Origin of the sequence: Modicisalibacter coralii (genome assembly GCF_004117855.1) — a bacterium.
Taxonomy (GTDB): Bacteria; Pseudomonadota; Gammaproteobacteria; order Pseudomonadales; family Halomonadaceae; genus Modicisalibacter; species Modicisalibacter coralii.
The window spans coordinates 1-56,373 of record NZ_QWBW01000015.1 but is presented as its reverse complement, the minus strand read 5'-3'; the positions used below and the strand labels follow the sequence as shown (position 1 = coordinate 56,373).

Here is a 56,373-nt window from a genome sequence, read left to right as displayed (position 1 = left end):
GAGAAGCGGGCCAGCCTGCTGCGTCGCGACTCGGTACACGGGCCCTTCGCCGGCTCGATCAGCGTCGACCACGACAACAGCGCGCTGATCGCCAACGGCCACTACATCAAGGTGATTCACGCCGACTCGCCCAGCGAGATCGATTACACCGCCTATGGCATCGACAATGCCATCGTCGTCGACAACACCGGCAAGTGGCGCGACGACGAAGGGCTGTCGCAGCACCTGTCGAGCAAGGGCGTGGCCAAGGTCCTGCTCACCGCGCCGGGCAAGGGCAGCGTCAAGAACATCGTCTACGGCATCAATCACGACGACATCGGCGACGCGGATCGCATCATCTCGGCGGCATCGTGCACCACCAACGCCATCGTGCCGGTGCTCAAGGCGGTCAACGACGAATTCGGCATCCGCCACGGCCACGTCGAGACGGTGCACTCCTACACCAACGACCAGAACCTGATCGACAACTACCACAAGGGCGATCGTCGCGGGCGCAGTGCGCCGCTGAACATGGTGCTCACCGAGACCGGGGCGGCCAAGGCCGTGGCCAAGGCGCTGCCGGAACTCTCGGGCAAGCTCACCGGCAACGCGATCCGCGTGCCCACGCCCAACGTCTCGATGGCGATCCTCAACCTGAACCTGGAGCGCGAGGCCGACGCCGGGCGTCTCAACGACTACCTGCGCGAGGTGTCGCTGGATTCGCCGCTGCAGAAGCAGATCGACTATGTCGACTCGCCCGAGGTGGTGTCGTCGGACTTCGTCGGCAACCGCCATGCCGGCATCGTCGACGCCAAGGCGACCATCGCCGACGACACCAACGCCGTGCTCTACGTCTGGTACGACAACGAATTCGGCTACAGCTGTCAGGTGGTGCGCATCCTGCAGTCGATGTCCAACGTGCGCTTCCGTTACCTGCCCCGCGCCCGCGACTGACGGGCCCTGCGCGGCCGGTCGCCCCGTCGGGCGGCCGGCCTCTCCGCGCCTCTCGTCCGGGAGGCGGCCGCCCGCGCCGGTGGCCTTTCGATCAGTGTCTCTTTATAATGGCTGCGATTTTTTGGCGCGGTCCGTATGGCCACGGGCTGTACAGTAAAACCTTCTGATAAGAAAAGCCTTCGAGCACCGTGACTGTTTACCGTTCGCGTCGCCAGCTCGCGTATCGGCGGCGTCACCATGCCGTGCCTCGAACCCCTTTCCTTGCTAATCAGATTCGATAACTGGGCGAGACTATGATCGAAGTCAAACGAGGCCTGGATCTCCCCATCGCGGGGGCGCCCGAGCAGCGTATCGAGGATGCGCGGCCGGTGCGTCACGTGGCCGTCCTGGGCACCGATTACGTCGGCATGAAGCCGACGATGGAGGTCCGGGAGGGGGACCGGGTGAAACTCGGCCAACTGCTGTTCACCGACAAGAAGATCCCGGGCGTGCGTTTCACGGCGCCGGCTGCCGGTGAAGTGGTCGAGATCAATCGTGGCGAGAAGCGGCGCCTGCTGTCGGTCGTGATCAAGGTCGACGACAGCGAGGAGTCGGCCGACTTCACCGCCCATGGCGCCGAGGCGCTGGAGCGTCTCGAGCGGCAGACCGTCGTCGATCAACTGGTCGAGTCGGGGCTGTGGACCGCCTTGCGCACGCGTCCCTTCTCGCGGACGCCGGCCCTCGACGCCGAGCCGGCGAGCATCTTCGTCACCGCGATCGATACCCATCCGCTCGCCGCCGACCCGGCGCCGATCGTCAATGAGCAACCCGAGGCGTTTAGCAACGGCCTTAAGGTACTCAAGCGACTGACCGAAGGGGCGGTGTTCCTCTGTCACGCCCCCGATGCCGAGCTCCCCGGCAGCGACGTGACCGGCGTACGTAGCGAGAGCTTCAAGGGGCCGCATCCGGCCGGTCTTCCCGGCACCCATATCCATCACCTGTCGCCGGTGAGCCTGACCCGTCAGGTCTGGCATCTGGGCTACCAGGACGTCATCGCCATCGGCAAGCTGTTCGCCGACGGCAAGCTCGACGTCAGCCGCGTGGTCGCCCTGGGCGGGCCGCTCGCCGCCAAGCCGCGTCTGGTACGCACCCGCCTGGGGGCCAGCCTGCGCGAACTGCTCGATGGCGAGATCGCCAAGGCCGACAACGATGTGCGGGTGATCTCGGGCTCGGTGTTCGGCGGCAAGGTCGCCGAGGGGGCGCTGAGCTACCTGGGGCGTTTCCACCGCCAGGTCACGCTGCTCGAGGAGGGCAACAAGCGCGCCTTCATGGGCTGGCTGTCGCCGGGACGCAACCGTCATTCGGTGCTGGGCATCTACCTGTCGCGGTTCACCGGGCTGCGCGACTATGCCCCGACCACCACCACCAACGGCTCGGAGCGCGCCATGGTGCCGGTGGGGGCCTACGAGACGGTGATGCCGCTGGACATCCTGCCGACCCAGTTGCTGCGCTCGTTGATCGTCGGCGACATCGAAATGGCGATGCAGCTCGGCTGTCTCGAACTGGATGAGGAAGACCTCGCGCTGTGCACCTACGTGTGCCCCGGCAAGTACGAGTATGGCCCCATCCTGCGCGACAATCTCACCACGATCGAGAAAGAGGCTTGAAGATGGGCATCCGACAGACACTCGACAATCTCGAGCCGCACTTTCACAAGGGGGGCAAGTACGAGAAGTTCTACGCGCTCTACGAGGCCGTGGACACCATCTTCTACTCGCCGCCCGACGTCACTCGCACCACCTCGCACATTCGCGACGGGATCGATCTCAAGCGGATCATGATCACCGTCTGGTTCTGCACCTTTCCGGCGATGTTCTTCGGCATGTACAACGTCGGCCTGCAGGCCAACCAGGCGATCGCCGACGGCTACGGCGTGCTGGGCGGCTGGCGCGAGGCGGCGACCATGCTGCTGGCCGGGGGCAATGATCCGGCCAACTGGTGGGACAACTTCGTGCTCGGCGCGACCTACTTCCTGCCCATCTATCTGGTGACCTTCGTGGTCGGCGGTTTCTGGGAAGTGCTGTTCGCCGTCAAGCGCGGTCACGAGGTCAACGAGGGCTTCTTCGTCACCTCGGTGCTCTTTGCCCTGATCCTGCCGGCGACCATCCCGCTGTGGCAGGTGGCGCTGGGCATCACCTTCGGCGTGGTGATCGGCAAGGAAGTCTTCGGCGGCACCGGCAAGAACTTCCTCAACCCGGCACTGACCGGGCGTGCCTTCCTTTACTTCGCCTATCCGGCGCAGATTTCCGGCGACTCGGTGTGGGTGCCGGCGGACGGCTATACCGGAGCCACGGCCCTGTCCACCACCTATGCCGACGGCATGAGCGCCCTGCATCAGCAGATGAGCTGGATGGACGCCTTCCTGGGCTTCATTCCCGGGTCGATCGGCGAGGTCTCGACGCTGGCGATCCTGATCGGCGCCCTGGTCCTGGTAGGGACCAAGATCGCCTCCTGGCGGATCATGCTCGGCGTCTTCCTGGGCATGGTGGCGACCAGCGCGCTGTTCAACGCCATCGGTTCCGATACCAACCAGATGTTCGCCATGCCCTGGTACTGGCACCTGGTGGTCGGCGGTTTCGCCTTCGGCATGGTGTTCATGGCCACCGATCCGGTGTCCGCCTCGATGACCGATACCGGCAAATGGGTGTTCGGCGCCCTGATCGGGGTGATGACGGTGCTGATCCGGGTGGTCAACCCCGCCTTCCCCGAAGGCATCATGCTGGCGATCCTGTTCGCCAACCTGTTCGCCCCGCTGATCGACCACTTCGTGGTGCAGGCCAATATCAAGCGTCGCCAGAAACGTGAAGCGGCCGCTGCGATGAGCAAGGAGACCGCCTGATGGCCAGCAACAACTCCGTCAAGAAGACTCTCACGGTCGCGTTCGCGCTGTGCATCGTCTGCTCCGTGGTGGTGGCATCGGCTGCGGTCGTGCTGCGTCCCACCCAGGCGAAGAACCAGGAACAGGACCGCATGCGCAACCTGCTCCAGGTCGCCGAGCTCTACAAGCCCGGCCAGGACATCCGTGACCAGTACGACGAGCTGATCACGCCGCGTGTCGTCGACCTCAAGACGGGCGAGTATGCCGAGGGCAAGAATCCCGAGACCTTCAACCAGTTCGAGGCCGCCAAGGATCCCGCGCAGTCGCGCACCCTGTCCGGCGCCGAGGATCTTGCGGGTATCGGACGTCGGGAAAATTACGCTACGGTATATCTGGTGGGTGACCCCGACAGCCCCGACGAGATCATCCTGCCGGTTCGCGGGCAGGGGCTCTGGTCGTTGATGTCCGGCTATCTGGCCCTCAAGGGTGACGGCAACACCGTCGTCGGCCTGTCCTTCTACGATCAGGGCGAGACGCCGGGGCTCGGCGGTGAGGTCGACAATCCCAAGTGGAAGGCGCTGTGGGATGGCAAGAAGATCTACCCGGAGGACAGCATGGATCCCGCCATCAAGCTGGTGAAGGGCGGGGTCGGCCCCCAGACGCCGGACGCCGTCCACAAGGTGGACGCGCTTTCCGGTGCCACGCTGACCAGCAAGGGGGTCACCAATCTGCTGCAATTCTGGCTGAGTGACGAAGGCTTCGCCGAGTACTTGGCCCGGTTCCGCGACACGACGCAAGGAGCGTAAGCCATGGCTGCCTATACGCCCAAAGGCGTGCTGACCACGCCTATCTTCAAGAACAACCCGATCGCCCTGCAGATCCTGGGTATCTGTTCCGCGCTGGCGGTCACCAACTCCATGAACACTTCGCTGGTCATGGGGCTGGCGGTCATCGCGGTTACCGCGTTCTCGAGCTTCTTCGTTTCCCTGATCCGTCACCAGATCCCGTCGTCGATTCGTATCATCGTGCAGATGACGATCATCGCCTCGCTGGTCATCGTGGTCGATCAGGTACTCAAGGCATACGCCTACGAGATCTCCAAGCAGCTCTCGGTGTTCGTCGGTCTGATCATCACCAACTGCATCGTGATGGGCCGTGCCGAGGCCTTCGCCATGCAGAACGGCCCGGTGATGAGCTTCCTCGACGGGGTGGGCAACGGTCTCGGCTATGCCGCGATGCTGCTGGCCGTGGGCTTCTTCCGCGAACTGTTCGGCTCCGGCTCGATCTTCGGTTTCACCGTGCTGCAGCCGGTCAACGACGGCGGCTGGTACGTCACCAACGGTCTGCTGCTGCTGCCGCCCTCGGCGTTCTTCGTGATCGGCCTGATCATCTGGGGGCTGCGCAGCCTCAACCCGGAACAGGTCGAGGAGAACGAGTTCAAGATCACGGCCAATACCCAGGCCAAGGAGGCCGTGTAAATGTTCGAACATTACCTGAGCCTGTTCGTGAAGGCCGTGTTCGTCGAGAACATGGCACTGGCCTTCTTTCTGGGCATGTGTACCTTCATGGCGGTGTCCAAGAAGGTGTCCTCGGCCATCGGCCTGGGCGTGGCGGTGATCGTGGTGCTGACCATCACCGTGCCGGTCAACAACCTGATCCTCCATTACCTGCTGGAGGAGGGGGCGCTGTCCTGGACCGGCATCGCGGGCGCCGAGAACATCGACCTGTCGTTCCTGGGCCTGCTCAGCTACATCGGCGTGATCGCGGCGATCGTGCAGATCCTGGAGATGTTCCTCGACAAGTTCGTGCCCGCGCTCTACAACGCCCTGGGCGTGTTCCTGCCGCTGATCACCGTCAACTGCGCGATCCTGGGTGCCTCGCTGTTCATGGTGCAGCGCGACTACAGCTTCGGCGAGTCGGTGATCTACGGCTTCGGCGCCGGCGCCGGCTGGGCGCTGGCGATTGCCGCGCTGGCGGGCATCCGCGAGAAGCTCAAGTACAGCGACGTGCCCGCCGGCCTGCGCGGCCTGGGCATCACCTTCCTGACCGTGGGGCTGATGTCGCTGGGCTTCATGTCTTTCTCCGGCATCCAGCTGTAAGCACAACGAGAACATAGGAATTCGACATGGTCGATACATCGATTATCGTGCTCGGCGTCGTCATGTTCACCGTGATCGTCATTGGCCTGGTGGCGATCATTCTGGCCGCGCGCAGCCGGCTGGTGAGCAGTGGGGACGTAACGATCCAGATCAACGAGGATCCCGAGAACACCCTGACCACCCAGGCGGGCGGCAAGCTGCTGCAGACCCTGGCCTCGAACGGCATCTTCCTGTCGTCCGCCTGTGGCGGCGGCGGTTCCTGTGCCCAGTGCAAGTGCCGGGTGCTGGACGGGGGCGGCTCGATCCTGCCCACCGAGGAGTCGCACTTCACCATGGGTGAAAAGAAGGAGGGCTGGCGGCTCTCCTGCCAGGTGCCGGTGAAGCAGGACATGAAGATCGAGGTCCCCGAGGAGGTCTTCGGCGTCAAGAAGTGGGAATGCGAGGTCATCGAGAACCCCAACGTCGCCACCTTCATCAAGGAACTCAACCTCAGGCTTCCCGAGGGCGAGGAAGTCGCCTTCCGCGCCGGCGGTTACGTGCAACTGGTGGCGCCACCCTACGACATCAAGTTCTCCGACTTCGACATCGAGGAGGAGTACCGGGGCGACTGGGAGAAGTTCGGGCTGTTCAACGTCTCCCACAAGAACGACGAGGAAGTGATCCGCGCCTATTCCATGGCCAACTATCCGGAAGAGAAGGGCATCCTCAAGTTCAACATCCGTATCGCCACGCCGCCGCCCAACACCAATCATCCGCCGGGGCTGATGTCGACCTACGTCTTCAACCTCAAGCCGGGCGACAAGGTGACGGTGATGGGTCCGTTCGGCGAGTTCTTCGCCAAGGATACCGACGCCGAGATGGTCTTCATCGGTGGCGGCGCCGGCATGGCGCCGATGCGCAGCCATATCTTCGACCAGCTCAAGCGTCTCGAGTCCAAGCGCAAGATGTCGTTCTGGTACGGGGCGCGCTCCTGGCGCGAGACCTTCTACAACGAGGAGTACGACCAGCTGGCCGAGGAGTTCGACAACTTCGAATGGCACCTGGCGCTCTCCGATCCGCAACCGGAAGACAACTGGGAGGGGCCGACCGGCTTCATCCACAACGTCCTCTACGAGATGTATCTCAAGGACCATCCGGCGCCCGAGGATTGCGAGTACTACATGTGCGGGCCGCCGATGATGAACGCCTCGGTCATCAAGATGCTCACCGACCTGGGGGTCGAGCCGGAAAACATCATGCTGGACGACTTCGGCGGATGATCCGAGACCACCGACCGACCGCGACAGGGCCCCTCCAGGCCCTGTTGTTGATAGTGACCCTGGCATTGGCGCTGGCCGGCTGCAATCCCCCGCCCGATGTCTCGGCGCACCGCTTCCAGGGGCCGATCTTCGGTACCGGCTACCACGTCACGGTCTATGCGGCGCTCGACGACGAGGCCCAGGAAACTCTCGACCAGGGCATCCACCGCGAGCTGGAGCACGTCGACCACCTGATGTCGACCTACAAGGACGACTCTGAACTGTCACGCTTCAACCGCTACCCTGTGGGGGTGCCGTTCTTCCTGTCGCCGGAGACCGCGGCGGTGATCCGCGAGTCGTTGCGTATCGCCCGACTATCCAACGATGCCTTCGACGTCACCGTGGGACCCGCCGTCAATCTGTGGGGCTTCGGGCCGCAGGGGCGCCCCGACCGTGCTCCCGAGGCCGACGCGCTGGCCGAGGCGCTCGCCCGCGTCGACATCCACGCCCTCGAACTCCACGGCGACACCCTGACCAAGACCAAGCCGGTCTACGTCGACCTGTCGGGGATCGCCAAGGGGTTCGGAACCGATCAGGTCGCCGATTACCTGGAGCGTCAGGGGATCGACAGCTACCTGGTGGAAGTGGGTGGCGAGATTCGCACCCGCGGCCACAAGCCGGATGGCAGCCCGTGGCGGGTCGCCGTCGAGAAGCCGGTGTCCAGCGAGCGCAGCGTGCAACGGGTCATCGATCTGGGCGACGCGGCGGTGGCGACCTCGGGTGACTACCGCAACTATTTCGAGGAAAACGGCGTACGCTACTCGCATACCATCGATCCGCGCACCGGCAGGCCGATCACCAACCGTGTCGCCTCGGTGACGGTGATCACCCAGCGTTGTGCCACGGCGGATGCGTTGGCCACCGCCTTCACGGTGATGGGCGAGAGTGCGGCGCTGAAACTGGCCGAACGGGAAAACCTGGCGGTCTATGTCATTGTCAGAACCGATGACGGTTTCGAAACACGCATGAGTCCGGCCTTCGAGCCCTACCTGGAAGGGGCCCGGACGACCGGCGAGGAGGAGTGACATGACGACCTGGCTACTGGTGTTCGGGGCGATGCTGCTGCTGGTCGCGGCGATGTCGATCGGCGTGCTGCTGGGGCGCAAGCCGATCAGCGGTTCCTGTGGCGGCCTCAACAATCTGGGCCTCAAGGACGGCTGCGAGATCTGCGGCGGCAAGGACGAGGTCTGCGAGGAAGAGAACCGCAAGCGCAGCGGCCGGGCGCGCCGGCGTGCCGACGAGAGCCGCGGTCTGGACCTGGGCTACGACGCCACGCGCCGCTAGGCGGCCCGACCAGGCGCCAGGGACGGCGTCGCGACGCCTCAGAGGATGTTTACAAATTACTGCGCTAGGCCATACGGCGTTGAAATCAGCCTCGAAATGCTCATTTACCCACTCGTAAACTGCGCTTTCTCGGCTGATTTCGCCTTGTCTGACCGTCGCTCGTGACTGTTGTAAACACCCTCTTAACTTCCATATCCGCGCGAGGAGACACGAGAACCGATGGCAGTCCATAACTACGACGTGGTGGTGATCGGCACCGGACCGGCAGGGGAGAGCGCGGCGATCAATGCCGCCAAGCACGGCAAGCGGGTCGCCGTGGTCGAGAAGCAGCCCGCCGTGGGCGGCAACTGCACCCACTGGGGGACGATCCCCTCCAAGGCGTTGCGCCATCAGGTCAAGCAGATCATGCAGTTCAACACCAACCGCATGTTCCGCGATATCGGCGAGCCGCGCTGGTTCTCGTTTCCCAAGGTCCTCGAGCGCTCCCGGGTGACCATCGATCAGCAGGTCGAGATGCGCACCAATTTCTACGCGCGCAATCGCATCGACCTGTTCTTCGGCGTGGCGCGCTTTCGCGACGAGCACACCGTGGTCATACGCGACAATCACGAAGGCGTCGAGGAGCTCTGCGCCCAGAAGATCGTCGTCGCCACCGGCTCGCGGCCCTACCGGCCGGGCGACGTCAACTTCCGTCATCCGCGGATCTACTGCTCCGACACCATCCTGGGCCTGTCGCACACGCCGCGCACGCTGATCATCTACGGCGCCGGGGTGATCGGCTCCGAATACGCCTCGATCTTCTCGGGGCTCGGGGTCAAGGTCGACCTGATCGATACCCGCAGTCGGCTACTGTCGTTCCTCGACGACGAGATCAGCGATGCGCTGTCCTACCACCTGCGTCAGCACGGAGTGCTGGTGCGTCACAACGAGGAGTACGAGCGGATCGAGGGCGATGAGTCCGGGGTCGTCGTGCACCTCAAGTCGGGCAAGAAGCTGCGTGCCGATGCCTTTCTGTGGGCCAACGGCCGGACCGGCAATACCGACGAGCTGGGTCTCGAGAACATCGGGCTCGAGGCCAACGGGCGCGGCCAGCTCACGGTCGATGATCACTATCGCACCGCCATCCCGCACGTCTATGCGGTGGGCGACGTGATCGGCTGGCCCAGCCTGGCGAGCGCCGCCTACGATCAGGGGCGCAGTGCCAGCGACGAGTTCCTCGACGAGCCGTTCCGCTTCGTCACCGAGATTCCCACCGGCATCTACACGATTCCCGAGATCAGCTCGGTGGGCCGTACCGAGAGCGAACTGACCGAGGCCAAGGTGCCCTACGAGGTGGCCCAGGCCTTCTTCAAGGATACCGCCCGGGCGCAGATCACCGGCGACACCGTGGGCATGCTCAAGATCCTCTTCCACCGCGACTCGCTGGAGATCCTGGGGATCCACTGTTTCGGCGACCAGGCCTCGGAGATCGTCCACATCGGCCAGGCGATCATGCAGCAGCCGGGGGAGGCCAACAGCCTCAAGTACTTCATCAACACCACCTTCAACTACCCGACCATGGCGGAGGCCTATCGGGTGGCGGCTCAGAACGGGCTCAACCGCCTGTTCTGAGCCCTAGGGCCCGCCATCGTGCGGGCCGTTTCCTTTCGTCTCATCGCGACAGGAGGTCAGCATGCGCAAGGAACGCAATTCGCAGAACAACGACTGGACCTTTACCTTCGGCCACGAGGAGCTGGTGATTCACCAGCGCTATGAAGTCCTGAGCATCGTCAACGACTTCATGCTGGGGGTCTGGTTCACCCTCGGCAGTGTCTGCTTCTTCTTCGAAGGCACGCTCAAGACGATCGGCGTCTGGCTGTTCGTCATCGGCAGCGTGCAGTTGCTGATTCGCCCGATGATTCGCCTGCACCGCTACATCCGTTTCAAGCGCCTGCCCGGCAGCGACCAGGACTACTGATGCGTCGTCAGGCGCTCCGGTAGCGGTAGACCCGCAGGCTCGGCAGGAAGACCTCGTCCTCCAGCCGCTCGTCGCTGCGCCTGGCGCGCGTGCGCCCTTCGGGCGGCCGGGGCAGCGGCTCGTTGTGGTGGGGCAGGCGGCCGTCCGGCGCGGGGATGAACAGCGGCAGCGGCAGGTTCAGGGCCCGTCGCTCGCGGCCGTCGGCGAGCGGCTCGGCGAAGAACAGGTTGCCACGCATCACCGGCGCCTGCTTCTGGACCTGGGCCAGGGGCTCGCGGTCGGGAATACCCGCCAGCCGTTCGAGCTGGATACGGATGTGGGGCGCCTCGCTGTCCAGCGCCAGCAGTTTCTGCTCGGCCTCGCGTACCGTGAGCCGCTTGATCGAACGGCCACTCGAGTACCAGGCCAGTCGGACCCGGGAGAGCGGGGCATCCGCCACCGGGATCTGGCGCCAGCACTGCTTGAGATGCAGCCGGGCCAGCCCCTGGCCGCGCAGGTGGTCGTGGAGGGCGGGATGGCGGAAGGGCAGCACCGCCTTGATCTCGGGAATCAGGCCGGCGGCCTGTTCGCGGATGTCGCCGAGCTTGGCGGCGAAGGCCTGCTTGGCCGCGTTGACGCTGGCGACCGCCTCGAGCAGTGCCTCGTCGGCGGCGACCAGCGCCACGTAGCTGTGCGTGGCGCGCCCGTCCTGGCCGTCGCGGTACCAGAAGTCGAGCAGGCTGCGCCGCAGCCACTCCCGGTCGGGGGTGGGCGTTGCCAGGGCCCAGGCGTCTCGCGGGCGGGCCGCATAGCGGTCGAGCAGCGCTTCGCTGGTCTCGACGAGCCGATCGAAGGCGACCTCGAGTTCGGCCATCAGACGGTACTGGATCTCCATGGCGTGCGCCCCTTATACCGTTAGCTCAAAGAGAGACTGTAATCCCGTGACACGCTGCTGTCATCCCGGGAAACGGGCCCGGCCAGCGGGCCCTGGTGCCGTCAGTTGCCGTTGGCGGCGCGGGGATCGCGGCCGATGGGGTGCGGCTGCCGGCGGGCCCTGGCCAGCTCGATCTGGCGCTGACGCTCGGCGGCGCGGGCGCGGGTCTTCTCGGCGAGGGCGTCCCAGCAGTGGGGACAGCTGACGCCGGGGCGGTAATGGGGCGACTGGCGGTCGGCATCGGAAATCGGCCTCCGGCAGGCGTGGCACTGGTCGTACTCGCCTTCGCTCAGGTCGTGACGCACGGTGACCCGGTTGTCGAAGACGAAACACTCGCCGCGCCACAGCGACTGTTCCTCGGGCACCTTCTCCAGATAGTTGAGAATGCCGCCCTTGAGGTGATAGACGGTCTCGAAGCCCTCGTTGAGCATGTAGCTCGAGGCCTTCTCGCAACGGATCCCGCCGGTGCAGAACATCGCCACCTTCTTGTGGCGGGCGGGGTCGTAGTGAGCCTTCACGTACTCGGGAAACTCACGGAACGACGTCGTCCGCGGGTCGATCGCCCCCTCGAAGCTGCCGATCTCCACTTCGTAGTCGTTGCGCGTATCGATCACCAGGACTTCCGGGTCGCTGATCACGTCGTTCCACGCTTCGGGCTCGACGTAGGTCCCGACCCGCTGGTTGGGATCGACATCGGGAACGCCGAGGGTGACGATCTCGCGCTTCAGCTTGACCTTGGTGCGATAGAAGGGATGGGCGTCGCAGTAGGATTCCTTGTGGTCGACGTCGTGCAGGCGCGAATCCGCCTTCAACCAGGCGAGCAGGGCGTCGATCGCTTCGCGGGTACCGGATACGGTGCCGTTGATGCCTTCTTCGGCAAGCAGCAGGGTGCCCTTGACGTCGTTGCGCCGCATGACGTCGAGCAGCGGCTCGCGCAGGGCTTCGAAATCCTCGAGGGTGACGAACTTGTACAGTGCCGCCACGACGATGGTCTGGCTCATGTCGTTCTCCAGTGAGTCGTCCGCGTAAAGGACGGTCCGGATGGTGGATACGGCGGGGTCGCCGCGGGGCGGCATTTTACGGCAAATCGGCGCGCCGTGCAGCGGGTCGTCGCTGCGGCGCCGACGCCATGGCGGGCGTCGGCGCGGAGAGTGGGGTGGTGGGCGGGCAGGCGCGTCTCAGCGGTCGCGATAGCGCCGGGTCAGATCGCCGTAGGCGTCGATGCGCCGGTCGCGCAGGTAGGGCCACATGCGGCGGACGTTCTCGCTGCGGGCCATGTCGAGTTCGACCAGCAGGTTCTCGGGTTCGTCGCCGGCATGGGCCAGCAATTCCCCCTGCGGGCCGCAGATGAAACTGCCCCCCCAGAAATGGATGCCCGGCGTGACACCGCTGAGGTCCGGCTCGTGCCCGACCCGGTTGGCGACCAGCACGGGCAGGCCGTTGGCCACCCCGTGAGCGCGCTGGATCAGCGTCCAGGCCTCCTTCTGACGGCCCTTCTCCGGCAGGTCGTCGGGCGGGTGCCAGCCGATCGCCGTGGGGTAGAGCAGCAGATCCGCGCCGGCCAGGGCCATCAGGCGCGCCGCTTCCGGGTACCACTGGTCCCAGCACACCAGCACGCCGAGCCGGCCCAGCGAGGTGTCGATGGGCTCGAAACCCTGCTCGGCGTCGGCGTCGCCCGGCGTGAAGTAGAACTTCTCGTAGAAGCCGGGATCGTCGGGGATGTGCATCTTGCGGTAGTGGCCGACACGCCCGCGCTGGCGGTCGAAGACCAGCGCCGTGTTGTGATAGACCCCGGCGGCGCGGCGCTCGAAGATCGAGCCGACCAGCACGATGTCCAGCTCGCGGGCGAGTTCCGCCAGGCGCGTGGCGGTGGGACCGTCGAGCGGTTCGGCGAGGTCGAACAGTTCCGGGTCCTCGCACTGGCAGAAGTAGTGGGTGGCGTGCAGTTCCTGCAGCAGCACCAGCTGGGCGCCGCGTTCGGCCAGTTCGCGAACGCCGGCTTCGCTGGCGTCCAGGCTGCGGGCCTTGTCGGGCCAGGCCGGCTGCTGGACCAGGCCCACCTTGAGGGTCTTGTGCATCTCAACGCTCCTCGTCGTCTTGCGGGTCGCCGGTCTCGGCCAGGCTGCCTCGCGGTAACTGCATGGTCAGGCAGTGTAGACTGCCGTGCTGGCGGATCACACTGCGGCAATCGATGGGCACGATCTCGCGGTCGGGAAACGCCTCGGCCAGGGCCGCGAGTGCCCGGGCGTCGGCCGGATCGGCATAGGTCGGCACCAGCACCGCCCCGTCGATGATCAGGAAGTTGGCATAGGTGGCGGGGAGCCGGTGGCCGTCGTCCGGATCGAAGCAGGGCCGTGGCCAGGGCAACGGTACCAGCCGATAGGGCGTGCCGTCGGGCTGGCGCAGGGCCTGGATCTCGCGCTCCATGGCGGTCAGCGCCGGGTAGTGCGGGTCCGCGGGATCGTCGCAGCGCACGTAGGCGATGGTCTGCGGGTCGCAGAAACGCGCCAGGGTGTCGATATGGCTGTCGGTGTCGTCGCCCTCGAGATGCCCGTGGGTGAGCCAGAGTACCCGGTCGACCCCGAAGTCCGCCGCGAGCCGGCTTTCGATCGCGGCGCGATCGAAGCTCGGGTTGCGGTTGGGGTTGAGCAGGCAGGCCTCGGTGGTGAGCAGTGTTCCCTGGCCGTCGGTCTCGATGGCACCGCCCTCGAGCACCAGCTCGCGGGCTTCCACCGGCGCGGCGAAGGCGCCGGCCTCGGCGAGTCGCCGGGTCAGGGCATCGTCGTGCTCGGCGGGAAACTTGCCGCCCCAGCCGGTGAAACGGTAGTCGAGCAGCACCACCGTGCCGTCGCGCTCGACGCCGATCGGACCGTGATCGCGGGCCCAGGTATCGTCGGCGGGGGCCTCGACGAAACGCAGGCGCCCGGCCGGCACCCCGAGATGGCCGAAGGTCGTGGTCAGCCGCGCCCGGGTGGCGGCGTCGGGCACGCTGATCAGCACGTGCTGGTGGCGGGCGATGGCCACCACCATGGCTTCCAGCGTCGCCTCGATGCACGGCAGGGTCGGCGCCCAGTCGCTGTCGCGGGTGGGCCAGGTGAGCTGAATGGCGTCCTGGGGATGCCATTCGGGGAACAGACGCTGCGTCATGGTGTCTCCTGAAGCCGAGAACGTGCCCGGGAACCAGGCGGCGGCATTGTAGACCGCGCCCTGCGCGTTGCAAGCGTTTGGTGGTGCCGTGCCGCCGCCGTGGCGGATGCCGACACCTCGGGCCGTCGATGCGTCGGGCGCCGAAGCGTCGGACCGTCGATGCGTCGGGCGCCGAAGCGTCGGACCGTCGATGCGTCGGGCGCCGAAGCGTCGGACCGTCGATGCGTCGGGCGCCGATGCGTCGACACGTAAAAAACCGTACCATGGGTCGCCTGCCGACAAGGAACCGAGTTGATGCTGGATCGCCTACCTTTTCTGATCGGGCTGCGCTACGTGCGGGCCAAACGACGCAACCATTTCATTTCGTTCATCTCGTTGACCTCGATGCTGGGGCTGACGCTGGGCGTGGCGGTACTCATCCTGGTGCTGTCGGTGATGAACGGCTTCGATCACGAGCTGCGCACCCGGGTGCTGGGCATGGTTCCGCATACGCGAATCGAGAAGCCCGCCGGGATGACCGACTGGAAGCCGCTCGCCGAGCGGCTGACCCAGCGCAAGCACGTCGTCGCCGCGGCGCCCTACGTCGAGCAGCAGGGCATGCTGGCGGCCGGCGGCAATACCCAGGGCGCGCTGGTGTGGGGCATCCAGCCGGACTACGAGAAGCGCGTGTCGATCATCGACCAGCACATGCAGCAGGGCAGCCTCGACGATCTTGCCCCGGGGGAGTGGCACATCGTGCTCGGCGACCTGCTGGCACGCAACCTGGGCGTCGGGGTCGGCGACCGGGTGACGCTGCTGGTGCCCGAGGCCTCGATCACCCCGGGCGGGGTCTTCCCGCGCATGAAGCGTTTCACGGTGAGCGGGATCTTCAAGGTCGGGGCCGACCTCGACGCGCGGCTGGCCTATACCAACATCCAGGACATGCAGAAACTGGCGCGCATGGGCGATGCCGTCGGCGGGCTGCGGCTCGAACTCGACGACCTCTTCCTCGCCGGCTCGGTGACCCAGTCGATCCTCAATCAGCTGGGTTACGGTTACCGCGGCATGGACTGGACCTACACCCATGGCAACCTGTTTCAGGCGATCCAGATGGAGAAGCGCATGATCGGGCTGCTGCTGATGGTGATCGTCGCGGTCGCCGCCTTCAACATCGTCTCGACGCTGGTGATGGTGGTCACCGACAAGCACGCCGACATCGCCATCCTGCGCACCATCGGGGCCACGCCGCGAACCATCATGGGCATCTTCATCGTCCAGGGGCTGGCGATCGGCCTGATCGGCATCGTCATCGGCGTGGTGCTGGGCATCGTCCTGGCGTTGTCGGTCTCCGACATCATCGCCTGGTTCGAGGCGGTCACCGGTATCCAGTTCCTCGATCCCAACGTCTACTTCATCAGCTATCTGCCCTCCCGGCTGCAGTGGAGCGACGTGGGCTTCATCGTGCTGGCGGCCTTCGGCCTGAGTTTCCTGTCGACGCTGTACCCGGCCTGGCGGGCGGCGCGTGTCCAGCCTGCGGAGGTACTGCGCTATGAATGAGCCCATGCAATCGACGACCCCGAACGAAGCCACCGCGCGCCCGGTCATGCTGGCCTGCGAGGGGCTGACCAAGATCTATCGGGAAGGCCCCCAGGACGTCACCGTTCTCGACGGGCTCGATCTGGCGGTGCGCGCCGGCGAGCGGATCGCCGTGGTGGGCAGTTCCGGCTCCGGCAAGACCACCCTGCTCAACCTGCTCGGCGGGCTCGACAAGCCCACCGCCGGCACGGTGCGCGTGGCCGATCGCTCACTGGCCGATCTCGGCGACGCCGAGCTCGGCCGCTTCCGCAATCGTCACATCGGTTTCGTCTATCAGTTCCACCATCTGCTGGCCGAGTTCACGGCGCGCGAGAACGCCGCGCTGCCGCTGATCATTCGCGGTCAGAAGCGCCGGGAGGCCGAGCAGCGGGCCGGCGAGATCCTCGACAAGGTAGGCATGGCGGCACGGGCCGATCACAAGCCGGGCGAACTTTCCGGCGGCGAGCGCCAGCGCGTGGCGATCGCCAGGGCGCTGATCACCGATCCCAGCCTGATGCTGATGGACGAGCCCACGGGTAACCTCGACCAGACCACCGCGGCGAGCATCCTCGCGCTGATGGACGAACTCGCCGCGACCACGGCCTGCGCCTTCGTGGTGGTGACCCACGATCCGGGCCTGGCCGCGCATCAGGATCGGGTGCTGCATCTGGATCGGGGGCATCTTGCTAGCGATTAGGCCACGGGCGGCGCAGCGTATGCGCTAGTCGGGCTTCTCTCGAGCGGGCGCGCCGGTCTGGGTGGCGCGCGCCTGACGGCGACGACGGGCGCGGCGCTTCCAGCTGCGCGCCACGTGCCAGCGCCAGAGCAGGCGGATCACCAGGTTGCCGGCGAGCCCGGCGACGACCGCGGCGACCAGCGAGCCGACCATCAGCGCGGGCAGGATCTCGGCCATCTTGGCGGCGAGCCAGTGGGCGTTGAGGTGATCGGGAACTTGCCGTGGCGGTGTGGCCAGCAGCCAGGCGCCCAGGCGATAGTTGCCGTAGAAGATGATCGGCATGGTCAGCGGGTTGGTCAGCCAGACCAGCCCCACCGACAGGGGCAGGTTGCAGCGCAGCAGCCAGGCGCCCGCCGCGGCGAGAACCATCTGGAAGGGAATCGGCAGCAGGGCGCAGAACAGGCCGACCATGAAGGCGTTGCCGACCGAGCGGCGGGTCAGCACCCACAGCGAGGCGTTGCCGATCAGGTGGCTCATGAAGCGCAGCGAGCGGTTGCGCTTCAGGGTGTCCGGATGGGGCATGTAGCGCTGGATCAGACGGCGCGGCATGGTCTCGCTCGCTGGTTCGGGGTCCGGCCATTATCCATGGTTGTCCGGCTCCCTGCCATGATCGATCGCGGAGGGCTCGACGGTGGACATCGCAGGCCGCTTCCCGCTCCCGAGTCACGCCCGTCGTCCGGGGCTGGCCGCCCGGCTGGCGCTGGGTGCGCTCCTGGGCGGTGTGCTCGGCAACGTCGGGCCGCCCGGGCTGGCCGCCGGGCTCGCGCTGGCCTGGCTTGCGTGTCTGGCGGCCGGGCGCTACCGGCTGGCGCTGACGCTCGGCGTGGTGGCCCTGGCCGCGGTACAGGTGCTGCTGGCACGTGGCGCGATCCTGCCCGAGGGCCTCTCGCGCGCCGACCTGGCGGTGCAGGCCCGGGTGCTCGCGGTCAGCGATGACGATGCCGTCACCCGGCTGCGCCTGGCGGTCGACGACTGCCGGCCGCTGGCCAGCCCACGCCCCGCCTGTGACGGCCTCGCGCGCGTCCGGGTGAGCTGGTACGACGCGCCGCCGCTGGCGGTGGACGACGTCTGGCGGTTGACGCTGCGGCTGCGTCCGCCGGTCGGCTTCGCCAACCCCGATGCCTTCGACTATGGCGCCTGGCTGTGGCGCGAGGGTATCGGCGCCACCGGCTACGTGCGCGATGCCCCGGCGCCCGAGCGTCTCGTCGCGGGCGGAGCGGGCCTGCGCCAGCAGGCGCTGGGCTTTCTCGACGGCCACGTCGCCGATCCGCTCGGCCGGCGCTGGCTGGCGGCACTCACCCTGGGCGCCTCGCAGCGGCTGGACGATGCCGACTGGGAACTGCTCAACGCCACCGGCACCACGCATATCATGGTCATTTCCGGGCTGCATGTCGGGCTGATCGCGACCCTCGTGCTGTGGCTGGCACGCGCTGCGGCGCGGCTGCTCACGCCGGGGCGCTGGCGGATGGCGGTCTGGCCCTGGTGGTGCGCGGGCGCGGCGGCCATCGGCTATGCCGGTCTGGCCGGGCTGCAGCCCCCGGCGATGCGCGCGATGATCATGACCCTGGTCGGGCTGTGGGTCGCCAGCGGCCGCCATGCGCCGGGGCCCTGGCAGGGCTGGTGGCTGGCGCTCGCCCTGGTGGTGCTCGCCGACCCGTTGGCGCTGTGGCGACCGGGGCTGTGGCTGTCGTTCGTCGCCGTGGGCCTGCTCATTCTGATCTGGCAGGGGCGGGACCGGCCACGCGGTCCGCGCGGCTGGCTGGTCGCCCTGTTGCGTACCCAGGCGCTGCTGGCGCCGCTGATGGCGGCGGCGGTATTGGTCGCCTTCGATCGCTTGGCGCCCGCGGCGCCGCTGGTCAACCTGATCGCGGTGCCGCTGGTCGGCAGCCTGCTGGTGCCTGCGGGGCTGACCGGCTGGGCGCTGGCCTGGTGGCCCTCGCTGGCGGCGTTGTGCTGGCAAGGCTTCAGCGCGGCGGCGCATCTCGTCCACGCCGGACTCGAGCGCGTCATGCAGTGGGTGCCGCTCTGGCACCCGCCGGGCTGGGAAGCGTGGCCGGTCGCCCTGGCCCTGGTGGCGCTGACGGCGCTCTGGGCGCTGCCCGGCGTGGCGCGGACGCTGCGCTGGATCGGCAGCCTGTCACTGCTGATGATGGTGTCGACCCTCGCGCCGTCGGGGATCGCTCCGGGAGTGCTGCGTGTCCGTGTCCACGATGTCGGTCAGGGGCAGTTGCTCGAGTTGCGCACGGCCCATCATCGGCTGCTCTACGATACCGGACCGCGTTTCGGTTCCGGCTTCATGCCGCTGACGACGCTGTGGCCGGCCGGACAGCGCTTCGATGCGGTGATCGTCAGTCATTCCGACCGCGATCATGCCGGCGGCATTCCGGCACTCGAGCAGGACCATCGGGTGGCGAGGTGGTACGCGCCGGGTGTGACGCCGCTGGGTGTCGAGGTACAGCCGTGTCGGGCGGGCCGGCACTGGCGCTGGGATGGCGTCGACTTCCGCTTCCTGTGGCCGCGCGGCGATCCGGCCGGGTTCGACGACAATGACCGCTCCTGCGTGCTGCTGGCGCAGACGGCGGGGCAGCGCCTGCTGGTCAGCGGTGATGCCTCGGCGACCGTGGAGGCGCAGCTGGCCGATGCGCTGCCGGGCCCGGTGAACGTGCTGGTGGCCGGTCATCACGGCAGCCTGAGCAGTTCGTCGCCGCCCTGGGTGACGGCGACGCGGCCGCATCACGTGGTCTTCAGCGCCGGGCGCGACAACCCGCACCATCATCCCCGCGATGCCGTGGTGCGTCGTTACCGTCAGGCGGGCAGTTGCCTGTGGAACACCGCGCTGGATGGCGCGGTGACGTTCTGGCTGGGTGGCTCCCACGACCCCGAGGTGAGCGCACAGCGCCCGCCGGTGGGGTGGCGCGAGAGTGTCGAAGGGCGCTGCCATACGGTAGAATCGCCGCACTGAAAGCGGCGCTGCCTTCACGAACCGGGAGACGGGACGCAATGAACGTTTACGACGCGCTGGTGGCCGGCGGGGTCCTGATGATCCCGATCCTGGGCTGCTCGCTGCTCGCCACGCTGATCATCGTCGAGCGTCTGTGGAGCCTGCGGGCCTCGCGGATCGCGCCGGCGCGTCTCGGCGAAGAGGTCTGCGAACTGATCCAGCAGGGGCAGGTCAACCTGTTCTGGCTGGAGAGCCACTCGCCGCTGGGCGGGGTGCTGGCGGCGGGTCTGCGTAACGCCCGGCTGGGGCAGGATCAGGTCCGGGCGCGCATTCAGGAAGCCGCCACCGCGGTGATCCACGACATGGAGCGCTTTCTCAGCCCGCTCGGCACCATCGCCTCGATCACCCCGTTGATCGGCCTGCTGGGTACCGTGGTGGGGATGATCCAGGTCTTCGCGGTGATCGTCTCGGCGGAGGGCGCGCAGCGCACCACCGAACTGGCCGGTGGCATCTCCCAGGCACTGGTGACCACCGCGGCGGGTCTGACCGTGGCGATTCCGGCGCTGATGTTCCATCGCTACTTCCAGCGCCGGGTGGAGGACATCACCGTGCGCATGGAGGAGCAGGCCGGCCAGGTGGTGGAGTTCCTCGCCCATCATGGCCAGGAGCTGACCCTGGCGGAGCGCCGCGACGTGCGCAGCGCCCCGCGCGAGGCCCGGGGCCGCCGCGCATGAAGTTTCCGCGTCGCCACCGCGAACCGGAGGAGGTCAACCTCACGCCGTTGATCGACGTGGTGTTCCTGCTGTTGATCTTCTTCATGGTCTCGACCACCTTCGAGACCCGCGAGGCGCTGGAGCTGACCCTGCCGTCGAGCGACAACGGCCAGGCCCTCGAGGCCGCGCCGGTGACCCTGACGGTGACCCGGGACGGCACCTATCGCCTGGACCAGCGCACGCTGACCTCCCGCGAGGCGCTGCATCGGGCGCTGGCCGAGCGGGCCGCGACCGCCCGGGAACGCGGCCTGGTGATCGAGGCCGATGCCCAGGCCACCCACGGCGCCGTGGTGACGGCCCTGGACCAGGCCGCCTCGCTCGACATCCAGCGGGTGCGTATCGCCACCCGCGCGACGCCCTCATCCTCCAAACACGCGGAGACGCCGTGACGCAAGCCACCAGTCTGTCCCTGTACCGGCGCCTGCTCGGCTACGTGAAGCCGCACTGGAAGGCCTTCGCCGCCGCCGTGCTCGGCTATGCCATCTACGCGGCGTCGAGCACCGCCCTGGCCGAGATGATGAAACGCCTGATCGATGGTATCCAGAATCCCGATGCGGCGTTCCGGCTGTATCTGCCGCTGTTCGTGGTCGGCATGTTCGCCGCCCGCGGCGCCGGGACCTTCCTGGGCACCTACTTCATGAGCGACGTGGCGCGCAACGTGGTCCATTCCCTGCGCTGCAGCGTGTTCAATCACATGCTGCACCTGCCGGGGCGCTTCTTCGACGCCCACTCCAGCGGGCACCTGATCTCGCGGGTGACCTATCACGTCGAGCAGGTCACCGGCGCGGCCACCAACGCCATCACCATCATTCTGCGCGAGGGGCTGTTCGTCATCGGCCTGGTGGTCTATCTGCTGTGGACCAACTGGATGCTGACGCTGCTGTTCCTCGCCGTCACGCCCTTGATCGCCGGGGTAGTGCGCTACGCCAGCAAGCGCTTCCGGCGTCTCTCGCGGCGCATCCAGAACTCGATGGGCGACGTCACTCACGTCGCCTCCGAGGCCCTGACCGGCTACAAGGTGGTGCGCACCCACGGCGCCGAGGAGTACGAGAAGCGCCGTTTCGCCGCCGTCAGCGATTACAACCGCGAGCAGAGCATGAAGGAGGCGCTGACCAAGGCGGTCAGCACGCCGGTGATCCAGCTGCTGGTGGCGCTGTCGCTGGCCGCCCTGGTCTGGCTGGCCATGGCCCCCGAACTGATGGCCGACATGACCCCGGGCGAGTTCGTGGCCTTCATCACCGCCGCCTCGCTGATGGCCAAGCCGATCAAGTCGCTCAGCGAGGTCAATTCGGTGATCCAGAAGGGCCTGGCGGCGGCCGGCGAACTGTTCCGCCTGCTCGAGGAGCCCACCGAGATCGACGACGGCCATCGCGATCCCGAGAACATCGCCGGTCGTGTGAGCCTGGAGGGCGTGCACTTTGCCTACGGCGCGGATCAGCCCGAGGTGCTCAAGGGCATCGATCTCGAGATCGATGCCGGCGAAATGATCGCCATCGTCGGCCGCTCGGGCAGCGGCAAGTCGACGCTGGTCAGCCTGTTGCCACGCTTCTACCGGCCCACGCAGGGGCGGGTGTGCCTCGACGGCGTGCCGCTCGACGAGTACCGGCTGTCGCCGCTGCGCCGGCAGATCGCGCTGGTCTCGCAGCAGGTCACGCTGTTCAACGCCTCGGTGGCCGACAACATCGCCTATGGCGTGCCCGATGCCGACCGCGCCAGCGTCGAGGCGGCGGCGCGCGCCGCCTACGCCGACGAGTTCATTCGTCGCCTGCCGCAGGGCTACGACACCGTGATCGGCGACAACGGCGTGATGCTCTCGGGCGGCCAGCGCCAGCGCCTGGCCATCGCCCGGGCGATCTTCAAGGATGCGCCGCTGCTGGTCCTCGACGAGGCCACCTCGGCGCTCGACACCGAGTCGGAGCGCTACATCCAGCGTGCCCTCGAGGAAGTCTGCCGCGGTCGTACCACCCTGGTCATCGCCCATCGCCTGTCGACCATCGAGCGCGCCGATCGCATCCTGGTGATGGAGCAGGGGCAGATCGTCGAGAGCGGGACTCATGCCGAGCTGCTCGCCCGGGACGGCGCCTATGCCGCGCTGCATCGTCTGCAGTTCCAGGAGGCGGTGGCATGAGCCGCTGGGTCGATGCCGGCTATCGTGACGCCGCCTGGCTGCAGGCGTTGCGGCCCTTGTCGTGGCTCTACCGCCTCGGCGTCGAGACGCGCCGCCGGGCCTACGCCAGCGGCCGCAAGCCGATCTGGCGCTCGCCGGTGCCGGTGATCGTGGTCGGCAACCTGACCCTGGGCGGGACCGGCAAGTCGCCGCTGGTGGCCTGGCTGGTGCGCTGGCTGGGCGAGCGCGGCTGGCGGCCGGGGATCGTCTCGCGGGGCTACGGGGGTCAGGCACCGCGCTACCCGTTCTACGTCGACGCCGACAGCGACGTGACCTTCAGCGGCGACGAGCCGCTGATGCTCGCCCAGCAGACCGGGCGGCCGGTGGTGGTCGACCCGGACCGCCCCCGCGGCGCTCGCAAGCTGATCGCCGCCGGCTGCGACATCGTCATCGCCGACGACGGCCTGCAGCATCTGGCGCTGGGTCGCGACATCGAACTGGTGGTGGTGGACGGTGCCCTGGGCTTCGGCAATGGCCGCTGCCTGCCCGCCGGGCCGCTGCGCGAGCCGCTGGCGCGCCTGGCGAGCGTGGATGCCCTGGTGGTCAACGGCGGCGGCCGCGAGGGACTTGCCGCGGCGGCTGGCGGGGCGCCGGCCGGTTACGGCATGCAACTGGTACCGGCCCGTTGGCGGCATCTCACCGACGGGGTGGGCTATGGTGTCGAGACGCCACCGTTCTCGGGGCGGGTGCATGCCCTGGCGGGCATCGGCCGCCCGGCGCGCTTCTTCGCCACGCTGGAGGCGCTGGGCGTGAGCCACGACGCGCACCCCTTGCCCGATCATCACCGCTTCAGCGCCGAGGATCTGCGCTTCGCCGACAACCGCCCGGTGGTGATGACCGCCAAGGACGCGGTCAAATGCCGGCGCTTCGCCAACGAGCGCTGCTGGGCGCTGGACGTCGAGGCGGCGCCGGATCCGGCCTTCGCGAGCTGGCTGGCCGAACGACTCGATACGCTACAACCCGCGACCTGCGAGGTAACTCATGGATAAGGAATTGCTGGCCATGCTGGTCTGTCCGCTGTGCCAGGGCAAGCTCAAGTACGATCGCGAACGCGGCGAACTCAAGTGCCATTACGATGGCCTGGCCTACCCGATACGCGACGACATCCCGGTGATGCTCCAGGAAGAGGCCCGGGTCATGGATGCCGACGAGAAGCTCGGCAAGTCGTCGGGCCCGGCCGCGGCAACGGACCCCGAGGCATGAACGAGTTCGTGGTGGTGATCCCGGCGCGCTACGCCTCGAGCCGTTTGCCGGGCAAGCCGCTCGCCGATATCGCCGGGGTGCCGATGGTGGTGCGCGTCTGGCAGCGTGCCCTCGACAGCGGGGCCGCCCGGGTGGTGGTGGCGACCGACGACGCGCGGATCCGGGCGGCGGTGGAGGCAGCCGGCGGCGAGGCGCTGATGACCCGCGACGACCATCCTTCCGGCACCGACCGGCTGGCCGAAGTGGCGCAGTCGCTGCAGCTGGCGGACGAGACCATCGTGGTCAACGTCCAGGGCGACGAGCCCTTGTTGCCCCCGGCGTCGATCGCCCAGGTCGCCGCGCGCCTGGCGGACGACCCCGAGGCGGCGATCGCCACGCTGGCCGAGCCGATCGGCGACGTCGAGGCGCTGTTCAACCCCAACGTGGTCAAGGTGGTGCGCGACGTGCGCGGCCGGGCGCTGTACTTTTCAAGGGCACCGATTCCCTGGGATCGCGAGCAGTTCGCGGCGCGTCCCGAGACCCTGGCCACCGATGCCTGGTTGCGACACATCGGCCTCTACGCCTATCGGGCGGGCTTTCTCGCCGAGTACGTCGACTGGCTGCCGAGCCCGCTGGAGCAGCTCGAACAGCTCGAGCAGTTGCGGGCCCTGCATCACGGCCGGCACATCCAGGTCGCCCTGGCGCGCGAGGTGCACCCGGCCGGCGTGGACAGCGCCGCGGATCTCGAGCGGGTCCGTCATTGGTTTCTGCAGCAGGAGGCGTCGCACTGATGCGAGTTCTGTTCGTGTGTCTGGGTAACATCTGTCGTTCGCCGAGCGCCGAAGGCGTGTTTCGGGCGCGCCTTCAGCGTGCCGGCCTTGCCGAGCGGGTCGAGGTCGACTCCTGCGGCATCGGCCACTGGCACGTCGGTAAGGCACCCGACGAGCGCGCCCAGGCGGCGGCACGCAAGCGTGGCATCGACATCGCCGGGCTGCGCGCGCGGGTTCTCGACGCGGCGGACTATCGCCACTTCGACTACATCCTGGCCATGGATCACGATAACCTCGCCGCGATCGAGGCGGGCCGGCCCGTGGATTGCCGGGCGACGGTCGATCTCTTCCTGAGCTATGCCGGGCGCCCCGACGACGCGGTGCCGGACCCCTATTTCGGTGGCGACGAAGGCTTCGAGACGGTGCTCGATCTGATCGAGGCGGCCAGCGACGGCCTGATCGACGAGATCCGGCGCCGCCTGGCGGGGTCATGATCCAGCACGACGTCGATCTGAGCGCGGCCAACACCCTGGGGCTGCCCGCCACCGCCGAGCGTCTGGCGACGGTGACCTCGATCGCCGAGGCCCGCCAGGCGCTGATCGAGGCCGAACGCCACACCTGGCCGCTGACGGTGATCGGCGGCGGCAGCAACCTGGTCCTGGAGCCCTGGCTGCCGGGGCTCGTGGTGCGCCCGGCGCTGACCGAGCATTGGCTGGAAGCGGCCGACGGCGACACCGTGCGCGTTCACGTGGGGGCCGGCGTGAACTGGCACCAACTGGTCGTCGCCATGGCCGAGCGCGGCCTGTGGGGTATCGAGAACCTGGCGCTGATTCCCGGGCTGGCCGGGGCGGCGCCGATCCAGAACATCGGCGCCTACGGCGTGGAACTCGCCGAGGTGCTCGAGGAAGTTCACCTGATCGAGCGAGACGGGGCGCGCGAGCGGGTGCTGGGACGCGAGGAGTGTGCCTTCGGCTACCGCGACAGCGTCTTCAAGCACGCCCTCGAGAACCGCGTGATCATCACCCGCCTGGTGCTGCGCCTGTCGCGTCGCCCGCGGCCCCGACTCGACTACGGCGACCTGGCCTCGCGGGTCTCGGCCGCAGCGTCGCCGAGCGAGATCGTCGACGCGGTAAGTGCGGTACGCCGCGAGAAACTCCCCGACCCGGCGCGGCTCGGCAACGCTGGCAGCTTCTTCAAGAACCCGCGGGTCGATGCAGACCAGGCACGGGCACTGCTCGCGGCGTTTCCGACGATGCCGCACTTTCCCCTGCCCGATGGCGGCGTCAAGCTGGCGGCCGGCTGGCTGATCGACCAGTGCGGCCTCAAGGGCCTGCGTGACGGCCATGTCGGCGTTCACGACCGTCAGGCCCTGGTGCTGGTGCATCACGGCGGCGGCAGCGCCGCGGAACTGCTGGCACTGGCCGAGCGCGTCGCGGCGGCGGTCGAGCGGCGCTTCGGCGTGTGCCTGGAGCGCGAACCGCGGCGCTTCGGGCAGGCGCGGCCGGCAGGGGGCGGAAAGCCGTAGAATGACGGCGGGTCGTACAGGGGCCGCGAGCCCGCGGCGATCGGCTCGTGTGGCTCGACAAGATCCGAAACGCAGAAGGCCCCGTCGGCGAACCGACGGGGCCTTCTGGCATGTTCTGGTGGCTACGCCCTGATTCGAACAGGGGACCCCATCATTATGAGTGATGTGCTCTAACCAGCTGAGCTACGTAGCCGTTCAACGAGGGCGAATATTACGTATAAGACGCTGAGCTGTCAAGGAATATCGCCCCCGTCGCGTCACACGTTGAAGCGGAAGTGGATCACGTCGCCATCGGCGACGATGTACTCCTTGCCCTCCAGGCGCCACTTGCCGGCGTCCTTGGCGCCGGCTTCGCCGCCGAGCGTGACGAAATCGTCGTAGGCCACCACTTCGGCGCGAATGAAGCCCTTCTCGAAGTCGGTGTGGATCACGCCGGCCGCCTGGGGCGCGGTGGCGCCTACCCTGACCGTCCAGGCGCGCACTTCCTTGACCCCGGCGGTGAAGTAGGTCTGCAGGCCGAGCAGGTTGTAGCCGGCGCGGATCACCCGGTCGAGGCCCGGTTCCTCCATGCCCATCTCGTCGAGGAACATGGCGCGCTCCTCGTCCTCCAGTTCGGCGATCTCGGCCTCGAGCTGGTTGCACACCGGCACCACCACGGCGCCTTCCTCGGCGGCGATCTCGCGCACGGTGTCGAGGTGCGGGTTGGCGTCGAAGCCGTCCTCGTTGACGTTGGCGATGTACATGGTCGGCTTGAGTGTCAGGAAGCCGTAGCTCTTGACCTGGCGCTTCTCTTCGTCGGAGAGCCCGAAACTGCGCAACGGCAGGCCCTCGGCGAGGTGCGGCTGGATGCGATCGAGCAGGGCCTTGGTGGCGATGGCCTCCTTGTCGCCGCTCTTGACCACCCGGGCGAGGCGCTGGAGAGCGCGCTCGACGCTGTCCAGGTCGGCCAGCGCGAGTTCCAGATTGATGGTCTCGATGTCGGCCCGCGGGTCGACCTGATTGGCGACGTGGATGACGTTGTCATTGTCGAAGCAACGCACCACGTGGGCGATGGCGTCGGTCTCGCGGATGTTGGCGAGGAACTGGTTGCCCAGGCCTTCGCCCTTGGAAGCGCCCGCCACCAGTCCGGCGATGTCGACGAACTCCATGGTGGTGGGGACGACCTTCTCGGGCTTGACGATCTCGGCGAGCTTGTCGAGGCGCGGGTCGGGCATCGGCACGATGCCGGTATTGGGCTCGATGGTGCAGAAGGGGAAGTTCTCGGCGTCGATACCGGACTTGGTCAGTGCATTGAAGAGCGTGGACTTGCCGACGTTGGGCAAGCCGACGATGCCGCAGTTGAATCCCATGGAATCTTCCTGGAAAGAGAGTTCGAGGCGTGTGATGGGTCGGTATTCTACTCGGTATGAGCGGTAAGCCATAAGCGTTAAGCGGTAAGACAGCTCACGCGGCCGGTTGGGATGGCTTACGGCTTATAGCTTCAAGCTTACAGCGAGATTTTCCGACTCAGGCGGAAAAGCTGTGCAGCCGGTTCATGGCCTTGGCCCAGTCGCCGGAGAGGGCGTCGGGCAGGGTGGCAATGCACTCGTCGATGGCGGCGTCGATGGCCTGACGTTCGGCCTTGCCGGGGCGGCCCAGTACATAGTTGGTGACCTGCTTGGCACTGCCGGGGTGGCCGATGCCGATGCGCAGGCGGTGGAAGTCCTTGCGATTGCCCAGCGCGCTGATGGTGTCGCGCAGGCCGTTGTGACCGCCGTGGCCGCCGTCGCGCTTGTAGCGGGCGGTGCCGGGGGCGATGTCCAGTTCGTCGTGGGCGACGAGCAGTTCCTCGGGGGCGATCTTGAAGAACTGGCAGAGCGCGGCGACAGCCGCGCCGCTGCGGTTCATGAAGGTGGTCGGGTTGAGCAGGTGCAGCTCGTGACCGGCGAAGTGGATCTTGGCGTAGTCGCCGAGAAACTTCTTCTCCATGCGCAGCGGCGTATGGCTGTCGCGCGCCAGGGCGTCATGCGGGTGCCTTGCTGGTGGTACGGCGAAGCCGATTACTCGGCCTTGCCGTCTTCCTCGCCCTCGTTGCCGGCTTCTTCCTCGGCACGCTGTTCGACTTCGGTCGGCGTCTCGGTTTCTTCCGCGTCGCCTTCCTCGGTGGTACCGCGGGTCGGACGGGTGATGCTGACCACGCCGGCGTCGTGCTCTTCACCATGGCTCAGCTCGACCAGCGTCACGCCGGCCGGCAGCTTGAGGTCGGACAGGTGCAGGGTGTCGCCCAGTTCCAGGTCGCTGATGTCGACCTCGAGGTACTCGGGCAGGTCCTTGGGCAGGCAGCTGATGGTCACGTCGGTGGCCAGCACGTGCAGCACGCCGTCCTGTTCCTTGATGCCCTTGCAGTTCTCTTCGCCGACCACGTGCAGCGGCACGTGCATGGTCATGGCGTGAGTGGCATCGACACGCAGGAAGTCGGCGTGGGTGACCAGCGCCTTGTACGGGTGGCGCTGCAGGTCACGAATGACGACCTGTTCCTTGCTGCCCTCGACGTCGATGGTGATGATCGAGGAGAAGAAGGCTTCTTCTTCGATCGCCTTGTAGAAGGCCGGCTTGTCGATGGTGATCGGCTGCGGGGCCTTCTCGCCGCCGTAGATGATGGCAGCGACTTGCTCGTTCTTACGACGCAGGCGGCGGCTCGCACCTTTCCCCAGGTCGTGTCGAACGTTGGCGGACAATTGATAATCGGACATGGTTAACCTCTCGGGGTCGAAATAAGGAAATCGGCATCGCCCGCGACCAAGCGATGCCGTTTCCAGTAGCGCCTCGACGGCGCGCGTATCCGCGCGACTCCTTAATGGAACATCGCGCTGACGGATTCCTCGTTGCTGACGCGGCGAATCGCTTCGGCGATCAGCCCGGCCACCGACAGCTGGCGAATCTTGCCGCTGCGACGTGCCGGTTCGGAAAGCGGAATGGTATCGGCCACGACGAGTTCGTCAAGTACCGAGCCGCTGATATTGTCGACGGCCGGGCCCGACAGGATCGGGTGCGTGGCGTAGGCGACGACGCGGCGGGCGCCGTGGTCTTTGAGCGCCTCGGCGGCCTTGCACAGGGTGCCGGCGGTGTCGACCATGTCGTCGACCACCACGCAGGTGCGGTCGTCGATGTCGCCGATGATGTGCATCACCTGGGCCTGGTTGGCCTGGGGGCGGCGCTTGTCGATGATCGCCAGGTCGGCGTTGAGCTGCTTGGCGATGGCGCGGGCCCGTACCACGCCGCCGACGTCCGGCGAGACCACCACCAGGTCGTCGTAATTCTGGCGCTCGATGTCATCGAGCAGGATCGGCGAGCCGTAGACGTTGTCCACCGGCACGTCGAAGAAGCCCTGGATCTGATCGGCGTGCAGGTCCATGGTCATCACCCGGTCGACCCCGGCCTTGACCATCATGTCGGCCACTACCTTGGCGGAGATCGGCACGCGGGCGGAGCGCACCCGGCGATCCTGGCGGGCATAGCCGAAGTAGGGCACCACGGCGGTGATCCGGGTGGCGGAAGCGCGCCGCAGGGCGTCCACCATGAGGATCAGTTCCATGATGTTGTCGTTGGTCGGGGCGCAGGTGGACTGCAGGATGAAGACGTCCTTGCCGCGAACGTTCTCGTTGATCTCGACCGCGATCTCGCCGTCGCTGAACTGGCCGACCGTGGCATGGCCCAGCCGATTGTCGAGGGCCTCGGCCACCTTGCGGGCGAGTTCGGGATTGGCGTTCCCGGCGAAAACCATCAATTTAGACACGCGCAGCCACCTTTGGAGTCTTGGGGGATCTCAGGAGCGGGGTTGTGCAGTCGTGCTCGGAGGAATTGGCTGGGGTACCAGGATTCGAACCTGGGAATGGCGGTACCAGAAACCGCTGCCTTACCACTTGGCTATACCCCAGCAACTTTTTCCCGAGCCCACCACGGCCGGGTCTGCCGCGGATCGGACTGCCATGACGCTGTCGGCCGTCAGGCCAGGCCCAGCGCCTGGTGGAGGGGAGACGTGTTGCAGCCACGCGCCTTGAAGGCCTGCCAGCCGGTGCCAACACGGGAGAGTATGCTATCCGCCTCGCTTTCCTGCGTCAATCGGCAGAAGACGCAGGCGCCGGTCCCGGTCAGCAGGCTGGGAGCGAAGTCCGACAACCAGCCCAGTGCTTCGCCGACGGCCGGGTAGAGCCGGCACACCGTCGGCTGACAATCGTTGTGCCAGGCCGGCGGCCCCTCCTGCAGTGCGCGCGCCATACTAATGGGGGGGGTGTCGCGTGTCAATTGCGGGGCCTGGAACACCGCCGCCGTGGCGACCTCCACGCCGGGGTGCAGGACCACGAACCAGTCGTCGTCGAGCGCGACGGGAACGAGGCGTTCGCCGATCCCTTCGGCCCAGGCGGAACGGCCGCGGACGAAGACCGGTACGTCGGCGCCGAGCTCGAGCCCCAGCGCGGCCAGGGCGTCGAGATCGAGCGGCAGCGACCATAACCGGCTGAGCCCCAGCAGGGCGGTCGCGGCGTTGGAGCTGCCGCCGCCCAGGCCGCCGCCCATCGGCAGGCGCTTGTCGAGGCGGATGTCCGCCCCCAGCCGACAGCCGCTGGTGCGTTGCAGCAGGCGGGCGGCGCGCACCACCAGGTTGGCCTCGTGATCCACGCCGGGCACGCCCGGTGACAGGCTGATGCGCTCGTCGTCGCGGCGGCGAAAGTGCAGCGTGTCGCCGTGATCGAGCAACTGGAAGAGCGTCTGCAGCTCGTGGTAGCCGTCGTCGCGCCGACCGGTGATGTGCAGCAGCCGGTTGAGCTTGGCCGGCGCGGGCAGGACCAGTTCGTTCATGGCGCTCGGGTGGCGTCCTCGTCCTCGGGGTGCCAGGCGTTGACCACCAGGGTGGCGCGCAGGTCGGCGAAGGTCATGACCACCCGGCTGGGCAGCCACAGCCCGTCGGCCCGGGTCCAGGCGCGGTAGTCGATGGTCCAGCCCGCCTGACGCAGGCGCTCCGGGAAGCCCAGATCGTCGCGGGTCATGCGGTGGGCGACCACCGGAGCCGGCAGCCCGCGAATCCAGTCGTCGAGCGCCGAGACCGGCAACGACCAGCCGAGCTGGCGTTCCATCAGCCTCTCCGGGGTATCGGCTTCGTAGCGGCCGTCGCCGGTGGTCAGCACGACGCCGTCGGGGCCGCCCTCGAGCACGCTGCGGCCACTGCCGAAGGGGCCGCTGATCAGCATCCGGTAATCGGCGCCCCGCTGGGTCCAGTCGAGGTTGGCGCTGGTCGCGTCGTCGCGGGTGCGCAGGCCGACCTTGCCGGCCAGGCGCCAGTGGTCGAAGGCTTTCAGGTGCGATTGCTGGGCGGCCCAGTCGCCCGTTTCGCGCGGCGTCTCGGGCGTGGGCGCCTGGCTGGCACAGCCGCCCAGCAGGAGCAGGCTCAGGGTCAGAATGGCTAGCCGTCGCATGGCGTTACTCCGGTTGCGTGGATGCGGGGGCGAGTGACGGGAGGCGCTGGATCAGGTCGTCGATCGGCGGATGCGTGTCGAAGCGCTCCAGGGTGTCGGCGACCAGGGCGCGCGCCTCGCTGCGCTGGCCGAGCCGCCAGAGGACCTCGGCGAGGTGCGCGGCGATCTCCGGATCGGGCTGGCGCCGGTAGGCCTCGCGCAGGTAGGGCAGGGCGGCCTCGTCGTTGCCGAGTCGATGCTGGAGCCAGCCCATGCTGTCGATGATCGCCGGGTCGTCGGGCGCCAGACGGTGGGCGTGTTCGATCAGTTGACGCGCCTCGTCGAGCCGCGAGGTCTCGTCGGCGAGCGTATAGCCCAGGGCGTTGAGCGCCGTGGCATTGTCGGGATGACGGGCCAGAATGTAACGCAGGTCACGCTCCATGCCCGCGAGATCGTCGTCGTGATAATGCCGCATGGCCCGCATGAAGCGCAGCTGAACGTCGTCGGGGTGGCTCGTCAGGGCACGATCGAGCAGCGCATCGGCCGCCGTGTCCTCGCCCTGATCGCCGAGCAGGTCGACCTCGAGCGCGATCAGGTCGCCGAAGGCCTCGGGGTGGCGCAGCCGCTCGATGTGCAGGAAGGTGCGGGCATCGCTGAGCCGTCCGGCATCGGCCAGCATCCGTGCGCCGCGCTGGCGCGCCTCGAGGAAGCCGTCGCCGGGCGGAACCTGCCGGTAATAGAGAAGGGCGTTGTCGATTTCGCCCTCCTGTTCGGCGACGTTGCCGAGCAGGATGAAGGCCAGTGGCGGGCTGGGCTCGTCGTCGATCAGCGGCAGCAGCAGACGCTTGGCCGGGGCCGGATAGCCTTCGCCGAGATATAGCTGGGCCAGGGCCAGGCGCAACTGCGGCGCGTCGGCGTGTTGCGCGATCAGGGCGTCGAGTTGCGACTGGGCGGCATCCACGTCGCCCAGGCGCAGTTGGGCCTGGGCGAGCAGCAGGATCAGCCGGCTGTCGTCGGGGGCGAGGTCGAGCCCGCGTTTCGCCGCATCCCGGGCCGCCGCGTCCCGGCCCTGCTGCAGGGCGATGCGCGTCTTGGCCAGCCACAGGTCCGGCAGGTCGGGGTGGCGCGCGACGAGCCGGTCGAGGCGTTCGTCGGCACGCTGGACGTTGCCGTTGCCCGCTTCGAGCAGGGCGGTGGCGAGCAGGGCGTCGGGGTGGTCCGGCTGACGGTCGATGAAGCGACGCAGGCGCGCGATCAGCGGGGGCAGGGCGGCGCCCTGTTCCAGGGCGGCCTCGGCGAAGCCGGTCAGGTCGCCCTGGCCGTCGCGCCGGGCCAGGGTCAGGCGCTGTTCCAGGCTGCCCGTCCAGTCGCCGCGCTGCTGGGCGATGCCGGCGAGCAGGCGCGCCGGGGCCTCGGCATCGGGCGCCAGGGTCTGCCAGGTCTCGGCGGCGCGGGTCAGCTGCGCCGGGTCGTCGGCATAGCGCGCCGCCAGGGTGGCACGTTCGGCCAGGGCCGGCGAATGATAGCGTCGGGCGGTCTTCAGATAGCCCTGGGCGGCCTCGCCGAACTGGCCGCGCTGGCCGGCCAGTTCGGCGGTGATCAGGGTCGCCAGGCTGTCGGCGTCGAGACCCGATTCGATGGGCGGTGCGGTGGCCATGGGGTCCGCCACTTGCGTCGGCGGCGGCGTCAAGCTTTGGCAGCCCGCCAGCCAGGTGGCGGTCAATGTCGTCACAAGCCAGCGTGCGTGCATGCGTTCCTCGTTGGTGAGCCGCTCGTCGGCGAGTCGCCGGATCGGCGAGCCGCTCGCGCCTTGACAGACCGGCCGGGGTGCCGGTCATTCCCGTTGAGCGTCCTTGCCGGCAGGGCCGGGAGCTGGGTTCAGCATACCGGTTCGCCGATGTCGGGCAAAGCGCTACCGACCACGTGGAGGCGCGGCGCTTGCCCCGTGCCCACGGTTGGCGCCGTTGTGGTAGACTGATGCGCCCGATCGTGGCCAACCACAACAATTTCAGGCGCGTCTGGCGCGGGCCGGTGCGAACGGCACCTTATACCGTCATGGCGGCCATTCGACGCTTCGGGAGGCGCCGGTGCATCCGCGCCTTGCTTGGTGGGCGGGCCTTCCCGTCATCGACGTTTCAGCGTAATCACTCGCCTAGGATCCAACGGCCCTGACTGCAATGACGCTTCTGGCTCTGGGAATCAATCACACGACCGCCGACGTCGCGGTGCGCGAGCAGGTCGCCTTCACGCCGACCCAGCTCGAGGCGGCGCTGACGCAGCTCAAGGCGCTGCCGGCGATCCGCGAGGCGGCGGTGCTGTCGACCTGCAATCGCACCGAACTCTATTGCGTCACCGAGTCGCAGGGCGAGCAGGCGGTGCTCGACTGGCTGGGGCGCTTCCACGACCTGCCGGTCGAGACGCTGGCCCACTGCGCCTACCATTATCTCGACGAGGCCGCCGCCCGGCACCTGATGCGGGTGGCCTCGGGGCTGGATTCGATGGTGCTCGGCGAGCCGCAGATCCTCGGCCAGATCAAGGAGGCCTACCAGCAGGCACGCCTCCACCAGGGGCTGGGCGGCGAGCTGGAACGGCTCTTCCAGCATACCTTCGCGGTGGCCAAGCAGGTGCGCACCGAGACCGGTATCGGCGAGAACCCGGTATCCGTGGCTTACGCCGCGGTCAGTCTGGCGAGTCGCATCTTCGATGACTTCTCGAGTTCCCGGGCCTTGCTGGTGGGTGCCGGCGAGACCATCGAGCTGGTCGCCCGCCACCTTCGCGAGGCGGGCATCCGTGAGCTGATCGTCGCCAACCGCACCCGCGAGCGCGCCGAACACCTGGCCGGTGAGTTCGGCGGTCAGGCGATCACCCTCGGCGAGATTCCCGATGCCCTGGGGCGCGCCGACATCGTGATCTCCTCGACCGCCTCGCCGCTGCCGATCCTCGGCAAGGGGATGGTCGAGCGGGCGCTGAAACTGCGCCGGCATCGGCCGATCTTCATGGTCGACATCGCCGTGCCCCGGGACATCGAGCCTCAGGTCGGCGAGCTCGACGACGTCTTCCTCTATACCGTCGACAACCTCCACGAGGTGATCGAGGAGAACCGGCGTCATCGCCAGGTCGCCGCCGACCAGGCCGAGGAGTTGATCCATCAGGGGGTCGGTCACTGGCAGCACGAGCGCCGCGTGCGCGGGGCCGGCGATCTGATCCGCCGCTATCGCGAGCAGGGCGAGGCGCTGCGCCAGGCCAGCGAGGCTCAGGCGCTCGCCCAGCTGGCGCGCGGCGAGGACCCGGAAAAGGTCCTGCGCCGGCTCAGCCAGCAGCTCACCAACAAGCTGCTGCACGGGCCCACCCTGCGTCTGCGCGAAGCCTCGGGCGCCGAGCGTCACGACATCATCCAGGCGGCCGAGGCCCTGCTGCTCGACCCTGCCGCCGTCTCCCAGGACCCGCCATAGGACACTGCATGAAAGCGTCACTGCGCCAACGTCTGGAAAGCCTTCAGGACCGTTTCGAGGAGCTGGCCGCGCTGCTCGCCGAGCCGGAGGTGATCGGCGACCAGGCGCGCTTTCGCGACTATTCCCGCGAGTACGCCGAGCTCGAGTCGCTGGTCGAGGCCTGGCAGGCCTACCGGGCCACCGAGGGCGACATCGAGGCCGCCGAGCAGCTCTGCGCCGACAGCGATGCCGAGATGCGCGAGATGGCCGAGGAGGAGTTGCGCGAGGGTCGCGACCGCCTGGCGGCCCTCGAGGAGCGCCTCAAGCAGCTGCTGGTGCCCCGCGACCCCGACGACCACCGCAACGTCTTCCTGGAGATTCGTGCCGGTACCGGCGGGGACGAGGCGGCGCTGTTCGCCGGCGACCTGTTTCGCATGTATTCGCGCTACGCCGAGAAGGTCGGCTGGAAGGTCGAGGTGGTCAGCGCCAGCCATGGCGAGCAGGGCGGCTACAAGGAGATCATCGCCCGGGTGCGCGGCGAGGGCGTCTATGCCCGGCTCAAGTTCGAGTCCGGCGCGCATCGCGTGCAGCGGGTGCCGGCCACCGAGTCCCAGGGACGCATCCACACCTCGGCCTGCACGGTGGCGGTGATGCCCGAGGCCGAGGAGGTCGGCGACGTCGACATCGATCCCAACGACCTGCGCGTCGACACCTTCCGCTCCAGCGGCGCCGGCGGCCAGCACGTCAACACCACCGACTCGGCGATCCGCATCACTCACCTGCCCTCCGGCGTGGTGGTGGAGTGCCAGGAGGAGCGCAGCCAGCACAAGAACCGTGCCAAGGCGATGTCGCTGCTCGCCGCGCGGCTCAAGCAGAGCGCCGTGGACAGCCAGCGCCGCCAGCAGGCCGACACCCGCAAGTCACTGGTCGGCTCGGGCGATCGCAGCGAGCGTATCCGCACCTACAATTTCCCCCAGGGCCGGCTCACCGATCATCGCGTCAACCTGACCCTCTACAAGCTCGGCGAGGTGATGGCCGGCGAGCTCGACGAGGTGGTCGGACCGCTGGTCAACGAATACCAGGCCGAGCGCCTGGCCGCGCTGCAGGACGCCTGATGCGCCTCGATCGGTTGCTCGCCGGGGCCGCCGCCCGGCTGCGCGAGGCCGGTTCGCCGACGCCGCGTCTCGACGCCGAAGTGCTGCTGGGGCACGTGCTGGGGCGCGACCGCACCTGGCTGTATACCTGGAACGACCATGACGTCGCGGGCTTCGAGCACGCGCGTTTCGCGGCGCTGGTGGCGGCGCGGGCCGAGGGGCGTCCGGTCGCCTACCTCACCGGCGAGCGCGAGTTCTGGGGGCTGCGGCTGCAGACCCGGGCTTCGACCTTGATCCCGCGGCCGGATACCGAGCGACTGGTCGAGGCGGCGCTCGCCTGTACCCCTGCCGGGGCCGCGGACGTGCTGGATCTGGGCACCGGCAGCGGGGCGATCGCCCTGGCGCTGGCCAGCGAGCGCCCGGCCTGGCGGGTGACCGGCATCGACCGGGTGCCGGCGGCGGTCGCGCTGGCCCGTGACAACGCCGCGCGCCTGGGGCTCGCCAATGCGGTCTTTCGGGTCGGCGACTGGTTCGCCGGGCTCGAGGCGCGGCGCTTCACCCTGATCGTCGCCAACCCGCCCTACCTGGCCGCCGACGACCCGCATCTGGCGCAGGGCGACGTGCGCTTCGAGCCACCTTCGGCGCTGGTCGCCGAGGGCGCGGGACTGGCCGATCTCGAGCATCTGATCGACGCCGGGCGCGAGCATCTCGAGCCGGGCGGGCATCTGCTCCTGGAACACGGCATGGCCCAGGGCGAGGCGCTACGCGAGGCCTTCGCCGCCGCCGGCTTCCGCTCGATCGTCACCCACGACGATCTGGCCGGACTGCCGCGGGTGACCCAGGGATGCTGGGCCGGCTGACACGCTGGTGATCCCGCGGGCGAATGTGGTAAGACTATGGTATAGCCGAGCCCGATCGATAATTTCGGCTATCTCCGTGGGGATTTGTCCGTTGTTTTGTCGTTCGTTGCTGCTCGCGACGGCAAATTCAGGTGATTGTTCCGCCATCGAGCAGCAGGGATCCATCCAACAATGAAAGCCAAGACCCGATCGCTGGACCGTATCGATCTCAACATCCTGCGCTGTCTGCAGGACAACGCCCGCATCTCCTATGTCGATCTCGCCTCGCAGGTGGGGCTGTCGACCACGCCCTGCCTGGAGCGCGTCAAGCGCCTGGAGCGGGCGGGCATCATCCGCGGCTATCGCGCCATCCTCGATCCGCGGGCGCTCAAGGCCAATCTGCTGGTGTTCGTCGAGATCTGTCTCGAGACCCAGTCGCCGGCGGTGTTCGACGAGTTTCGCCGCGCCGTGGCCAAGCTGCCGCAGATCCAGGAGTGCCATCTGGTGTCGGGGCAGTTCGATTACATCCTCAAGTGCCGGATTCCCGAGATGTCGGCGTATCGTCAGTTGCTCGGCGACGTCGTGCTGACGCTGCCCGGGGTCAAGGAGTCCAAGAGCTATGTGGTGATGGAAGAGGTCAAGGAGGAATTCTCCCTGCACGTGCCGGAGCTCGAGCAGCTGGAGGAGAAATAGTGCCATTCAGACGTTCTGGAGGACCATGAACGACGCCTCGCTGTTGCGCTACAGCCGCCAGATCCTGCTCGAGCCGATCGACATCGACGGCCAGGAGCGTCTGCTGGCCGGCCATGCGCTGATCATCGGCGCCGGTGGCCTGGGGTCGCCGGTGGCGCTCTATCTGGCCGCCGCCGGCGTGGGGCGCTTGACCATCGCCGATGCCGATGCCGTCGAGCTGAGTAACCTGCAGCGCCAGATCGCCCATCGCCAGGCCGACATCGGTCGCAACAAGGCCGAGTCCGCGGCGGCGGCGATCGGGGCGCTCAACGACGGTTGCGAGGTGCGCGCGATCCCCCGCCACCTGGGCGACGACGCGCTGCGCGAAGCGGCCGCCGAGGCCGACGTGGTGCTCGACTGCACGGACCGCTTCGCCAGCCGCTACGCGATCAACCGGGCCTGCCTGGCGACCCGTCGACCGCTGGTCTCGGGGGCGGCGATCCGCTTTTCCGGCCAGCTCGCGGTCTTCGACCCGCGTCAGCCCGACGGCCCCTGCTACGCCTGCCTGTATCCACCACAGGCGGGGGGCGAGGACGACGAATTGCGCTGTGCCGAGAACGGCGTCGCGGGGCCGCTGGTGGGGATGATCGGCACCTTCCAGGCGCTCGAGGCCCTCAAGCTGATCAGCGGTGCCGGCACGCCCCACCGGGGTCTGTCGACCTTCGACGGGCTGACCGGCGAGTGGCGGCGCTTCAACGTACCGCGCGACCCGGCCTGTCCGGTGTGCGCGCCACGCTAGGCGAATCCGCATGGGCGAGCGCAAGGCGACGTTACTCGGTCAGGTCAGCGACTTCGACATTCGCCTGCTGCGCATCTTCAAGACCGTCGCCGAAAGCGGCGGCTTCACCGCCGCCGAGGTGCCGCTGGGGATCAGCCGCTCGGCGATCAGCGTGCACATGAACGATCTCGAGAAGCGGCTGGGGCTGCGCTTGTGCCAGCGCGGGCGAGGCGGCTTCGCGCTGACCGAAGAGGGGCGCGAGGTCTATCGGGCGGCCCTGACGCTGCTCGCCTCGCTGGAGACCTTCCGCACCGAGGTCAATGGCCTGCACCGGACCCTGCGCGGCGAGTTCAACATCGGCATCACCGACAACCTGGTCAGCCTGCCGCGCATGCACATCACCCGGGCCCTGGCGCAGCTCAAGGCGCGGGGACCGGACGTACGCATCAACATTCACATGACGCCCCCCGACGACATCGCCCTGGCGGTGCTCGACGGCGGCCTGCACCTGGGCGTGGTGCCCGATGTCAACCGCCTCGCCAGTCTCGACGTCCAGCCGCTCTACAGCGAGCGCTCGCTGCTCTACTGTGCCGACGATCACCCGCTGTTCGCCGTGCCCGATGCGCAGATCGACACGGCGCTCCTGCAGGCCCAGGAAGCCGTGGTACCCGGCTATCCGTTACCGATGGCGGCCCGCGAGCGTATCGAGTGGCTGGATGGCCGGGCCACGGCCTCGGATCGCGAGGGCACGGCCTTTCTGATCCTCACCGGGCGCTTCATCGGTTATCTGCCGGATCACCTGGCCGCGCCCTGGGTGGCGGCGGGGCGCCTGCGGGCGCTGGTGCCGTCACGCGAACAGTTCTTCACCGACTTCGTCATCCTGACCCGGCGCGGGCGACGCCCGCATCGGGTGCTCGACGCCTTCCTGGAGGCGCTGGCCGAGCAGGCGGCCGGCGTCGACTCGTGATCCTTTGTCGTCAGGTGTGTTATTGAATACTTGACAATCGATAGCGTTTTGGTGTCAGACTTACGGAAAGCACCGTGATCGTTTTCTCGAAACGGTGAAAGAATTCAACAACAATTCGAGTCATCATCGATGGCCGTCTTCGGGACTTCCGATATGAATGCAGCCGCCGCCCTGCGACGCCCCGCTTCCTACTACAACGCCAGCATCGCCGTGACGCTGGCGCCGACCACGCCGCTGGCCGGCGAATCGCGGGTCGACGTCTGCGTGGTGGGCGGCGGGGTGACCGGCTGTTCGGCGGCGCTGCACCTGGCCGAGCGCGGCTATCGGGTGGCGCTGCTGGAGGCCGGCGAGATCGGTTACGGGGCCTCGGGGCGCAGCGGCGGTCAGATCCTGCCGGGGCTGGGTACCGACATCGGCGTGGTCGAGAAGGCCCTGGGGCACGAGCGCGCCAAGTCGATCTGGGAGATGAGCCGCGAGTCGGTGCGTCTCACCGCCGATCTGGTGAGGCGCCATGATATCCCCTGTGACCTGAGCTGGGGTTACCTGCACGCCGCGGTCAAGCCGCGGCACGTGCGCGAGCTGCGCGAATTCCGCGACACCCTGGCCGAGCGCTACGACTATCCGGCGCTCTCGCTGCTCGAGGGCGAGGCGCTGCGCGAGCACGTGGTCACCGACGCCTATCCGGCGGCGCTCTACGACGCCGAGGGCGGCCACCTGCATCCGCTCAACTATACCCTGGGCCTGGCGCGCGCCGCCCAGCGCGCCGGGGTGACGATCCACGAACACAGTCCGGTCGTCGCCATCCAGCGCGGCTCGCCGGCCCGGGTGCGCACCGCCCAGGGCATGCTGACCGCCGACCACGTGGTGCTGGCGGCCAACGCCTATCTGAACGGCCTGGTCCCGGAGCTCGACGGGCGTATCATGCGTGCCGCCAACTACATCATCGCCACCGAGCCGCTCGGCGATGACCAGGTGGCCCGGGTCCTGCCGCGCAACGACGCGCTTTCCGACGCCAATTTCGTGCTCGACTACTACCGCCTGTCGGGCGATCGCCGCCTGATCTACGGTGGCGAGGTAAGCTACGACGGCCGCGAACCCCGTCGGCTCCAGGCGCGCATGGATGCCAAGATCGCCCGGCTGTTTCCGGCGCTCAAGGGCGTGCGCATCGACTATCGCTGGGGCGGTGACGTGGCGATCACGCTCAACCGTGCCCCCGATTTCGGCTGCCTGGACGGCAATCTTTTCTACGCTCAAGGGTATTCCGGCCACGGCATGTCGCTGGCGGGGCTGGCCGGCAAGCTGCTGGCCGAGGCGCTGGCCGGGCACGCCGAACGCTTCGACCTGTTCTCGGCGATGCCCCATCGGCCGTTTCCGGGCGGTCGCTGGCTGCGTACGCCGCTGCTGGTGCTGGCCACCCATTTCTACAAGCTGCGGGACCGGCTCTGACGGGCCTGGATAGACACACGAGCATCCCTGGCGGCGTTCGACGACGCCGTGATATCCCGACAACAAGAGGGGAGTGTTGCGATGAGTGACCCCACGGCGGCCGCCACGGCCGCAACCCAGCAGGCCGAAACGTCCGGGGCGGACACCCGGGAGGCCCGGCCCCGCGAGGCGTCGTCCATCGAGCTCAAGGGCCTGCACAAGCGTTTCGGCAAGGACACCGTGGCCCTCGACGGCGTCGATCTGACCATCGAGGCGGGGGAGTTCTTCACCCTGCTGGGTCCCTCCGGCTGCGGCAAGACCACCCTGCTGCGGATTCTCGCCGGACTCGAGGCGCCCAACGACGGTCGGCTGCTGATCGGCGGCAAGGACGTCACCGACACGCCACCGCACCGGCGCAGCGTCAATACCGTCTTCCAGTCCTATGCGCTGTTTCCGCACCTGTCGGTACGCGACAATCTGGCATTCGGCCTGCGCATGCGCGGCGAGCCGGCCGCCGAGCGCCATCGCAAGGTGGACGAGGTCGCCGAGTTCATCCAGCTCGGCTCGCTGGTCGAGCGTCGCGTCGAGCAGCTCTCGGGTGGCCAGAAGCAGCGTATCGCCCTGGCCCGTGCCCTGATCTGCGAGCCCGACGTGCTGCTGCTCGACGAACCGCTGTCGGCCCTCGACGCGGGGCTGCGCAGCCAGTTGCAGGTGGAGCTGCAGCGCCTGCAGAAGCGCCTGGGCATGACCTTCGTGTTCGTCACCCACGATCAGGACGAGGCGATGGTGATGTCGGACCGCATCGCCGTGCTCGACGGCGGCATCATCCAGCAGGTGGGTACGCCCAACGAGGTCTACGAGCACCCCGCCAATGCCTTCGTGGCGCGCTTCATGGGCCATGACAATCTGTTCGCGATCTCCGCCAGCGAGGACGACTGGGTGGACACCGAGCTGGGCCGCCTGCGGCTCGACCCCGCCGAACAGCGCGACGATCAGGCCGGCTGGTTGCTGATCCGTCCCGAGACCCTGGAACTGGACGGCGAGGTGCCGGAGGGCTACAACCGGCTCGAGGGTACCGTCGAGGAACGTCTCTACCGCGGCAGCCGCATCGAGTACCGCCTGTCGGTCAACGGCCGGACGCTGATGGCCGTGGCCAGCAATCTGGGCCAGCGCATGCACGACGTCGGCGACCGGGTGACGATCAGCGTCTGCCCGGAAGATCTGGTTCGCGTCGCGGCCTGAGGAGAGCGCACATGGTGGAATCATCCCTGCTTTCATCGCGGCGCCGGGCGGTGGTCGGCGAGACCCGGCATCTGCTGTTCAGCGTGGCGCCGGGGGCGGTGTGGATCTTCGTCTTCCTGGTGCTGCCCAGCGTCTACCTGATGGCGGTCGCCTTCATGACCAACGGGCCCTACGGGCTGCCGCAGATGCCGCTGTCGCTGGACGCCTTCGAGCAGCTCGCCGGCTTCGGCTTCCTGGGCTGGAGCCCGGGCAATCTCTACACCCTGCTGCGCTCGCTGTGGCAGACCCTGGTGTCGACGGCGCTGGTCGTCGTGGTCGCCTATCCGATCGCCTACTACATCACCACCTGTCGCGAAAAGTGGCGGCCGATCATGCTGCTGGCGGTGGTGGTGCCTTCCTGGACCAATCAGGTGATCCGCACCTTCGGCTGGATGAACCTGCTGGCGCCGGGCACGCCGCTCTCCGATCTGGCCGATTCGCTGGGACTGATCGGGCCGCACATGGGGCTTTATCCCTCCAACTTCGCGGTGACCCTGGGGCTGGTCTACAACTTCCTGCCGTTCATGGTGCTGCCGCTCTACGCCGCCTTCGAGAAGCTCGACGTCGCCCAGGTGCAGGCCGCCCAGGACCTCTACGCCTCGCCGGTGCGCGCCTTCTGGCACGCGGTGTTCCCGCAGACCCTGCCCGGGCTGCTGGCGGGCACCGTGCTGGTAGCGATCCCGGCGTTCGGCATGTACGTGATCCCCGAACTGCTGGGTGGCGGCAAGAGCATGATGCTGGGCAACCTGGTGGCCAATCAGTTCGCCGGCGGTTCCAACTGGCCGCTGGGCGCGGCCGGGGCGATTCTCATGCTGCTGGCGACCTTCGGCGGTCTCTACGCCATGCGCCGTATCGGCAAGCGCCTGGGCGGCGGCGAGGAGGTGGTGATATGAGAAAGAAGACCCTCGCGCGCTCGCTGACCGGCTTCTGGTGGCTGACCCTGGCGTTCCTCTATCTGCCGTTGGCGGTGGTGGTGCTGTTCTCCTTCAACTCGGCCAACAGCGCGGCCCACTTCGCCCATTTCTCGCTGCGCTGGTATCACCAGTTGCTGGGCAACGAGCAGATCATCTCGGCCTTCTGGAACAGTCTGGTGCTGGCGATCGTCTCGTCGGTGATCGCCCTGGTCATCGGTTGTCTGATCGGCTATGGCATGTATCGCCACCGGCATCGCAAGCTGGGCTGGCTGATCGTGCTGATCTATCTGCCGATCGTGCTGCCGGACATCGTCTTCGGCATCTCCGAGATGGCCTTCTTCGTGCAGATCAACCGCGCGACCGGGCTGCTGGAACCGGGCCTGGTCACCATGATCATCGCCCACGTCACCTTCCAGATCCCGTTCGTCGCGCTGATCGTCTATTCGCGCTTCGTGGGGCTCGACCCGACGCTGTTCGAGGCCGCCAAGGATCTCTATGCCTCGCCGTTCCAGCGCGCGCTGCACTTTTTGCTGCCGACCCTCAAGCCGGCGCTGATCTCGGCGTTCTTCCTGTCCTTCACGCTGTCGATCGACGACTTCGTGATCAGCTTCTTCACCGCCGGGCCGGAGAGCGCCACGCTGCCGATCTACATCTGGGGCGCGATCAAGAAGGGCGTGACGCCGGAGATCAACGCCATCGCCGCGTTGATGATCGGCGCCGTCGCCCTGGCGGCGGTGATCAGTCTGCTGTTCAACCGACAAGGGCGCCGCTGAGGCGTCCGACGACCCTGGGAACCAAGGAGAGAGCGACACCATGAAAACAATCAAGACGCAACTCGCCGCCGTCCTCGGTGGCCTCCTGCTGGCCGGCGGGGCCCAGGCGGCCTCGGAGAAGCTGTACCTGTTCAACTGGACGCAGTACATGGACCCGGTGATCATCAAGGCCTTCGAGGACAAGTACGACGTCGAGGTGGTCCAGAACTACTTCAACTCGCTGCCCGAGCTGTTCGCCAAGCTCAAGGCCGGCGGGGCCTCCCAGTACGACATCATCGTGCCTTCCAACTACTATGTGCCGCGGCTGATCGAGACCGGCCTGGTCCAGAAGCTCGACAAGTCGAAGATCCCCAATTTCGACAACATCATGGACAAGTTCCGCGATACGGCCTATGACCCGGGCAGCGAGTACACCGCCGCCTACCAGTACGGGATCACCGGCATCGTCTACAACGCCGAGACCTTCCCCGACGCCCCCAAGAGCTGGTCGCTGGTGTTCGATCCCGAGGTCAATCCCGGCTACCCGTTCGGCCTGATGGGCGACGGTCAGGTCAGCATGGGGGCCGCCTGTGCCTATCTGGGGCATGGCTATGACTGCACCGATCTCGATGCCTGGAAGGAGAGTGCCAAGCTGCTGCTCGAGACCAAGCAGCGCAGCAACTTCAGCGGCTTCGTCGACGGCACCCCGGCGCTGCAGCAGCTCGCCCGCGGGGTGACCCACGTCTCGCTCACCTATAACGGCGACTACCTGTTCTACAAGGAAGAGAACCCCGACACCTTCAAGAACATCAAGTTCATGATTCCCGACGAGGGCACCGAGATCTGGGTCGACTCGATGATGATTCCGGCCCAGGCGCCGCACCCGGACCTGGCTCACAAGTTCATCAACTTCATCCTCGACCCCGAGATCGGCGCCCAGTTGTCCAACTACAACTACTATTCGAGCCCCAATGCGGCCGCCAAGCCCTATCTCGACGAGGTGCTGACCGAGCCGCCGGTGACCCCCGCCGACAGCGACATCGACAAGCTGCACTTCACCCCCAGCCTCGATGGCGACAAGCTGCAGACCTTCAACCAGCTGTGGACCGAAGTGCAATCGCGCTGAGGCCTTCGCCGCGGCGGCCTCGGCCATCGCGGCCCGCGGCGACCGGTCGTGCCGAGGCAAGACCGGTCGCGGCGTCGCTTAACCTGCCTTTCGATCAAGGATATTCCGATGAGCGAGCGTAACGGCCATGAACTCAGTGAATGGTTCAATGCTCATGGCATCACCGAAGTGGAGTGCCTGGTCAGCGATCTGACCGGCATCCTCAAGGGCAAGATCATGCCCGCCGGCAAGTACCTCAACGGCGGCCGGCCGCGTCTGCCCGACTCTATCTTCATCCAGACCGTCACCGGCGGTTATCCGGACGACGAGGACATCCGTTTCTGGAATCCCGCCGAACGCGACATGCAACTGGTGCCCGACCCCGGTGCCGTCTACCTGGTGCCCTGGGCCGACGATCCCACCGCGCAGATCATCCACGACTGCTATTACCTCACCGGCGAACCCGTGGAGCTGTCGCCGCGCAGCGTGCTCAAGCGGGTGCTGGAACTCTTCGCCGCGCGGGGCTGGCGTCCGGTGGTGGCTCCCGAGGTGGAGTTCTACCTGGTCAAGACTAACACCGATTCCGACTACCCGCTGGAGCCGCCGGTCGGTCGCAGCGGGCGGCAGGAGAGCAGCCGTCAGTCGTTCTCGATCGATGCGGTCAACGAGTTCGATCCGCTCTTCGAGGAGATGTACGACTACTGCGAGGCGATGGATCTGGATCTGGACACCCTGATCCACGAGGAGGGCGCCGGGCAGATGGAGGTCAACTTCCAGCACGGCGACCCGCTCAAGCTGGCCGACCAGGTGGTGATCTTCAAGCGCACGCTGCGCGAAGTGGCGCTGCGCCACGGCATGTACGCCACCTTCATGGCCAAGCCGATGGCCAACGAGCCGGGCAGCTCGATGCACATCCATCAGAGCCTGGTCGACGGCGAGGGCCGTAACGTCTTCGCCGGCGACGACGGCGAGCCCAGCCGGCTGTTCCACCATTTCATCGGCGGCATGCAGCAATACCTGCCGGCGGCGATGCCGTTCTTCGCCCCCAACGTCAACTCCTATCGGCGGCTGATGCGCACCGAGACCAGCGGCTCGGCCCCGGTCAATACCGAATGGGGCTACGACAACCGCACCGTGGGCCTGCGTGTGCCGGTGGGGGCGCCCGAGGCGACGCGCATCGAGAACCGCCTGGGTGGTGCCGACTCCAACCCCTATCTGGCGATGGCCGCCTCGCTGGCCTGCGGGTATCTGGGCATGCTCGCCCAGCTCGATCCGCGGCCGCCGATGGTCGGGTCGGCCTGGTCGGCGGGCAACAAGCTGCCCGACGACATCGGCCCCGCGCTCGCCGCGCTGCGCGAGTGCAAGCCGCTCGCCGACCTGCTCGGTGAACGCTTCACCAACAGCTACCTGGCAGTCAAGCGCGCCGAGCATTCGGCCTATTTCGGAGTGATCAGTTCCTGGGAGCGCGAACACCTGCTGTTGCGGGTGTGAGGCAGTTCCTCGGAGAGGAGGCAAGCATGCAGGGGACGATTCGCAAGGGGCTGCTGGCGGCGGGGCTGCTGGGCATGACGCTGCCGGCGCTGGCCGCCGAGCGGCAGCTCAATCTGTTCAACTGGTCCGACTACATGGACCCGTCGATCATCGCCGATTTCGAGCAGGAGACCGGCATCGAGGTGGTGCAGAACTACTACAACTCCAATGCCGAACTGTTCGCCAAGCTCAATACCGGCGGTGACTCGCAGTACGACGTGATCGTGCCGTCGGGCTACTTCATGCCGCGGATGATCCAGGCCGGGCTGGTGCAGCCGCTGGTCGGCGAGGGCGAGCACCTGGCTGGCCGCGAGGCGATCCTCGAGGAGTTCCGCAAGCCGGCCTACGATCCCGAGGGGCGCTATACCGTGCCCTACCTGTGGGGCACGTCCGGCGTCGTCTACAACACCGAGGTCTGGCCGGATCCCGAGCCGAGCTGGTCGCTGCTCTACGACCCCGCGGTCAATCCCGACCAGCCCTTCGCGCTGCTCAAGGGCGATGCCCAGTTCACCTTCGGCACGGCCTGCGCCTATCTCGGCGAGGGGTTCGACTGTGTGGGCCAGGAGCCCTGGAAGAAGGCCGCCAGACAGGTGATCGAGACCCGTCACCGCGACAACTTCGTGGGCTTCGTCGATGCCACCGCGACCCTCGAGCAACTGGCGCGCGGCGTGATCCAGGCGGGGATCGCCTACAATGGCGATCTGGCCTCGCGCAAGGCGAACAACCCCGAGGTGTACGACAAGATCGGCTTCTTCATCCCCCGCGAGGGTTCGCAGCGTTGGGTCGACGTGATGGCGATCCCCGCCCGCGCGCCGCATCCCGAGGCCGCCCGCGCCTTCGTGCGTTACATGCTGCGCCCGGCGGTGGCCGCTCGGCTGGCCAACTACAACTACTACACCACCCCCAACGAGGCGGCGCTCGAGCAGGTCGACGCGGTGCTGCGTCAACCGCCGGTGATGCCAGACGCCGAGGCCCGACGGGCGTTGCACTTCACGCCCTCGGTGCAGGGCGAGCAGTTGCAGTGGCTCCAGCAGTTGTGGACGGAGGCGTTGAGTCGCTGAGCCGTCGCCAGGGGCGCGGAATGGTCGGGTCCATCCCGGCCATTTTTCGTGATGCGTTGCAAATAAGACGCCATGAGGTTGGATTAGTCGCCGCCGAGGCGGTAACATGGCGTCATTGTGTCAAATAAAATCAACACTCATCGATTCCGTCTGGAGGCTCGTCATGCCGACTCCCGCGCCGACCGATCATGTGGCGTCCTACTACGCCGCCTCCGCCAATCCCAGCCCCGAGCGCCCCGCGCTGAGCGGCGAGACCCGTTGCGACGTCTGTGTGGTGGGCTCCGGCTTCACCGGCATTTCCGCGGCCCTGCACCTGGCCGAGCAGGGGCATCGGGTGATCGTCCTCGAGGCCGCCCGGGTCGGCTTCGGTGCCTCCGGGCGCAATGGTGGTCAGATCGTCAACAGCTACAGTCGTGACATGGACGTCATCGAGTCGCGCTACGGCGATGACACGGCCCGCGCGCTGGGCGACATGGCCTTCGAGGGCAACCGTATCATTCGCGAGCGCATCGCGCGCTACGACATCGCCTGCGACCTCAAGGAGGGCAATCTGTTCGCGGCCTGCAACGCCAAGCAGTTCAAGGCGCTGGTCGAGCACAAGGCGCTCTGGGAACGTTACGGTCACGATCGCCTCGAGCTGCTCGAGGGCGAGGCCTACAAGCGCGAGATCGGCAGCGAGCGCTACACTGGCGCCCTGCTCGATCACTCCGGCGGCCACCTGCATCCACTCAACCTGGTGCTCGGTCAGGCGGCGGCGCTGGAGTCGCTGGGCGGGGTGATCCATGAACGGACGCCGGTGACGCGGATCGAGCACGGCGAGCCGGTGCGCCTGCACACGCCCCAGGGCGTGGTCGTCGCCGAACGCGCGGTGCTCGCCGGCAACGCCTACATGAAGGGGCTGATGCCGCAGCTCGAGGGCAAGTCGATGCCCGCCAGCACCCAGGTCGTCACCACCGAACCGCTCGACGCCGCGCGGGCTCGCGAGATCCTGCCCACCGATCGCGCCGTCGAGGACTGCAACTACCTGCTCGACTATTACCGGCTCACCGCCGACAACCGGCTGCTCTACGGCGGCGGGGTCAGCTATGGCGGCCAGGATCCCGCGAGCATCGAAGGCGTGATCCGGCCCAAGCTGGAGAAGACCTTTCCCCAGCTGGCGGGCGTCAAGGTCGATTACGCCTGGAGCGGTACCTTCCTGCTCACGCTCAACCGACTGCCGCAGTTCGGGCGCATCGAGTCCAACGTCTATTACGCCCAGGGCTATTCCGGCCACGGCGTGACCTGCTCGCACCTGGCGGGTCGGCTGATCGCCGAGATCCTGGCGGGGCAGAGCGAGCGATTCGATGCCTTCGCCGGTCTGCCACACCTGCCGTTCCCCGGCGGGCGCACGCTGAGCGTGCCCATGACCACGCTGGGGGCCTGGTATTATCGGATGCGCGACGCCCTGGGAATCTGATCCTCGCCGCCGAGCCGGCTCGACCCGTGTGCTGACGAGGCGGTGTAACGTTTCGTGTAAGAAAACATTGTTCGATAACCGGGTTTCGAGTACGCTTTACCGATCGCAACCCGACGGCGCCTCGAGCCGGGCGCCGCTCACATCGTCATCCTGCAGGCGCATCGCCAACCCCGGCGAGCGTCGACCGTTTCGACGGCTTCGCCAGACGCTGACAGTGACGTCGGCCCGTGCAAGAAGAAGGAGGCGACCATGAACAAATCGATCGTTATCGGCACGACCCTGTCGGTGCTGGGCCTGGGCGGCCTGGCATTCGGCGCCTACCAGATGCAGGGTGGCGGTCAGGCCCCGCAATACGCCGAGGTGACCCACGTCGATCGCGTGACCCAGCGTGTCGAGACACCGCGGCAGGTCTGTGAGGACGTGGCGGTGACCCGCCAGCGGCCCGCCAAGGATCCCAACCGCATCGCCGGCACTGCCATCGGCGCCATCGTCGGCGGGGTGGTCGGCAATCAATTCGGCGGTGGCAACGGCAAGAAGCTGGCCACCGCCGCGGGCGCGGTGGCCGGCGGTTTCGCCGGTCGCGAGGTGCAGGGGCGCGTCCAGCAGGGCGAGACCTATTCCACCACCGAGCGCCGCTGTCACACGGTCAACGACAGCCAGGAGACGGTGGTCGGCTACGATGTCGACTATCGGATCGGCGAGAAGACCTACAGTGCCCGACTGGACGACGCCCCGGAGCAGGGCAAGCGCGTCCCGCTGGTCGATGGCCAGCCGCAGTGGCAGGCCGCCGCGCCGACCCAGGGCTGAGCATTCCCGTCTGTTGTCCCGGCGGCGATCCCTGTCGCCGCATGCTTGATAGCCCGGCCTTGCCGGGCTTTTTGCGTTCTTGCCCGGCGGCCTGACGAGTCAAGCCGCCCCGCTAGGCGAGGTCGCGGGCAACCCGACGACGAAGGCCCACGCAAGGCGGGCGGCCGTGGCTGCGTGATCGAGGGCGATATCCTGTTCGATGGGTGAACGGCTGAGAGGCGGATAGCGGTACGCCCCCGGCGCCGGCCGGGGGCGGTTGATGTCAGGCGAGGGAGAACCCCAGCACCAGGAAGATCGCGGCGGCGACCACGGCGCCGAGCAGCGCATAGGGGATCTGCGTCAGGCCGTGCTGCATCGGCAGGCAGCCGCTGCCCTGGGAGGAGAGCACCGAGGAGTCGGAGAAGAAGCAGGCATGACTGCCGAAGCTCGATGCCGAGAGCAGCGCGCCGACCACCAATGGCATGGGAGCGTCCATGTGCTGGGCGATGGGAATCACGATGGGAATCGAGATTACGAATACGCCCCACGACGAGCCGGTGGCGAAGACCACCACGGCCATCGACACGAAGACCACCGCGGGCAGCAGCGCCGAGGACAGGTAGGGCGTCAGGGCGTCGATCATGAACTCGGTCATGCCCAACTGCTGGTTGATGTCGCGCAGCACGAAGCCGGCGGCGACGATCGCCAAGGGCAGCATCATGGTACGAAAGCCGTCCATCACCGAGTCCATCAGTGCGTCGAAGGTCGCCAGGCGCTGGATCAGGAACAGCGCCAGGGTGAACAGGATGGCGACGATCGAGCCCATCAGCAGGTCGATGTCGAAGTAGGCGCTGGCACCGATCAGTACCGCCATCGGCGCGAGAAAGTTGAACAGGCCCAGCCACGGGCTGATGCGCGGCGCCTGGTCGTCCTCGAGCGGCTCGTCCGGGGCGTCGTCGGGGATCGGCTGCCCGGCGCGGGCCCGGGCCTCGGCGGCCTTCATCGGGCCGAAATCGGGAATCAGGCCGATGGCCACCAGCAGTACCACCGCCAGCGCGACCCAGCCGTAGACCATGTAGGGGATCGACTGGATGTAGAGCCACATGCCGCTGCCCTCGGTGGCGCCGTTGGTCTTGAGCAGCTCGGCGAAGTACACCGCCCAGGTGGAAATCGGCACCAGAATGCACACCGGTGCGGCGGTGGAGTCGACGATGTAGGCGAGTTTCTCGCGTGAGACGCCGAAGCGGTCGGTGAGGCGCTTCATCGATGACGAGATGGCCAGGGCATTGAGGTAGTCGTCGATGAAGATCAGCATGCCCAGCACCGAGGTCCACAGCAGCGATTGACGGCGCGTCTTGACCAGACGCTGCATGAAATGGCTGAAGCTCAGCGTGCAGCCGGCCTTCTCGAGCATGCCGATGAAGCCGCCCATCAGCCCTACCACCAGGATCAGCCAGCCGATGGTCTCGTTCTGCATCACCGACAGCGAGATGCTCGACAGCTCGCCGATATAGTTGTCAGGCTGCAGCAGGAAGAGCCCGGCCAGCGAGCCGATCACCAGAGCCTCGAGGGTGCGGTGGGTGGCGATGGCGACCAGCAGTACCAGCGCCGAGGGCACCAGACTGATCCAGCCGAAGTCGCTGCCGGGCTGGTGGTAGAGGGTCAGGCCGCCGATGACGGCGACGACGGCGGTGATCGTCAGCAGGGCGTTGAGCCGGCTTCTCTGGCGCGGCATCGAAGCCGAGAGCGTGGACGTCTTGGTCATGTCAATCCTCCCGCCCGCAGGCTGTCCAGCGATGGAAAACGGGGCGTCGTGCGGTGGTGGCGCTTGTCGTTGTGGTGTCCATGAGGCGTCTTGTCGTTGGTTGGATGACGATGAATGGCGCGCAGGGGCCCTCCGGGCCGGTGCCTGGGCAGCCGGCCGGTGATAGCGGTCTTGTGGTTTGGCGAGGCGTTGCGCGAGCGAGTCGCACCGACGGTCAGACGTGGCGCAGGTACCAGTCGTATTCCAGCGGGCTGACGGTCTGCATGGCCTGGGCGCGCTCGGCCAGGCGATTGGTGCGGTAGACGTGGTGGAAACCGCGCCCCAGCGCTTCGGCCAGGATCTCGCTGTCGGCGAACAGGTCGAGCGCCTTCTGCCAGCTGTTGGTCAGGGTCGGCTCGAGCTGTTCATAGGCGTTGCCCTCGATCGGCTCGCCCGGGTCGAGGTGCCGGTCGAGGCCGTGGCGCACCGAGGCGAGCAGGGTGGCCAGCAGCAGATAGGGATTGACGTCGGCGCCGGCGACCCGGTGCTCGATGCGGCGTGCCGCATTGGGGCCCGAGGGGATACGTACCGCCACCGAGCGGTTGTCGTAGCCCCAGGAGGGGGTCATCGGCACGTAGAGGCCGGGCTGGAAACGGCGGAACGAGTTCATGTTGGGCGCGAAGATCGCCATCGACGCCGGCATCAGTTCGAGCAGGCCGGCGATCGCCTGGCGCAGCCGCGGCGTGCCCAGCGGATCCTCGTCGTCGCTGGCGAAGATGTTGCGGCCCGCGTCGTCGACCAGGCTGATGTGGACGTGGGCGCCGCTGCCGGCCTCGTTGCCGTAGGGCTTGGCCATGAAGGTGGCCTCGAAGCCGTGATTGAGGGCCACGCCCTTGATCAGGCGCTTGAGCAGCACGGCGCTGTCGGCGGCACGCAGGGCGTCGTCGCAATGGATCAGGTTGATCTCGAACTGCCCCGGTGCGCACTCCTTGAGGGCCGTGTCCAGCGGCAGCGACTGTTCCTGGGCGGCCTGCTGGATCTCCTCGAGGAAATCGGCGTACTCGTCGAGTTCGCTGATCGAGTAGAGCTGGCTCTGGGTGGCGCGCTCACCGGTTCCGGGCGAGCAGGGCGGCTGGGCCAGCCCCGAGTCGTCGCGGCGCCGATCGACCAGATAGAACTCCAGCTCGAGGGCGACCACCGGGGTCAGGCCGAGCGTGGCGATATCCTTGAGCACGTGGCGCAGCACCTGGCGCGGATCGGCGAAGAAGGGCTCGCCGTCGAGTTCTTCCATGGTCATCAGCAACTGGGCCTGGCGCCCGTCGCGTAGCCAGGGCGTCGGCATCAGGGAGCCGGCGATCGGCCGACAGACGCGATCGCTGTCGCCGATGGACAGGCCCAGTCCCGTCTCTTCGATGGTGTTGCCGTTGATGTCCAGCGCGAACAGCGAGGCCGGCAGGTTGATGCCGTTCTTGTAGGCCTTGATCAGATTGTCGCGGGGAATGCGCTTGCCGCGCAGCACGCCGTTCAGGTCGCTGATCAGCAGATCGAACGTTTCGATGTCCGGGTGACGTTCGAGGAAGGCCCGCGCTTCGTTGCGGGCAGTGGCGGCCGTCATGAGCGAATACCTTTGCACGGAGGGGATGTGTCCATGGCGTTCATCTTTTCGTCAGCCAGAAGTGTTGTCAAATTTTTTACGTTCCCGGATGCTTCTCGAACGGGCTTGCGGCCCGCCCGTTTCGCCCTTAATGCGGCTTATTTGCCCGTATCGAGGCGAATTTCTAAAACTTTCGTCGACCCTTGGCAATCGCCGATCAAGACGGGTATGTTGAGAATAACGAAACAACAGACTGCACAAGTGAGGTAAAGCCGATGGACGCGCGCCCCCTGGTCGGCGTGATTGCCTGTCGTCGCGAGGTGGAAGGCCACCCGGCGCACATGGTCACCGACAAGTATCTTCGCGCCCTGCATGACTACGGTCTGGCGCCGTTGATGATTCCGGTCTGGGAAGACGGGGTCGACACGGCGCTGCTGGCGGTGCTCGACGGCCTGCTATTGACCGGCAGTTACACCAATGTCGAGCCGTCGCGCTACGGGGCCGAACGCGCCCCGGAGAACACCCGCGACGACCGGGACCGCGACGCGGTGGCGCTGTCGCTGATCCCGGCGGCGATCGAGCGCGGCCTGCCGCTGTTCGGCATCTGTCGCGGCTTTCAGGAGATCAACGTGGCATTTGGCGGCTCGCTCTACCAGGCCGTGCAGACCGTGCCGGGGATGCTCGACCATCGCGAGCCGGCAGGCGACCGGGCGGATCACTACGCGCCCAGCCACGACCTCGACATCGCGCCCGGCGGCGCGCTGGCCGGTGTCTTCGACCAGCCGCGCGCGCGGGTCAATTCGCTGCACCAGCAGGGCGTCGAGCGTCTCGGCGAGGGGCTGTGCGTCGAGGCGCGGGCCCCGGACGGCTTGGTCGAGGCGGTTTCGGTCGAGGGAGCCAAGCGGTTCGCCATGGCGGTACAGTGGCACCCCGAATGGCAGCCCCACGACCATCCGCTCTACGATGCGCTGTTCCGTCATTTCGCCGCGGCCTGTCGCGAGCATGCGGCCGCCTGATCCTGCTGTATTGCGTGGAGACCGTCATGAATCGACCCGTCACCGATGAACTCCGGGCGCTCGACCGGGCGCATCATCTGCATCCCTTCACCGACTTCAAGGCACTCGGCGAGGAGGGCAGTCGCATCGTCACCCACGCCGAAGGCGTGTACATCCATGACAGCGAGGGCAACCGCATCCTCGACGCCATGGCCGGGCTGTGGTGCGTCAATCTCGGCTACGGCCGCGAGGAACTGGCCGCGGCGGCCACCGAGCAGTTGCGCACGCTGCCCTACTACAACAACTTCTTCAAGACCACGCATGCGCCGGCGGTGCGCCTGGCCGAGAAACTCTGCGCGCTGGCGCCGGCACACATCAACCGGGTGTTCTTCACCGGCTCGGGGTCCGAAGCCAACGACACCGTGCTGCGCATGGTGCGGCACTACTGGGCGCTCGAGGGCAAGCCCGACAAGCAGGTGGTCATCGCCCGCGAGAACGCCTATCACGGTTCCACCATCGCCGGCATGAGCCTCGGTGGCATGGCGCCGATGCACGCCCAGGGTGGGCCTGGCGTGCCGGGTATCGTGCATATCGCCCAGCCCTATTGGTTCGGCGAAGGGCGTGACCGCACGCCGGAGGCCTTCGGGCGCGAATGCGCGGCGGCGCTGGAGGCGAAGATCCTCGAGCTCGGCGAAGAGAACGTGGCGGCCTTCATCGCCGAACCGGTGCAGGGCGCGGGCGGGGCGATCATTCCGCCACCCAGCTACTGGCCGGCGGTCAAGGCGGTGCTCGCCAAGTACGATATCCTGCTGGTCGCCGACGAGGTGATCTGCGGCTTCGGGCGGCTCGGTGAGTGGTTCGGCAGCCAGCACTACGGCCTCGAGCCCGACCTGATGCCGATCGCCAAGGGGCTGTCCTCGGGCTACCTGCCGATCGGTGGGGTGCTGGTCGGCGATCGGGTCGCCGAGACGCTGATCGAGGCGGGCGGCGAGTTCTTCCACGGCTTCACCTACTCGGGGCATCCGACCTGTGCCGCCGTGGCTCTCAAGAACCTCGAACTGCTCGAGGCCGAAGGCGTGGTCGAGCGGGTGCGCGACGACCTCGGGCCCTACCTGGCCGAGCGTTGGGCCAGTCTCGCCACGCATCCGCTGGTCGGCGAGGCGCGCAGCCTGGGCCTGATCGGCGCCCTGGAACTGTTCGACGCGGCCAGCGGCGAGCGCTTCGACAAGACGCTGGCGGTGGGCGGCCACTGCCGTGACGCCAGCTTCGCCCGTGGCCTGGTGATGCGCTCGGTGGGCGATACCCTGATCATCTCGCCGCCGCTGGTGATCACCCGCGAACAGATCGACGAGCTGGTGTCGCTGGCGCGTCAGGCACTGGACGATACGCTGGCCTACCTGCAGCGAGGCGCGCCGGAATGCCGTGCCTCGGGACAACGACTCTCTGGAGAGACGACCTCATGAGCACCGATCTCACCCACGCCGACTGGCAGCGCCTGGCCGGCGACCTGACCTTCGAGACCCGCGCCTTCGTCGACGACGCCTTCGTCGCGGCGGTGAGCGGCGAGACCTTCGCCACCGTCAACCCGGCCACCGGCGAGACTCTCGCCGAGGTGGCCAGTTGTGACGCCGCCGACGCCGAGGTGGCGGTGGCCCATGCGCGGCGTGCCTTCGCCGAGGGTGGCTGGTCGCGGCGCGCCCCGGGCGAGCGCAAGGCGGTGCTGCTGCGCCTGGCCGCGCTGATGGAGCAGCACAAGAACGAACTGGCGCTGCTCGACACCCTCGACATGGGCAAGCCGATCGCCAGCTCGCTGGGTGACATGGCCGGCGCCATCGGCTGCCTGCGCCACCACGCCGAGTCGATCGACAAGCTCTACGGCGAGGTCGCGCCCACCGGCGAGGACGCTCTCGGCCTGGTGCTGCGCGAGCCGCTCGGGGTGGTCGCCTCGATCGTGCCGTGGAACTTCCCGCTGATGATGACCGCCTGGAAGATCGCCCCGGCGCTGGCCGCCGGCAACAGCGTGATCCTCAAGCCCTCCGAGAAGTCGCCGCTGTCCGCGTTGCGCCTCGCCCAACTGGCCAAGGAGGCCGGCCTGCCGCGGGGCGTCTTCCAGGTGTTGCCCGGCTTCGGCCACACCGTGGGCAAGGCCCTGGCGCTGTCGATGGACGTCGACTGCCTGGCCTTTACCGGCTCCACCGCGGTGGGCAAGCAACTGATGCAGTACGCCGGCCAGTCGAACCTGAAGCGGGTGTATCTCGAGTGCGGCGGCAAGAGTCCCAATCTGGTCTTCGCCGACTGCAAGGACCTCGACGCCGTGGCCCGTCACGCCGCCGAGGCGATCTTCCACAACCAGGGCGAGGTGTGCATCGCCGGCTCCCGGCTGC

General features: G+C 67.5%; 54 protein-coding genes and 2 tRNA genes (1 of these 56 only partly in view). 40 read left to right on the top strand and 16 right to left on the bottom strand.

Features of this window, described 5'->3' with window-relative positions; translation table 11 throughout:
• From D0901_RS09735 to D0901_RS09685, 11 genes are all read left to right on the top strand, one after another.
• Positions 1-933, top strand: partial view of a glyceraldehyde-3-phosphate dehydrogenase gene (locus D0901_RS09735; RefSeq protein WP_129140115.1) — the 3' portion only. The gene continues 522 nt to the left of window position 1, outside the view; only the last 933 of its 1,455 coding nucleotides appear in the window; the start codon falls outside the window, past its left edge; it ends in the stop codon at positions 931-933.
• Between the two features lie 293 nt (positions 934-1,226).
• Complete coding sequence (locus D0901_RS09730) at positions 1,227-2,579, top strand: Na(+)-translocating NADH-quinone reductase subunit A (RefSeq protein ID WP_129140114.1); 1,353 nt, start codon at positions 1,227-1,229, stop codon at positions 2,577-2,579.
• 2 nt (positions 2,580-2,581) lie between these two features.
• Positions 2,582-3,811 carry an NADH:ubiquinone reductase (Na(+)-transporting) subunit B gene (locus tag D0901_RS09725; protein ID WP_129140113.1) on the top strand — a complete coding sequence of 410 codons (1,230 nt, stop codon included), beginning with the start codon at positions 2,582-2,584 and terminating at the stop codon, positions 3,809-3,811.
• Positions 3,808-4,596 (top strand): Na(+)-translocating NADH-quinone reductase subunit C, encoded by a 789-nt coding sequence (locus D0901_RS09720; RefSeq protein ID WP_129140112.1) that lies wholly within the window; start codon positions 3,808-3,810, stop codon positions 4,594-4,596. The genes D0901_RS09725 and D0901_RS09720 overlap by 4 nt, the downstream gene beginning before the upstream one ends.
• A 3-nt stretch (positions 4,597-4,599) precedes the next feature.
• Complete coding sequence (locus tag D0901_RS09715) at positions 4,600-5,268, top strand: NADH:ubiquinone reductase (Na(+)-transporting) subunit D (RefSeq protein ID WP_129140111.1); 669 nt, start codon at positions 4,600-4,602, stop codon at positions 5,266-5,268.
• Positions 5,269-5,889, top strand: coding sequence for an NADH:ubiquinone reductase (Na(+)-transporting) subunit E (gene nqrE, locus D0901_RS09710; protein ID WP_129140110.1), 621 nt, complete (start codon positions 5,269-5,271; stop codon positions 5,887-5,889).
• Positions 5,890-5,915: 26 nt separating this feature from the next.
• Entirely contained in the window at positions 5,916-7,148 is a 1,233-nt protein-coding gene (nqrF, locus tag D0901_RS09705) for an NADH:ubiquinone reductase (Na(+)-transporting) subunit F (RefSeq protein ID WP_129140109.1), read from the top strand.
• A gap of 53 nt (positions 7,149-7,201) precedes the next feature.
• Positions 7,202-8,212, top strand: coding sequence for an FAD:protein FMN transferase (locus D0901_RS09700; protein WP_233440395.1), 1,011 nt, complete (start codon positions 7,202-7,204; stop codon positions 8,210-8,212).
• 1 nt (position 8,213) lies between these two features.
• On the top strand, positions 8,214-8,471 hold the full coding sequence (nqrM, locus tag D0901_RS09695) for a (Na+)-NQR maturation NqrM (protein ID WP_129140107.1): 258 nt from the start codon (positions 8,214-8,216) through the stop codon (positions 8,469-8,471).
• A 219-nt stretch (positions 8,472-8,690) separates the two neighbouring features.
• A complete protein-coding gene (sthA, locus tag D0901_RS09690; protein ID WP_129140106.1) occupies positions 8,691-10,082 on the top strand; it encodes a Si-specific NAD(P)(+) transhydrogenase in 1,392 nt (463 codons plus the stop codon).
• A 61-nt stretch (positions 10,083-10,143) separates the two neighbouring features.
• Positions 10,144-10,428 (top strand): YrhK family protein, encoded by a 285-nt coding sequence (locus D0901_RS09685; protein ID WP_129140105.1) that lies wholly within the window; start codon positions 10,144-10,146, stop codon positions 10,426-10,428.
• A 7-nt stretch (positions 10,429-10,435) separates the two neighbouring features.
• Here D0901_RS09685 and D0901_RS09680 read toward each other — a convergent pair whose 3' ends face one another.
• The 4 genes from D0901_RS09680 to D0901_RS09665 all read right to left on the bottom strand — a co-directional run bounded on the left by D0901_RS09680 (position 10,436) and on the right by D0901_RS09665 (position 14,488).
• Entirely contained in the window at positions 10,436-11,302 is an 867-nt protein-coding gene (locus D0901_RS09680; RefSeq protein WP_129140104.1) for a DNA replication terminus site-binding protein, read from the bottom strand.
• A gap of 101 nt (positions 11,303-11,403) precedes the next feature.
• A complete protein-coding gene (gene trhO, locus D0901_RS09675) occupies positions 11,404-12,342 on the bottom strand; it encodes an oxygen-dependent tRNA uridine(34) hydroxylase TrhO (protein WP_129140103.1) in 939 nt (312 codons plus the stop codon).
• Between the two features lie 177 nt (positions 12,343-12,519).
• Positions 12,520-13,419: a carbon-nitrogen hydrolase gene (locus D0901_RS09670; RefSeq protein ID WP_129140102.1), complete on the bottom strand. Its 900-nt coding sequence runs from the start codon at positions 13,417-13,419 to the stop codon at positions 12,520-12,522.
• Between the two features lies 1 nt (position 13,420).
• Positions 13,421-14,488 (bottom strand): agmatine deiminase family protein, encoded by a 1,068-nt coding sequence (locus D0901_RS09665; protein WP_129140101.1) that lies wholly within the window; start codon positions 14,486-14,488, stop codon positions 13,421-13,423.
• Positions 14,489-14,782: 294 nt separating this feature from the next.
• On the opposite strand from D0901_RS09665, the gene D0901_RS09660 reads away from it, so the two are divergent.
• Both D0901_RS09660 and D0901_RS09655 read left to right on the top strand, forming a co-directional pair.
• Positions 14,783-16,024: a lipoprotein-releasing ABC transporter permease subunit gene (locus tag D0901_RS09660; RefSeq protein ID WP_129140100.1), complete on the top strand. Its 1,242-nt coding sequence runs from the start codon at positions 14,783-14,785 to the stop codon at positions 16,022-16,024.
• A 4-nt stretch (positions 16,025-16,028) separates the two neighbouring features.
• A complete protein-coding gene (locus tag D0901_RS09655) occupies positions 16,029-16,739 on the top strand; it encodes an ABC transporter ATP-binding protein (RefSeq protein ID WP_129140099.1) in 711 nt (236 codons plus the stop codon).
• 24 nt (positions 16,740-16,763) lie between these two features.
• Here D0901_RS09655 and D0901_RS09650 read toward each other — a convergent pair whose 3' ends face one another.
• Positions 16,764-17,327, bottom strand: a complete 564-nt coding sequence (locus tag D0901_RS09650; protein ID WP_129140098.1) for a DUF2062 domain-containing protein — start codon at positions 17,325-17,327, stop codon at positions 16,764-16,766.
• 82 nt (positions 17,328-17,409) lie between these two features.
• Between D0901_RS09650 and D0901_RS09645 the strand changes: the two genes are divergently transcribed.
• Genes D0901_RS09645 through murB form a run of 9 tightly spaced genes read left to right on the top strand, consistent with a single transcriptional unit; the run spans position 17,410 to position 26,136 of the window.
• A complete protein-coding gene (locus tag D0901_RS09645) occupies positions 17,410-19,740 on the top strand; it encodes a DNA internalization-related competence protein ComEC/Rec2 (protein ID WP_233440389.1) in 2,331 nt (776 codons plus the stop codon).
• A 38-nt stretch (positions 19,741-19,778) separates the two neighbouring features.
• Positions 19,779-20,453, top strand: a complete 675-nt coding sequence (locus tag D0901_RS09640; RefSeq protein ID WP_129140097.1) for a MotA/TolQ/ExbB proton channel family protein — start codon at positions 19,779-19,781, stop codon at positions 20,451-20,453.
• Positions 20,450-20,881 carry an ExbD/TolR family protein gene (locus tag D0901_RS09635; protein WP_129140096.1) on the top strand — a complete coding sequence of 144 codons (432 nt, stop codon included), beginning with the start codon at positions 20,450-20,452 and terminating at the stop codon, positions 20,879-20,881. The genes D0901_RS09640 and D0901_RS09635 overlap by 4 nt, the downstream gene beginning before the upstream one ends.
• Positions 20,878-22,620, top strand: coding sequence for a lipid A export permease/ATP-binding protein MsbA (msbA, locus tag D0901_RS09630; RefSeq protein ID WP_129140095.1), 1,743 nt, complete (start codon positions 20,878-20,880; stop codon positions 22,618-22,620). Before D0901_RS09635 ends, msbA begins: the two co-directional genes overlap by 4 nt.
• The gene (gene lpxK / locus D0901_RS09625; RefSeq protein WP_129140094.1) at positions 22,617-23,648 is read left to right on the top strand and encodes a tetraacyldisaccharide 4'-kinase; all 1,032 of its coding nucleotides are present in this window, start codon (positions 22,617-22,619) and stop codon (positions 23,646-23,648) included. The genes msbA and lpxK overlap by 4 nt, the downstream gene beginning before the upstream one ends.
• Positions 23,641-23,862: a Trm112 family protein gene (locus D0901_RS09620; RefSeq protein ID WP_129140093.1), complete on the top strand. Its 222-nt coding sequence runs from the start codon at positions 23,641-23,643 to the stop codon at positions 23,860-23,862. Before lpxK ends, D0901_RS09620 begins: the two co-directional genes overlap by 8 nt.
• A complete protein-coding gene (gene kdsB / locus D0901_RS09615) occupies positions 23,859-24,632 on the top strand; it encodes a 3-deoxy-manno-octulosonate cytidylyltransferase (RefSeq protein WP_129140092.1) in 774 nt (257 codons plus the stop codon). The genes D0901_RS09620 and kdsB overlap by 4 nt, the downstream gene beginning before the upstream one ends.
• Positions 24,632-25,105, top strand: a complete 474-nt coding sequence (locus tag D0901_RS09610; RefSeq protein ID WP_129140091.1) for a low molecular weight protein-tyrosine-phosphatase — start codon at positions 24,632-24,634, stop codon at positions 25,103-25,105. Before kdsB ends, D0901_RS09610 begins: the two co-directional genes overlap by 1 nt.
• Positions 25,102-26,136: a UDP-N-acetylmuramate dehydrogenase gene (murB, locus tag D0901_RS09605; protein WP_129140090.1), complete on the top strand. Its 1,035-nt coding sequence runs from the start codon at positions 25,102-25,104 to the stop codon at positions 26,134-26,136. The genes D0901_RS09610 and murB overlap by 4 nt, the downstream gene beginning before the upstream one ends.
• Before the next feature lie 116 nt (positions 26,137-26,252).
• On the opposite strand, the gene D0901_RS09600 is transcribed toward murB, so the two are convergent.
• The 9 genes from D0901_RS09600 to D0901_RS09560 all read right to left on the bottom strand — a co-directional run bounded on the left by D0901_RS09600 (position 26,253) and on the right by D0901_RS09560 (position 33,315).
• Positions 26,253-26,329, bottom strand: a tRNA-Met gene (locus tag D0901_RS09600).
• A 64-nt stretch (positions 26,330-26,393) separates the two neighbouring features.
• A complete protein-coding gene (gene ychF / locus D0901_RS09595) occupies positions 26,394-27,485 on the bottom strand; it encodes a redox-regulated ATPase YchF (RefSeq protein ID WP_129140089.1) in 1,092 nt (363 codons plus the stop codon).
• A gap of 157 nt (positions 27,486-27,642) precedes the next feature.
• Positions 27,643-28,176, bottom strand: a complete 534-nt coding sequence (gene pth, locus D0901_RS09590; RefSeq protein WP_425256171.1) for an aminoacyl-tRNA hydrolase — start codon at positions 28,174-28,176, stop codon at positions 27,643-27,645.
• Positions 28,176-28,868 (bottom strand): 50S ribosomal protein L25/general stress protein Ctc, encoded by a 693-nt coding sequence (locus D0901_RS09585; protein WP_129140087.1) that lies wholly within the window; start codon positions 28,866-28,868, stop codon positions 28,176-28,178. Before D0901_RS09585 ends, pth begins: the two co-directional genes overlap by 1 nt.
• Positions 28,869-28,969: 101 nt before the next feature.
• Entirely contained in the window at positions 28,970-29,911 is a 942-nt protein-coding gene (locus tag D0901_RS09580) for a ribose-phosphate pyrophosphokinase (protein WP_203234846.1), read from the bottom strand.
• 66 nt (positions 29,912-29,977) lie between these two features.
• Positions 29,978-30,052: transfer RNA gene (locus D0901_RS09575), tRNA-Gln, on the bottom strand.
• Positions 30,053-30,120: 68 nt separating this feature from the next.
• Positions 30,121-30,972 (bottom strand): 4-(cytidine 5'-diphospho)-2-C-methyl-D-erythritol kinase, encoded by an 852-nt coding sequence (gene ispE / locus D0901_RS09570; RefSeq protein ID WP_129140086.1) that lies wholly within the window; start codon positions 30,970-30,972, stop codon positions 30,121-30,123.
• Positions 30,969-31,586, bottom strand: coding sequence for a lipoprotein insertase outer membrane protein LolB (gene lolB, locus D0901_RS09565; RefSeq protein WP_129140085.1), 618 nt, complete (start codon positions 31,584-31,586; stop codon positions 30,969-30,971). The genes ispE and lolB overlap by 4 nt, the downstream gene beginning before the upstream one ends.
• 4 nt (positions 31,587-31,590) lie before the next feature.
• Complete coding sequence (locus D0901_RS09560; protein WP_129140084.1) at positions 31,591-33,315, bottom strand: tetratricopeptide repeat protein; 1,725 nt, start codon at positions 33,313-33,315, stop codon at positions 31,591-31,593.
• Positions 33,316-33,742: 427 nt separating this feature from the next.
• Between D0901_RS09560 and hemA the strand changes: the two genes are divergently transcribed.
• From hemA to D0901_RS09485, 15 genes are all read left to right on the top strand, one after another.
• On the top strand, positions 33,743-35,017 hold the full coding sequence (gene hemA / locus D0901_RS09555) for a glutamyl-tRNA reductase (RefSeq protein ID WP_129140083.1): 1,275 nt from the start codon (positions 33,743-33,745) through the stop codon (positions 35,015-35,017).
• 8 nt (positions 35,018-35,025) lie between these two features.
• A complete protein-coding gene (prfA, locus tag D0901_RS09550) occupies positions 35,026-36,111 on the top strand; it encodes a peptide chain release factor 1 (RefSeq protein ID WP_129140082.1) in 1,086 nt (361 codons plus the stop codon).
• A complete protein-coding gene (gene prmC / locus D0901_RS09545) occupies positions 36,111-36,950 on the top strand; it encodes a peptide chain release factor N(5)-glutamine methyltransferase (RefSeq protein WP_129140081.1) in 840 nt (279 codons plus the stop codon). The genes prfA and prmC overlap by 1 nt, the downstream gene beginning before the upstream one ends.
• Positions 36,951-37,121: 171 nt before the next feature.
• Positions 37,122-37,622: an Lrp/AsnC ligand binding domain-containing protein gene (locus D0901_RS09540; RefSeq protein WP_129140080.1), complete on the top strand. Its 501-nt coding sequence runs from the start codon at positions 37,122-37,124 to the stop codon at positions 37,620-37,622.
• 25 nt (positions 37,623-37,647) lie between these two features.
• Positions 37,648-38,400 (top strand): HesA/MoeB/ThiF family protein, encoded by a 753-nt coding sequence (locus tag D0901_RS09535; RefSeq protein WP_129140079.1) that lies wholly within the window; start codon positions 37,648-37,650, stop codon positions 38,398-38,400.
• Positions 38,401-38,410: 10 nt separating this feature from the next.
• A complete protein-coding gene (locus tag D0901_RS09530) occupies positions 38,411-39,346 on the top strand; it encodes a LysR family transcriptional regulator (protein WP_129140078.1) in 936 nt (311 codons plus the stop codon).
• Between the two features lie 153 nt (positions 39,347-39,499).
• Complete coding sequence (locus tag D0901_RS09525) at positions 39,500-40,792, top strand: NAD(P)/FAD-dependent oxidoreductase (RefSeq protein WP_129140077.1); 1,293 nt, start codon at positions 39,500-39,502, stop codon at positions 40,790-40,792.
• An 81-nt stretch (positions 40,793-40,873) separates the two neighbouring features.
• Positions 40,874-42,013: an ABC transporter ATP-binding protein gene (locus D0901_RS09520; RefSeq protein WP_129140076.1), complete on the top strand. Its 1,140-nt coding sequence runs from the start codon at positions 40,874-40,876 to the stop codon at positions 42,011-42,013.
• A gap of 11 nt (positions 42,014-42,024) precedes the next feature.
• Positions 42,025-42,945 (top strand): ABC transporter permease, encoded by a 921-nt coding sequence (locus D0901_RS09515; protein WP_129140075.1) that lies wholly within the window; start codon positions 42,025-42,027, stop codon positions 42,943-42,945.
• Positions 42,942-43,739 (top strand): ABC transporter permease, encoded by a 798-nt coding sequence (locus tag D0901_RS09510; RefSeq protein WP_129140074.1) that lies wholly within the window; start codon positions 42,942-42,944, stop codon positions 43,737-43,739. Before D0901_RS09515 ends, D0901_RS09510 begins: the two co-directional genes overlap by 4 nt.
• 40 nt (positions 43,740-43,779) lie before the next feature.
• Positions 43,780-44,844: an ABC transporter substrate-binding protein gene (locus D0901_RS09505; RefSeq protein ID WP_129140073.1), complete on the top strand. Its 1,065-nt coding sequence runs from the start codon at positions 43,780-43,782 to the stop codon at positions 44,842-44,844.
• Between the two features lie 108 nt (positions 44,845-44,952).
• Positions 44,953-46,314 (top strand): glutamine synthetase family protein, encoded by a 1,362-nt coding sequence (locus D0901_RS09500; protein WP_129140072.1) that lies wholly within the window; start codon positions 44,953-44,955, stop codon positions 46,312-46,314.
• A gap of 26 nt (positions 46,315-46,340) precedes the next feature.
• Positions 46,341-47,414: an ABC transporter substrate-binding protein gene (locus D0901_RS09495; RefSeq protein ID WP_129140071.1), complete on the top strand. Its 1,074-nt coding sequence runs from the start codon at positions 46,341-46,343 to the stop codon at positions 47,412-47,414.
• 163 nt (positions 47,415-47,577) lie between these two features.
• Positions 47,578-48,870, top strand: coding sequence for an NAD(P)/FAD-dependent oxidoreductase (locus D0901_RS09490; protein WP_129140070.1), 1,293 nt, complete (start codon positions 47,578-47,580; stop codon positions 48,868-48,870).
• Between the two features lie 249 nt (positions 48,871-49,119).
• Positions 49,120-49,677 (top strand): glycine zipper 2TM domain-containing protein, encoded by a 558-nt coding sequence (locus D0901_RS09485; RefSeq protein WP_129140069.1) that lies wholly within the window; start codon positions 49,120-49,122, stop codon positions 49,675-49,677.
• 262 nt (positions 49,678-49,939) lie between these two features.
• Here the strand turns inward: D0901_RS09485 and D0901_RS09480 are convergent, their stop codons facing one another.
• Together D0901_RS09480 and D0901_RS09475 are read right to left on the bottom strand one after the other, a co-directional pair.
• Entirely contained in the window at positions 49,940-51,421 is a 1,482-nt protein-coding gene (locus D0901_RS09480; protein ID WP_129140068.1) for a Na+/H+ antiporter NhaC family protein, read from the bottom strand.
• Between the two features lie 214 nt (positions 51,422-51,635).
• The gene (locus D0901_RS09475; protein WP_129140067.1) at positions 51,636-53,015 is read right to left on the bottom strand and encodes a glutamine synthetase family protein; all 1,380 of its coding nucleotides are present in this window, start codon (positions 53,013-53,015) and stop codon (positions 51,636-51,638) included.
• A 254-nt stretch (positions 53,016-53,269) separates the two neighbouring features.
• Here D0901_RS09475 and D0901_RS09470 point away from each other — a divergent pair, with 254 nt between their 5' ends.
• The 3 genes from D0901_RS09470 to D0901_RS09460 form a co-directional block, all read left to right on the top strand.
• A complete protein-coding gene (locus D0901_RS09470; RefSeq protein WP_129140066.1) occupies positions 53,270-54,010 on the top strand; it encodes a gamma-glutamyl-gamma-aminobutyrate hydrolase family protein in 741 nt (246 codons plus the stop codon).
• Between the two features lie 26 nt (positions 54,011-54,036).
• Complete coding sequence (locus D0901_RS09465; RefSeq protein WP_129140065.1) at positions 54,037-55,452, top strand: aspartate aminotransferase family protein; 1,416 nt, start codon at positions 54,037-54,039, stop codon at positions 55,450-55,452.
• On the top strand, positions 55,449-56,373 hold a 925-nt coding region (locus tag D0901_RS09460; protein WP_129140064.1), incomplete at its 3' end, for an aldehyde dehydrogenase family protein. The genes D0901_RS09465 and D0901_RS09460, both read left to right, overlap by 4 nt.

Bases quoted from the DNA above. Each gene is read 5' to 3' on its own strand.
- D0901_RS09730 (WP_129140114.1), top strand. From the start codon at position 1,227: ATGATCGAAGTCAAACGAGGCCTGGATCTCCCCATCGCGGGGGCGCCC.
- D0901_RS09725 (WP_129140113.1), top strand. From the start codon at position 2,582: ATGGGCATCCGACAGACACTCGACAATCTCGAGCCGCACTTTCACAAG.
- D0901_RS09715 (WP_129140111.1), top strand. From the start codon at position 4,600: ATGGCTGCCTATACGCCCAAAGGCGTGCTGACCACGCCTATCTTCAAG.
- nqrE (WP_129140110.1), top strand. From the start codon at position 5,269: ATGTTCGAACATTACCTGAGCCTGTTCGTGAAGGCCGTGTTCGTCGAG.
- nqrF (WP_129140109.1), top strand. From the start codon at position 5,916: ATGGTCGATACATCGATTATCGTGCTCGGCGTCGTCATGTTCACCGTG.
- nqrM (WP_129140107.1), top strand. From the start codon at position 8,214: ATGACGACCTGGCTACTGGTGTTCGGGGCGATGCTGCTGCTGGTCGCG.
- sthA (WP_129140106.1), top strand. From the start codon at position 8,691: ATGGCAGTCCATAACTACGACGTGGTGGTGATCGGCACCGGACCGGCA.
- D0901_RS09685 (WP_129140105.1), top strand. From the start codon at position 10,144: ATGCGCAAGGAACGCAATTCGCAGAACAACGACTGGACCTTTACCTTC.
- D0901_RS09680 (WP_129140104.1), bottom strand. From the start codon at position 11,302: ATGGAGATCCAGTACCGTCTGATGGCCGAACTCGAGGTCGCCTTCGAT.
- trhO (WP_129140103.1), bottom strand. From the start codon at position 12,342: ATGAGCCAGACCATCGTCGTGGCGGCACTGTACAAGTTCGTCACCCTC.
- D0901_RS09670 (WP_129140102.1), bottom strand. From the start codon at position 13,419: ATGCACAAGACCCTCAAGGTGGGCCTGGTCCAGCAGCCGGCCTGGCCC.
- D0901_RS09665 (WP_129140101.1), bottom strand. From the start codon at position 14,488: ATGACGCAGCGTCTGTTCCCCGAATGGCATCCCCAGGACGCCATTCAG.
- D0901_RS09660 (WP_129140100.1), top strand. From the start codon at position 14,783: ATGCTGGATCGCCTACCTTTTCTGATCGGGCTGCGCTACGTGCGGGCC.
- D0901_RS09655 (WP_129140099.1), top strand. From the start codon at position 16,029: ATGCAATCGACGACCCCGAACGAAGCCACCGCGCGCCCGGTCATGCTG.
- D0901_RS09650 (WP_129140098.1), bottom strand. From the start codon at position 17,327: ATGCCGCGCCGTCTGATCCAGCGCTACATGCCCCATCCGGACACCCTG.
- D0901_RS09640 (WP_129140097.1), top strand. From the start codon at position 19,779: ATGAACGTTTACGACGCGCTGGTGGCCGGCGGGGTCCTGATGATCCCG.
- D0901_RS09635 (WP_129140096.1), top strand. From the start codon at position 20,450: ATGAAGTTTCCGCGTCGCCACCGCGAACCGGAGGAGGTCAACCTCACG.
- lpxK (WP_129140094.1), top strand. From the start codon at position 22,617: ATGAGCCGCTGGGTCGATGCCGGCTATCGTGACGCCGCCTGGCTGCAG.
- D0901_RS09620 (WP_129140093.1), top strand. From the start codon at position 23,641: ATGGATAAGGAATTGCTGGCCATGCTGGTCTGTCCGCTGTGCCAGGGC.
- kdsB (WP_129140092.1), top strand. From the start codon at position 23,859: ATGAACGAGTTCGTGGTGGTGATCCCGGCGCGCTACGCCTCGAGCCGT.
- D0901_RS09610 (WP_129140091.1), top strand. From the start codon at position 24,632: ATGCGAGTTCTGTTCGTGTGTCTGGGTAACATCTGTCGTTCGCCGAGC.
- murB (WP_129140090.1), top strand. From the start codon at position 25,102: ATGATCCAGCACGACGTCGATCTGAGCGCGGCCAACACCCTGGGGCTG.
- ychF (WP_129140089.1), bottom strand. From the start codon at position 27,485: ATGGGATTCAACTGCGGCATCGTCGGCTTGCCCAACGTCGGCAAGTCC.
- D0901_RS09585 (WP_129140087.1), bottom strand. From the start codon at position 28,868: ATGTCCGATTATCAATTGTCCGCCAACGTTCGACACGACCTGGGGAAA.
- ispE (WP_129140086.1), bottom strand. From the start codon at position 30,972: ATGAACGAACTGGTCCTGCCCGCGCCGGCCAAGCTCAACCGGCTGCTG.
- lolB (WP_129140085.1), bottom strand. From the start codon at position 31,586: ATGCGACGGCTAGCCATTCTGACCCTGAGCCTGCTCCTGCTGGGCGGC.
- D0901_RS09560 (WP_129140084.1), bottom strand. From the start codon at position 33,315: ATGCACGCACGCTGGCTTGTGACGACATTGACCGCCACCTGGCTGGCG.
- hemA (WP_129140083.1), top strand. From the start codon at position 33,743: ATGACGCTTCTGGCTCTGGGAATCAATCACACGACCGCCGACGTCGCG.
- prfA (WP_129140082.1), top strand. From the start codon at position 35,026: ATGAAAGCGTCACTGCGCCAACGTCTGGAAAGCCTTCAGGACCGTTTC.
- prmC (WP_129140081.1), top strand. From the start codon at position 36,111: ATGCGCCTCGATCGGTTGCTCGCCGGGGCCGCCGCCCGGCTGCGCGAG.
- D0901_RS09540 (WP_129140080.1), top strand. From the start codon at position 37,122: ATGAAAGCCAAGACCCGATCGCTGGACCGTATCGATCTCAACATCCTG.
- D0901_RS09535 (WP_129140079.1), top strand. From the start codon at position 37,648: ATGAACGACGCCTCGCTGTTGCGCTACAGCCGCCAGATCCTGCTCGAG.
- D0901_RS09530 (WP_129140078.1), top strand. From the start codon at position 38,411: ATGGGCGAGCGCAAGGCGACGTTACTCGGTCAGGTCAGCGACTTCGAC.
- D0901_RS09525 (WP_129140077.1), top strand. From the start codon at position 39,500: ATGAATGCAGCCGCCGCCCTGCGACGCCCCGCTTCCTACTACAACGCC.
- D0901_RS09520 (WP_129140076.1), top strand. From the start codon at position 40,874: ATGAGTGACCCCACGGCGGCCGCCACGGCCGCAACCCAGCAGGCCGAA.
- D0901_RS09515 (WP_129140075.1), top strand. From the start codon at position 42,025: ATGGTGGAATCATCCCTGCTTTCATCGCGGCGCCGGGCGGTGGTCGGC.
- D0901_RS09510 (WP_129140074.1), top strand. From the start codon at position 42,942: ATGAGAAAGAAGACCCTCGCGCGCTCGCTGACCGGCTTCTGGTGGCTG.
- D0901_RS09505 (WP_129140073.1), top strand. From the start codon at position 43,780: ATGAAAACAATCAAGACGCAACTCGCCGCCGTCCTCGGTGGCCTCCTG.
- D0901_RS09500 (WP_129140072.1), top strand. From the start codon at position 44,953: ATGAGCGAGCGTAACGGCCATGAACTCAGTGAATGGTTCAATGCTCAT.
- D0901_RS09495 (WP_129140071.1), top strand. From the start codon at position 46,341: ATGCAGGGGACGATTCGCAAGGGGCTGCTGGCGGCGGGGCTGCTGGGC.
- D0901_RS09490 (WP_129140070.1), top strand. From the start codon at position 47,578: ATGCCGACTCCCGCGCCGACCGATCATGTGGCGTCCTACTACGCCGCC.
- D0901_RS09485 (WP_129140069.1), top strand. From the start codon at position 49,120: ATGAACAAATCGATCGTTATCGGCACGACCCTGTCGGTGCTGGGCCTG.
- D0901_RS09480 (WP_129140068.1), bottom strand. From the start codon at position 51,421: ATGACCAAGACGTCCACGCTCTCGGCTTCGATGCCGCGCCAGAGAAGC.
- D0901_RS09475 (WP_129140067.1), bottom strand. From the start codon at position 53,015: ATGACGGCCGCCACTGCCCGCAACGAAGCGCGGGCCTTCCTCGAACGT.
- D0901_RS09470 (WP_129140066.1), top strand. From the start codon at position 53,270: ATGGACGCGCGCCCCCTGGTCGGCGTGATTGCCTGTCGTCGCGAGGTG.
- D0901_RS09465 (WP_129140065.1), top strand. From the start codon at position 54,037: ATGAATCGACCCGTCACCGATGAACTCCGGGCGCTCGACCGGGCGCAT.